Source organism: Halorientalis salina (assembly GCF_005049285.1).
In the GTDB taxonomy this organism is placed as follows: domain Archaea; phylum Halobacteriota; class Halobacteria; order Halobacteriales; family Haloarculaceae; genus Halorientalis; species Halorientalis salina.
Genome location: NZ_SOSC01000003.1, coordinates 281382 through 333593, shown reverse-complemented (window position 1 = coordinate 333593; position 52212 = coordinate 281382). Strand labels below are relative to the sequence as shown.

66 protein-coding genes, 1 tRNA gene and 1 other RNA gene (2 of these 68 running past the window's edge) are annotated in these 52212 nt (G+C 66.0%); 39 read left to right on the top strand and 29 right to left on the bottom strand.

What is annotated here, in order from left to right:
• The 4 genes from E2481_RS08815 to E2481_RS08800 form a co-directional block, all read left to right on the top strand.
• Positions 1-991, top strand: the 3' portion of a protein-coding gene (locus E2481_RS08815) for an Hvo_1808 family surface protein (RefSeq protein ID WP_136716764.1). It extends 410 nt beyond the left edge of the window; 991 of the gene's 1401 nt are visible here — the last part of the coding sequence; its start codon lies off the left edge, out of view; it ends in the stop codon at positions 989-991.
• Positions 992-994: 3 nt separating this feature from the next.
• Positions 995-2311, top strand: coding sequence for an Hvo_1808 family surface protein (locus tag E2481_RS08810; RefSeq protein WP_136716763.1), 1317 nt, complete (start codon positions 995-997; stop codon positions 2309-2311).
• Positions 2312-2446: 135 nt separating this feature from the next.
• Positions 2447-3598 carry a nicotinate phosphoribosyltransferase gene (locus tag E2481_RS08805; protein ID WP_136716762.1) on the top strand — a complete coding sequence of 384 codons (1152 nt, stop codon included), beginning with the start codon at positions 2447-2449 and terminating at the stop codon, positions 3596-3598.
• Between the two features lie 189 nt (positions 3599-3787).
• Positions 3788-4276, top strand: coding sequence for a hypothetical protein (locus tag E2481_RS08800; protein ID WP_136716761.1), 489 nt, complete (start codon positions 3788-3790; stop codon positions 4274-4276).
• A 214-nt stretch (positions 4277-4490) separates the two neighbouring features.
• Here the strand turns inward: E2481_RS08800 and E2481_RS08795 are convergent, their stop codons facing one another.
• Positions 4491-5096: a TIGR00296 family protein gene (locus tag E2481_RS08795; RefSeq protein WP_136716760.1), complete on the bottom strand. Its 606-nt coding sequence runs from the start codon at positions 5094-5096 to the stop codon at positions 4491-4493.
• A 197-nt stretch (positions 5097-5293) separates the two neighbouring features.
• On the opposite strand from E2481_RS08795, the gene rnpB reads away from it, so the two are divergent.
• An RNA gene (gene rnpB / locus E2481_RS08790) (RNase P RNA component) lies at positions 5294-5698 on the top strand.
• 74 nt (positions 5699-5772) lie between these two features.
• Positions 5773-6759: a matrixin family metalloprotease gene (locus tag E2481_RS08785; protein WP_136716759.1), complete on the top strand. Its 987-nt coding sequence runs from the start codon at positions 5773-5775 to the stop codon at positions 6757-6759.
• Here E2481_RS08785 and E2481_RS08780 read toward each other — a convergent pair whose 3' ends face one another.
• The 5 genes from E2481_RS08780 to E2481_RS08760 form a co-directional block, all read right to left on the bottom strand.
• Positions 6760-7191: a dCTP deaminase gene (locus tag E2481_RS08780; RefSeq protein WP_136716758.1), complete on the bottom strand. Its 432-nt coding sequence runs from the start codon at positions 7189-7191 to the stop codon at positions 6760-6762.
• 85 nt (positions 7192-7276) lie between these two features.
• A complete protein-coding gene (locus tag E2481_RS08775; protein ID WP_136716757.1) occupies positions 7277-8437 on the bottom strand; it encodes an aminopeptidase in 1161 nt (386 codons plus the stop codon).
• A gap of 49 nt (positions 8438-8486) precedes the next feature.
• A complete protein-coding gene (locus E2481_RS08770) occupies positions 8487-11129 on the bottom strand; it encodes a valine--tRNA ligase (RefSeq protein ID WP_136716756.1) in 2643 nt (880 codons plus the stop codon).
• A gap of 134 nt (positions 11130-11263) precedes the next feature.
• Positions 11264-11764, bottom strand: coding sequence for a hypothetical protein (locus tag E2481_RS08765; protein ID WP_136716865.1), 501 nt, complete (start codon positions 11762-11764; stop codon positions 11264-11266).
• Positions 11764-12237: a hypothetical protein gene (locus tag E2481_RS08760; protein ID WP_136716755.1), complete on the bottom strand. Its 474-nt coding sequence runs from the start codon at positions 12235-12237 to the stop codon at positions 11764-11766. The genes E2481_RS08765 and E2481_RS08760 overlap by 1 nt, the downstream gene beginning before the upstream one ends.
• A 103-nt stretch (positions 12238-12340) precedes the next feature.
• Between E2481_RS08760 and gnd the strand changes: the two genes are divergently transcribed.
• From gnd to E2481_RS08730, 6 genes are all read left to right on the top strand, one after another.
• Positions 12341-13249, top strand: a complete 909-nt coding sequence (gene gnd, locus E2481_RS08755; RefSeq protein ID WP_136716754.1) for a phosphogluconate dehydrogenase (NAD(+)-dependent, decarboxylating) — start codon at positions 12341-12343, stop codon at positions 13247-13249.
• 111 nt (positions 13250-13360) lie between these two features.
• Positions 13361-13945, top strand: a complete 585-nt coding sequence (locus E2481_RS08750) for a 2Fe-2S iron-sulfur cluster-binding protein (protein ID WP_136716753.1) — start codon at positions 13361-13363, stop codon at positions 13943-13945.
• A 127-nt stretch (positions 13946-14072) separates the two neighbouring features.
• Positions 14073-14145: transfer RNA gene (locus tag E2481_RS08745), tRNA-Arg, on the top strand.
• Positions 14146-14460: 315 nt separating this feature from the next.
• Positions 14461-15588: an SPFH domain-containing protein gene (locus E2481_RS08740; protein ID WP_136716752.1), complete on the top strand. Its 1128-nt coding sequence runs from the start codon at positions 14461-14463 to the stop codon at positions 15586-15588.
• Positions 15589-15972: 384 nt separating this feature from the next.
• Positions 15973-16302 (top strand): hypothetical protein, encoded by a 330-nt coding sequence (locus tag E2481_RS08735; protein WP_136716751.1) that lies wholly within the window; start codon positions 15973-15975, stop codon positions 16300-16302.
• Positions 16295-16594: a hypothetical protein gene (locus E2481_RS08730; RefSeq protein WP_136716750.1), complete on the top strand. Its 300-nt coding sequence runs from the start codon at positions 16295-16297 to the stop codon at positions 16592-16594. The genes E2481_RS08735 and E2481_RS08730 overlap by 8 nt, the downstream gene beginning before the upstream one ends.
• 27 nt (positions 16595-16621) lie before the next feature.
• On the opposite strand, the gene E2481_RS08725 is transcribed toward E2481_RS08730, so the two are convergent.
• A complete protein-coding gene (locus E2481_RS08725; protein ID WP_136716749.1) occupies positions 16622-16789 on the bottom strand; it encodes a zinc ribbon domain-containing protein in 168 nt (55 codons plus the stop codon).
• A 128-nt stretch (positions 16790-16917) separates the two neighbouring features.
• Between E2481_RS08725 and E2481_RS08720 the strand changes: the two genes are divergently transcribed.
• Positions 16918-17241: a hypothetical protein gene (locus tag E2481_RS08720; RefSeq protein ID WP_136716748.1), complete on the top strand. Its 324-nt coding sequence runs from the start codon at positions 16918-16920 to the stop codon at positions 17239-17241.
• 7 nt (positions 17242-17248) lie between these two features.
• On the opposite strand, the gene E2481_RS08715 is transcribed toward E2481_RS08720, so the two are convergent.
• Together E2481_RS08715 and E2481_RS08710 are read right to left on the bottom strand one after the other, a co-directional pair.
• On the bottom strand, positions 17249-17527 hold the full coding sequence (locus E2481_RS08715) for a hypothetical protein (protein ID WP_136716747.1): 279 nt from the start codon (positions 17525-17527) through the stop codon (positions 17249-17251).
• A 50-nt stretch (positions 17528-17577) separates the two neighbouring features.
• Positions 17578-17898, bottom strand: coding sequence for a rhodanese-like domain-containing protein (locus E2481_RS08710; protein ID WP_136716746.1), 321 nt, complete (start codon positions 17896-17898; stop codon positions 17578-17580).
• A 138-nt stretch (positions 17899-18036) separates the two neighbouring features.
• Here E2481_RS08710 and E2481_RS08705 point away from each other — a divergent pair, with 138 nt between their 5' ends.
• A complete protein-coding gene (locus E2481_RS08705) occupies positions 18037-18219 on the top strand; it encodes an HVO_0416 family zinc finger protein (RefSeq protein WP_136716745.1) in 183 nt (60 codons plus the stop codon).
• 184 nt (positions 18220-18403) lie between these two features.
• Here E2481_RS08705 and E2481_RS08700 read toward each other — a convergent pair whose 3' ends face one another.
• The gene (locus tag E2481_RS08700; RefSeq protein ID WP_250137766.1) at positions 18404-18883 is read right to left on the bottom strand and encodes a helix-turn-helix transcriptional regulator; all 480 of its coding nucleotides are present in this window, start codon (positions 18881-18883) and stop codon (positions 18404-18406) included.
• A gap of 232 nt (positions 18884-19115) precedes the next feature.
• Between E2481_RS08700 and E2481_RS08695 the strand changes: the two genes are divergently transcribed.
• The 3 genes from E2481_RS08695 (at position 19116) to E2481_RS08685 (ending at position 21769) form a co-directional block, all read left to right on the top strand.
• The gene (locus E2481_RS08695) at positions 19116-19469 is read left to right on the top strand and encodes an ArsR/SmtB family transcription factor (RefSeq protein ID WP_136716743.1); all 354 of its coding nucleotides are present in this window, start codon (positions 19116-19118) and stop codon (positions 19467-19469) included.
• A gap of 44 nt (positions 19470-19513) precedes the next feature.
• Positions 19514-19816 (top strand): DUF7521 family protein, encoded by a 303-nt coding sequence (locus E2481_RS08690; RefSeq protein ID WP_136716742.1) that lies wholly within the window; start codon positions 19514-19516, stop codon positions 19814-19816.
• Between the two features lie 111 nt (positions 19817-19927).
• Positions 19928-21769, top strand: a complete 1842-nt coding sequence (locus tag E2481_RS08685) for a UvrD-helicase domain-containing protein (protein ID WP_136716741.1) — start codon at positions 19928-19930, stop codon at positions 21767-21769.
• Here E2481_RS08685 and E2481_RS08680 read toward each other — a convergent pair whose 3' ends face one another.
• Entirely contained in the window at positions 21770-22030 is a 261-nt protein-coding gene (locus E2481_RS08680; protein WP_136716740.1) for a DUF7533 family protein, read from the bottom strand.
• 96 nt (positions 22031-22126) lie between these two features.
• Here E2481_RS08680 and E2481_RS08675 point away from each other — a divergent pair, with 96 nt between their 5' ends.
• Both E2481_RS08675 and E2481_RS08670 read left to right on the top strand, forming a co-directional pair.
• Positions 22127-22537: a hypothetical protein gene (locus E2481_RS08675; protein WP_136716739.1), complete on the top strand. Its 411-nt coding sequence runs from the start codon at positions 22127-22129 to the stop codon at positions 22535-22537.
• A gap of 51 nt (positions 22538-22588) precedes the next feature.
• Positions 22589-23215, top strand: a complete 627-nt coding sequence (locus E2481_RS08670; protein ID WP_136716738.1) for a riboflavin synthase — start codon at positions 22589-22591, stop codon at positions 23213-23215.
• Here the strand turns inward: E2481_RS08670 and E2481_RS08665 are convergent, their stop codons facing one another.
• Positions 23216-24244: a PrsW family intramembrane metalloprotease gene (locus E2481_RS08665; RefSeq protein WP_136716737.1), complete on the bottom strand. Its 1029-nt coding sequence runs from the start codon at positions 24242-24244 to the stop codon at positions 23216-23218.
• A 148-nt stretch (positions 24245-24392) separates the two neighbouring features.
• Between E2481_RS08665 and E2481_RS18970 the strand changes: the two genes are divergently transcribed.
• From E2481_RS18970 to E2481_RS08645, 5 genes are all read left to right on the top strand, one after another.
• A complete protein-coding gene (locus E2481_RS18970; protein WP_256867890.1) occupies positions 24393-24515 on the top strand; it encodes a hypothetical protein in 123 nt (40 codons plus the stop codon).
• Between the two features lie 91 nt (positions 24516-24606).
• Positions 24607-25197, top strand: a complete 591-nt coding sequence (gene pdxT / locus E2481_RS08660) for a pyridoxal 5'-phosphate synthase glutaminase subunit PdxT (RefSeq protein ID WP_136716736.1) — start codon at positions 24607-24609, stop codon at positions 25195-25197.
• A 57-nt stretch (positions 25198-25254) separates the two neighbouring features.
• Positions 25255-25701 (top strand): bifunctional nuclease family protein, encoded by a 447-nt coding sequence (locus E2481_RS08655; RefSeq protein ID WP_136716735.1) that lies wholly within the window; start codon positions 25255-25257, stop codon positions 25699-25701.
• A 248-nt stretch (positions 25702-25949) separates the two neighbouring features.
• On the top strand, positions 25950-26243 hold the full coding sequence (gene hisE, locus E2481_RS08650) for a phosphoribosyl-ATP diphosphatase (RefSeq protein WP_136716734.1): 294 nt from the start codon (positions 25950-25952) through the stop codon (positions 26241-26243).
• Positions 26244-26418: 175 nt separating this feature from the next.
• Positions 26419-27003 carry a hypothetical protein gene (locus E2481_RS08645; RefSeq protein ID WP_136716733.1) on the top strand — a complete coding sequence of 195 codons (585 nt, stop codon included), beginning with the start codon at positions 26419-26421 and terminating at the stop codon, positions 27001-27003.
• A 100-nt stretch (positions 27004-27103) separates the two neighbouring features.
• On the opposite strand, the gene E2481_RS18670 is transcribed toward E2481_RS08645, so the two are convergent.
• Both E2481_RS18670 and E2481_RS08640 read right to left on the bottom strand, forming a co-directional pair.
• Positions 27104-27277: a DUF7556 family protein gene (locus E2481_RS18670; protein WP_169302406.1), complete on the bottom strand. Its 174-nt coding sequence runs from the start codon at positions 27275-27277 to the stop codon at positions 27104-27106.
• Between the two features lie 91 nt (positions 27278-27368).
• Positions 27369-27731 (bottom strand): DUF5518 domain-containing protein, encoded by a 363-nt coding sequence (locus E2481_RS08640; RefSeq protein WP_136716732.1) that lies wholly within the window; start codon positions 27729-27731, stop codon positions 27369-27371.
• Between the two features lie 150 nt (positions 27732-27881).
• On the opposite strand from E2481_RS08640, the gene E2481_RS08635 reads away from it, so the two are divergent.
• Complete coding sequence (locus E2481_RS08635; protein ID WP_136716731.1) at positions 27882-28847, top strand: NOG1 family protein; 966 nt, start codon at positions 27882-27884, stop codon at positions 28845-28847.
• Between the two features lie 2 nt (positions 28848-28849).
• On the opposite strand, the gene E2481_RS08630 is transcribed toward E2481_RS08635, so the two are convergent.
• Together E2481_RS08630 and E2481_RS08625 are read right to left on the bottom strand one after the other, a co-directional pair.
• Positions 28850-30148 (bottom strand): TIGR00341 family protein, encoded by a 1299-nt coding sequence (locus E2481_RS08630; RefSeq protein WP_136716730.1) that lies wholly within the window; start codon positions 30146-30148, stop codon positions 28850-28852.
• 72 nt (positions 30149-30220) lie between these two features.
• A complete protein-coding gene (locus E2481_RS08625; RefSeq protein ID WP_136716729.1) occupies positions 30221-31426 on the bottom strand; it encodes a cytochrome P450 in 1206 nt (401 codons plus the stop codon).
• Between the two features lie 153 nt (positions 31427-31579).
• Between E2481_RS08625 and engB the strand changes: the two genes are divergently transcribed.
• The 7 genes from engB to E2481_RS08590 all read left to right on the top strand — a co-directional run bounded on the left by engB (position 31580) and on the right by E2481_RS08590 (position 35439).
• Entirely contained in the window at positions 31580-32197 is a 618-nt protein-coding gene (gene engB, locus E2481_RS08620; protein ID WP_136716728.1) for a GTP-binding protein EngB, read from the top strand.
• 268 nt (positions 32198-32465) lie between these two features.
• Positions 32466-32951 carry a ribosomal protein S18-alanine N-acetyltransferase gene (gene rimI / locus E2481_RS08615; protein ID WP_136716727.1) on the top strand — a complete coding sequence of 162 codons (486 nt, stop codon included), beginning with the start codon at positions 32466-32468 and terminating at the stop codon, positions 32949-32951.
• 28 nt (positions 32952-32979) lie between these two features.
• Positions 32980-33468 (top strand): DUF5810 domain-containing protein, encoded by a 489-nt coding sequence (locus tag E2481_RS08610; RefSeq protein ID WP_136716726.1) that lies wholly within the window; start codon positions 32980-32982, stop codon positions 33466-33468.
• Between the two features lie 24 nt (positions 33469-33492).
• Positions 33493-33921, top strand: coding sequence for a DUF5809 family protein (locus tag E2481_RS08605; RefSeq protein ID WP_136716725.1), 429 nt, complete (start codon positions 33493-33495; stop codon positions 33919-33921).
• Positions 33922-34055: 134 nt separating this feature from the next.
• The gene (locus E2481_RS08600) at positions 34056-34454 is read left to right on the top strand and encodes a hypothetical protein (RefSeq protein WP_136716724.1); all 399 of its coding nucleotides are present in this window, start codon (positions 34056-34058) and stop codon (positions 34452-34454) included.
• Positions 34451-35083 (top strand): NUDIX hydrolase, encoded by a 633-nt coding sequence (locus E2481_RS08595; RefSeq protein WP_136716723.1) that lies wholly within the window; start codon positions 34451-34453, stop codon positions 35081-35083. The genes E2481_RS08600 and E2481_RS08595 overlap by 4 nt, the downstream gene beginning before the upstream one ends.
• On the top strand, positions 35083-35439 hold the full coding sequence (locus E2481_RS08590; RefSeq protein WP_136716722.1) for a rhodanese-like domain-containing protein: 357 nt from the start codon (positions 35083-35085) through the stop codon (positions 35437-35439). The genes E2481_RS08595 and E2481_RS08590 overlap by 1 nt, the downstream gene beginning before the upstream one ends.
• 130 nt (positions 35440-35569) lie before the next feature.
• Here E2481_RS08590 and yciH read toward each other — a convergent pair whose 3' ends face one another.
• The 5 genes from yciH to E2481_RS08565 all read right to left on the bottom strand — a co-directional run bounded on the left by yciH (position 35570) and on the right by E2481_RS08565 (position 40668).
• Positions 35570-35863, bottom strand: coding sequence for a stress response translation initiation inhibitor YciH (yciH, locus tag E2481_RS08585; RefSeq protein WP_136716721.1), 294 nt, complete (start codon positions 35861-35863; stop codon positions 35570-35572).
• Between the two features lie 85 nt (positions 35864-35948).
• Positions 35949-38165, bottom strand: a complete 2217-nt coding sequence (locus E2481_RS08580) for a transglutaminase TgpA family protein (protein WP_136716720.1) — start codon at positions 38163-38165, stop codon at positions 35949-35951.
• Complete coding sequence (locus tag E2481_RS08575; protein WP_136716719.1) at positions 38162-39214, bottom strand: DUF58 domain-containing protein; 1053 nt, start codon at positions 39212-39214, stop codon at positions 38162-38164. The genes E2481_RS08580 and E2481_RS08575 overlap by 4 nt, the downstream gene beginning before the upstream one ends.
• The gene (locus tag E2481_RS08570; RefSeq protein WP_136716718.1) at positions 39211-40173 is read right to left on the bottom strand and encodes an AAA family ATPase; all 963 of its coding nucleotides are present in this window, start codon (positions 40171-40173) and stop codon (positions 39211-39213) included. Before E2481_RS08570 ends, E2481_RS08575 begins: the two co-directional genes overlap by 4 nt.
• A 192-nt stretch (positions 40174-40365) precedes the next feature.
• Positions 40366-40668: a DUF7573 domain-containing protein gene (locus E2481_RS08565; protein ID WP_136716717.1), complete on the bottom strand. Its 303-nt coding sequence runs from the start codon at positions 40666-40668 to the stop codon at positions 40366-40368.
• 83 nt (positions 40669-40751) lie between these two features.
• Between E2481_RS08565 and E2481_RS08560 the strand changes: the two genes are divergently transcribed.
• The gene (locus E2481_RS08560) at positions 40752-40958 is read left to right on the top strand and encodes a hypothetical protein (protein ID WP_250137765.1); all 207 of its coding nucleotides are present in this window, start codon (positions 40752-40754) and stop codon (positions 40956-40958) included.
• Here the strand turns inward: E2481_RS08560 and E2481_RS08555 are convergent.
• Both E2481_RS08555 and E2481_RS08550 read right to left on the bottom strand, forming a co-directional pair.
• Positions 40951-41919, bottom strand: a complete 969-nt coding sequence (locus E2481_RS08555; protein ID WP_136716716.1) for a 5,10-methylenetetrahydromethanopterin reductase — start codon at positions 41917-41919, stop codon at positions 40951-40953. The genes E2481_RS08560 and E2481_RS08555 overlap by 8 nt on opposite strands.
• Positions 41916-42674 (bottom strand): coenzyme F420-0:L-glutamate ligase, encoded by a 759-nt coding sequence (locus tag E2481_RS08550; RefSeq protein ID WP_136716715.1) that lies wholly within the window; start codon positions 42672-42674, stop codon positions 41916-41918. Before E2481_RS08550 ends, E2481_RS08555 begins: the two co-directional genes overlap by 4 nt.
• 309 nt (positions 42675-42983) lie before the next feature.
• Between E2481_RS08550 and E2481_RS08545 the strand changes: the two genes are divergently transcribed.
• Positions 42984-43358, top strand: a complete 375-nt coding sequence (locus E2481_RS08545; protein ID WP_136716714.1) for a hypothetical protein — start codon at positions 42984-42986, stop codon at positions 43356-43358.
• Between the two features lie 149 nt (positions 43359-43507).
• On the opposite strand, the gene E2481_RS08540 is transcribed toward E2481_RS08545, so the two are convergent.
• Positions 43508-43999, bottom strand: coding sequence for a metallophosphoesterase family protein (locus tag E2481_RS08540; RefSeq protein WP_136716713.1), 492 nt, complete (start codon positions 43997-43999; stop codon positions 43508-43510).
• A gap of 87 nt (positions 44000-44086) precedes the next feature.
• On the opposite strand from E2481_RS08540, the gene E2481_RS08535 reads away from it, so the two are divergent.
• Positions 44087-45361, top strand: coding sequence for an NUDIX domain-containing protein (locus E2481_RS08535; protein WP_136716712.1), 1275 nt, complete (start codon positions 44087-44089; stop codon positions 45359-45361).
• Between the two features lie 12 nt (positions 45362-45373).
• Here E2481_RS08535 and E2481_RS08530 read toward each other — a convergent pair whose 3' ends face one another.
• Together E2481_RS08530 and E2481_RS19295 are read right to left on the bottom strand one after the other, a co-directional pair.
• Entirely contained in the window at positions 45374-46120 is a 747-nt protein-coding gene (locus E2481_RS08530; protein WP_136716711.1) for an MBL fold metallo-hydrolase, read from the bottom strand.
• Between the two features lie 198 nt (positions 46121-46318).
• Positions 46319-46498, bottom strand: coding sequence for a DUF7317 family protein (locus E2481_RS19295; protein ID WP_136716710.1), 180 nt, complete (start codon positions 46496-46498; stop codon positions 46319-46321).
• Between the two features lie 240 nt (positions 46499-46738).
• Here E2481_RS19295 and E2481_RS08520 point away from each other — a divergent pair, with 240 nt between their 5' ends.
• The gene (locus E2481_RS08520; protein WP_136716709.1) at positions 46739-47005 is read left to right on the top strand and encodes a hypothetical protein; all 267 of its coding nucleotides are present in this window, start codon (positions 46739-46741) and stop codon (positions 47003-47005) included.
• 386 nt (positions 47006-47391) lie between these two features.
• Here the strand turns inward: E2481_RS08520 and E2481_RS08515 are convergent, their stop codons facing one another.
• Entirely contained in the window at positions 47392-48636 is a 1245-nt protein-coding gene (locus E2481_RS08515) for an inorganic phosphate transporter (RefSeq protein ID WP_136716708.1), read from the bottom strand.
• A gap of 441 nt (positions 48637-49077) precedes the next feature.
• Between E2481_RS08515 and E2481_RS08510 the strand changes: the two genes are divergently transcribed.
• The 3 genes from E2481_RS08510 to E2481_RS18665 all read left to right on the top strand — a co-directional run bounded on the left by E2481_RS08510 (position 49078) and on the right by E2481_RS18665 (position 50153).
• A complete protein-coding gene (locus E2481_RS08510; protein WP_136716707.1) occupies positions 49078-49356 on the top strand; it encodes a type II toxin-antitoxin system HicB family antitoxin in 279 nt (92 codons plus the stop codon).
• Positions 49238-49603, top strand: a complete 366-nt coding sequence (locus E2481_RS08505) for a type II toxin-antitoxin system HicA family toxin (RefSeq protein ID WP_306293923.1) — start codon at positions 49238-49240, stop codon at positions 49601-49603. Before E2481_RS08510 ends, E2481_RS08505 begins: the two co-directional genes overlap by 119 nt.
• A 379-nt stretch (positions 49604-49982) precedes the next feature.
• Entirely contained in the window at positions 49983-50153 is a 171-nt protein-coding gene (locus E2481_RS18665) for a hypothetical protein (protein WP_169302405.1), read from the top strand.
• 114 nt (positions 50154-50267) lie between these two features.
• Here E2481_RS18665 and E2481_RS08500 read toward each other — a convergent pair whose 3' ends face one another.
• Positions 50268-51542 (bottom strand): hypothetical protein, encoded by a 1275-nt coding sequence (locus tag E2481_RS08500; RefSeq protein ID WP_256867889.1) that lies wholly within the window; start codon positions 51540-51542, stop codon positions 50268-50270.
• A 240-nt stretch (positions 51543-51782) separates the two neighbouring features.
• Positions 51783-52212, bottom strand: the end of a protein-coding gene (locus tag E2481_RS08495) for an aconitate hydratase (protein WP_136716704.1). The gene runs 1541 nt beyond the window's last position; only the last 430 of its 1971 coding nucleotides appear in the window; its start codon lies off the right edge, out of view; it ends in the stop codon at positions 51783-51785.

Genomic DNA, 52212 nt, shown 5'->3' with positions numbered 1-52212 from the left:
GCTGGGCTACTACTCGCCGGCGAACGACTCCATCAAACTCGTCGCCGAGGACGGGAACCCGACGATCGACGGCGAGGGGACGCTGGCCCACGAACTCGTCCACGCCATGCAGGACCAGCGCCACAACCTCTCGTCGATGCGGGCGGGCACACGGGACGCCTACAACGCCCGGAACGGACTGGTCGAGGGCGAGGCGAATCTCATCCAGCAGCGCTACGAACGCCGCTGTGGCGGGACCTGGGAGTGCGTCGAGGGCGAGTCAAGCGGCGGGTCCGGGGGGACTCGTCACTGGGGCATCACGCTCATGGAGTACTTCCCGTACAGCGATGGCCCCGGCTTCGTCGCGACCCTGCTCGATCGGGGCGGCTGGGACGCCGTCGACGCGGCGTTCGACGACGCGCCCACCAGCAGCGAACAGGTCATTTACCCCGACCGCTACACCGACTCCCGGGACGACCCGACCCGTGTGTCCCTGTCGGATTCGACGGCCAACGGCTGGGAGCGCGTCCGACCGGACCCACAGCGTTCCGGGACCAGCAGACCCGAACACGCGACGCTCGGCCAGTCGGTGCTGAGTTCGATGTTCGCCTACACGGCCTTCGACGACGAGGCCGGGGCGCTGATCGACCGCGACGAGTTCGCCACCGGCGACTCGACCGATCCCTTCGACTACGACCTCCCGGTCACCGAGGGGTGGGAGGGCGACCGGCTGCACGTCTATCGCAACCCGGACACCGCGGCCGACGAGACGGCCTACGTCTGGCGTATCGAGTGGGAGTCGGCCGCGGAGGCCGAGGAGTTCGCCCGCGGCTATCGCCGACTGCTCGGGTACTACGGCGGTCAGGGGACGAGTCAGGCCGACACCTGGCGTATCCCCGAAGGTGAGAACGGGTTCGCCGACGCGTTCCGGGTCACCCGTGACGGCTCGACCGTTACGATCGTGAACGCACCGACCGTCGAGGACCTGACCGACGTTCACGACGGCTCCTGATCCGTGACCCGTCGCCTTCTCTTGTTGCTCGGCCTCGCTGCCCTCCTCGTGCTGGCTGGCTGTTCGGCTCCGACCGCCGGCGACGGTCGCCCGGACCCGCTCACTGACCGCGAGGGCTGGGAGGACGGCTACTGGTACGACGATCCGGTCGCGGTGACGACCGACGACGGTCTCAACGAGAGCGAACGGGAGGCCGTCCTCGCGCGGACGATGGCCCGCGTCGAGCGCATCCGCGGCCTGGAGTTCCAGCAGTCGGTGTCGGTCGAGGTGATCTCCCGAACCGAGTACCGCGAGGAGTACGCCGGCCGGGGGAGCGGCGGCGTCGACCACTGGGACGAGCAGGTCTGGGAGGCCCTGCTGCTCGTCGGCGAGGACACGACCGTCGACGAGGCCTACGGGCCGACCTTCGGCGCGAGCGTCAGGGGGTTCTACGCGCCCGGCGAGAACGCCATCGTCCTCGTCAGCGACGCTGAGACGCCGACCGTCGACCGGTGGACGCTGGCCCACGAACTCGTTCACGCCCTGCAGGACCAGCACTTCGGACTCGACGGATATCCCGAGACGCGTGACCGACGCGTCGGCCAGAACGGGGTCGTCGAGGGTGACGCGAACTACGTCGCCGACCGCTACGAGCGTCGGTGTGTGGACGCCTGGAACTGTCTCGACAGGCCGGTGCGCGGTGGCGGCGACACGACTGGATTCAACCAGGGCCTGTTCCTGACGATCTATGCGCCCTACGTCGAGGGGTCGGCATTCGTCGAGGCCGTCCGCGCCCGTTCGGGGTGGGCCGGTGTGAACGCCCTCTACGACGACTATCCGGTCAGCAGCGAACAGGTCATCCACCCCGAGGCGTATCCCGACGAACGGCCCCGGACCGTCGAGATTCCCGACCGGTCGAACGGCCGCTGGGAACGGTTCGACCGCGACCCCGCCGGCGAGACTGTCGGCGAAGCGGGCGTCTACGCGATGTTCTGGGCCAACGGGCAGGTCAACCGCAGCACGCACGCGACCTACGACTACGACCACCCGCTCTCGGCGGGGTGGGCCGGGGACCGCGTCGTCCCCTACCGGAACGGCGAGCGCTACGGCTACGTCTGGGCGAGTGCCTGGGACAGCCGCGCCGACGCCCGCGAGTTCGCGACGGGCTACCGGGACATCCTGGCCGAGCGCGCAGTCCGCCAGCCGTCCGCGGACACCTACGTCCTCCCCGAGTCCGACCCGTTCGGCGACGCCTTCCGGATCACTCGCGAGGGGACTCGCGTTCGAATCGTGAACGCGCCGACCGTCAGCGAACTCGCGGGCGTCCACCACGCGGGCTGATACGGGTTGCTGTCGCTGTTTCCTGCGACGACCACCTGATGTCGGGTGGTCGATGCGGAAACGTTCTACAGCAGTCCGTATGACGGACCCGTCGTATCGGGTACCTTTTTCGTCGCGCCACTGGACCCCTCTAGCATGACCGAGTTCGACATCGTCCCGCCCGAGGCGATCCGCGAGGGGCGGGCGACCGACGCGTACTTCGACCGGACCGTCGAGGCGCTCGACCACGCGGGCGTGAATCCGACGGTCGTCGCCGAGGTCACCGCCGACCAGTTCCCGACCGGCGAGTTCGAGGTGCTCGCGGGCGTCAAAGACGCCGCGCACCTGCTCGCGGGCCACGACATCGACGTGGACGCGCTCCGGGAGGGCCAGCTGTTCGACGGCGGCCCGGTCCTCCGCATCGAGGGGACCTACCGGGACTTCTGTGTCTTCGAGACCTCGCTGCTGGGCTTTCTCTCCCACGCGTCGGGCATCGCGACCAACGCCCTGCGCGCTCGCCGGGCCGCGCCCGACTCGCTCGTGATGAGTTTCGGCGCGCGACACGTCCACCCCTCGATCGCGGCCGTCGTCGAGCGGGGCGCGCTGGTCGCCGGCCTCGACGGCTTCTCCCACGTCGCCGCCGGCGACGTCCTCGGTCGGGAAGCCAGCGGAACGATGCCCCACGCCCTGATGATCTGTTTCGGGAAGGGCAACCAGGAGGCCGCCTGGCAGGCCTTCGACGAGGCGGCCGGGTCGGACGTGCCCCGGGTCGCGCTCTGTGACACCTACAGCGACGAGAAAGACGAGAGCATCCGGGCGGCCGAAGCCGTCGAGGCGCTCGACAGCGTCCGCCTGGACACCACCGGTTCCCGTCGTGGGGACTTCCGACACATCATCAAGGAAGTCCGCTGGGAACTCGACGCTCGTGGGTTCGAGGACGTGGGTATCTTCGTCAGCGGCGGGCTCGTCCCCGAGGAACTCCGGGAACTCTCGGACGTGGTCGAGGGGTTCGGCGTCGGCGGGTACGTCAGCAACGCCGATCCCATCGACTTCGCGCTCGACATCGTCGAGGTCGACGGCGAACCCGCGGCCAAGCGGGGCAAACTCTCCGGGACGAAGCAGGTCTACCGGACGCCCGACGGCGGCCACCACGTGGGGCTGGCCGACCGGTCCGGCCCGGCCGACGGCGAGGCGCTGCTGGAGCCGCTGATCCGCGACGGCGAGATCGTCCGCGAGTTCGATCTGGACGCCGCCAGCGAACGAGCCACCGCCGACGGCGAGCGGGTCGGCTTCGCCACCGATGAGTGACACGCCAGCGCGCGATACCTGCCGAACCCCCTCCGTCTCCGCTCGCCCGCACGACACCCCGGTTCAACCGATTTAATTCGGTTTAATCGAGGACAAATCCGCTTAATTGGCGCTCAAACCGCCGAAATTCGCCTTTGAGGTATTCCCCCTTCAAGATGGTGTAGCGACTGGTCCCGAGTGGAGACAACAATGAAATCTATCAAACTACTCGCGGCCGCTCTGGCCGCACTGCTCGTGTTCGCAGGTACCGCCGCCGCGTTCCCGGGCAACGCCCCCGTGGACACCGGCGCGAACGACTCCGCTGTGGATGCCGACGACCGTGACGTGAACGACGAGGCGGACGCCGGAAACGGTGCCGAGGCTTCGGCCGACGCGGGTGAGCGTGGCGGTGCCGGGAACGGGGCTGCCGCCGGCGACCGCGGCCCGCCGACCGAACTGCCGAGTCAGGTGCCCGATCACGTGACGGAGATTCACGACCTGGTTCGACAGTTCCTCGACGATGACCTCGACGGCTCGCTCGGTGACGCCATCAGCGACGTGACGCCGGACGAGAGCGACGACAGCGACGCCGACTCCGCTGACGAGCAGGCTGCCGGTGACGAGGACGCCGACTCGGATGACGACGAACAGTCGGCCGAGGCCGCGGACGACGGTAGCGCCAACGCGACCGACGCGTAACGCACGACGACCCCCGCTTGGGGATTCGACCGCCCAGCGACCCGCTGACGCCCTCGCCGCCATCCACTCGCTATCGACTCGTTTTTCGCCGGAGATCGTTCGGATAGCGACAGCGCTGTCCGGACCTGGTCAGTTCAACCGGTGGCAGCGGCGCGTTCGGCTGTCCCGTTCGGTGTCGCAGAAATCGAGTTCCACCTCCCGGTCGCGTGTCGGGTTAGACGCGCAGTTCCTGGACGGCGCCGTTGGGGTCGCGCTCGCGGAAGACGCGGCCCTCGAACAGCGTGACCATCGTGTCCTCGTCCTCCCACGCACCCGGGGCCAACCCGGCCTTCCGGCAGGCGCGGTCGAGGTACTCGGCCTCGCTCCAGTCGTTCTCGACGGGGACCGTGGGATAGAGCCAGCCGCGCTTGTCGCCGCGTTCGACGGCGACGCCGTGGCGGCCCAGTTCCAGATCGCTCATCGGGTCGTCGGTCAGGACGACGTTGCCGACGATACAGACCGACACGCGCAGCGTGTCGAGCTCGGCGGCGTCGACGGCCGATCCACAGGAGTTCTCGTTTGCGGCACCGATGGCGGCGTCGACGAGCGCTTCGCCGAGGTGGTCGTTCCAGTCGTAGCTGCCCGCACAGCCCCGCAGCTGGCCGCGACCGCGCGTCTTCTCCAGCCGGACGAACGCACCCGTTCGCGTGTAGAAGGCGTCCCGCATGCTCCCGAGCTGTTCGCGCGCACCGTTCTCGACGAAGGTCTCGACAGCGTTGCGTGCGAGCTCGACGGCTCGTGTTCCGTCCGTCGACGTGAGTTCTCCGGCTGCCTCTGGCATTGTATCTCTTTAGGCGACCAGCGGTTTCAACGTGTTCATTCAGTTTCCCGTCGAAAACGCGACTATTTGCGAGCCGATCGGCTGACCGAACGGCTTAATCCCGGGCAGTGAGTAGGTCCGGCTGGCAGAGGGAGCCCGGCTCCCGTGTACGTGCTCAGGGCGCGCAGAGCTGACGGTTGCACCGCCAGCCCGATTCGTGCTCAGGGAGCACGCGCATGAGGAAAGTCCCCCCACCCGCCGGGCAGGTGACCGGGTGCAAACCCGGAGCGGGAGACCGCTGGCTCTGGAACAGAAACGATACCACTCCGCGCGAGCGATGAGGTGTGCGAACCCGAATCGAGCCTTCCGGCGAAGAAACGGGAAGTTAACCCACCGAGCGCGTCCCGACTCATCGGGACCAGCGGCGTGACGGTGACCCGCCACGCCCGTGCCCTTCGGGCACGCTGACCGCGGAGAACGGATGGAACGGCGAATCCTCACCGGTGCAAGTCCGCGCCGTAGGTAGCCCGGACGCCACTGCCGAGCGACCCTCGGCGGCGGTGCTGGCGCGGATGCTCAGCGGAATGCCGGGCCGAACAGAAGGGGGCTTACTCCCCTCAGCCACGACGCGTCGAGCGACCGCGACCGTTCGAGACGGCCACAACCCACTTGCTCGTCGACGCCGATTCCTCGATAGATGCATCGCTCGGTCGCCCTCGCTGCCCTCGTCGTCCTGGCCGGCTGTTCGCTGCCAGTGCCCCCACTGGGGAGTCCCGACGAGTCGGCGGCCGTCGACCCCTGGTCCGAAACCACGTTCGTCGTCGGCCTCGACGCGGGGACCGACGACTCTCGGAGTAAATACGTCGCGGCGCTTCGGAACGCCACCGACTACTGGGAGGCAAACGCCGACCAGTACCTCGGCCATCCCGTCACCTTCCGGGTCGACCCCGACGCCGAGGACCCGGACCTGGTCGTTCGCCCCGTCGAGCGCATCGACGAGTGCGGCACCGACGACCACGCCGCCGGCTGTGCTCCCTTGTTATCGGACCTCCGGACACAGGACGACCCCGTCGAGGTTCGCATCAAGCGCGGCTTCGACCGCAACTCGACGCGCCTGGTCCTGCGACACGAGTTCGGCCACGTGCTCGGCCTCGGCCACACCGACGACCCGCAGTCCGTGATGCGAGCCGAGACCGTCCTGGCGTCGACGCCACAGCCCAACGCCAGCGAGCGCCCGGTCCCCTGGGACGACCCGACGCTCTCGGTCTACGTCGACGACGACACGCTGTCGGCCGACGAGCGACGGGCCGTCGACGACCAGATCGGCCACGCGATCGACTACTACAACGACGGTGGGGAGAGAACCGTGCCGGACAACGTCACGTTCGCGCGAACGACCGACCGCGACACCGCCGACATCGTCGTGTCGTTTCCCGACTCCTCGCCCTGTGGCGAGTCGCCGTCGTCGTGTGCCGAGATCGTCGGCGTCGACTCCGACCGCGACGGGGCCCACGAGCGCTACACGCGCGCCGATATCTACGTCGTCGGCCTCTCGACCGAGGCCACGGGCTGGCACGTCGGCCGCTGGTTCGGTGGTGCCCTCGGAAGCGACGACCGCGCGGACCTGCCGCCGGCGTTCCGCGACGCGACCTTCGAGGAGCGACGGTCGGACTGGTGGGAGTAATCACGCCGTCCCGACGACCGTCGAGACCCGCGCGTTCTCCTTGAGCCGTAGCCCCGCACCGCCGACGCTCAGGGGGACCTGCCGACAGTCCCTGACGCGCAGTGTGGGATGGAACGCGCCCCGCGCCAGCAGTTCGTCGCGGGTCTGGACGACGAGTCGCACGTCCTCGGGCGGCGCGAGCGTCTCGTTGTACTCGATGAGGTACTGGCCGGCGTCGAGCGTCCACCACTCGTAGTCGTCGTCGGCGTTGCGCTTCGAGGAGGGGTGTGGCTCGGTCTCGGCCGGGTCGAGTTCGCCCCCGCCGAAGTCCACCCGTCCCGGCGCTGTCACCTCGTGAACCTCGGCGACGGTCAGGTCGAGTCCTGCCCCCTCGGTCTGTGTCGGTTCGTGGACGATGTCCTCGACGAACGCCGTGAGATCGATCTGTGTCATGTGTGGGCGTGTGGCTCCCTCGATCCAAAGGCTTGCTGCCGTTCACCGCTCGTTTTTCCGAGACGCTCACTTCGCTCGCGTCTCGCTACTCGCGGGTCGTTCCTCCCCGCTCGCTTTTCGAGGGCTCACGCTGTTCGCCCTCGCTCCCCCCGAACCCGTCCTCCCACCTGAACAATCCGTCCCGCTGCACGACCTCGCCGTCGACCTCCATCCGCGACCCCTCGCCCATGTCCCTGATGAGGTCGGCGTGGACGGCCGACTCGTTCTGCTCGTCCTCGTACCCCTCCGGGAAGTTCGAGCCGTAGGCGCGACCCAGTGCCATGTGGACGGTGCCACCCATCTTCTCGTCGAAGAGGATCGTGTCCGTGGGGTGGTCGATGCCGCGGTTCATCCCGATGCCGAGTTCACCGAGCCGCTTCGCGCCGGCGTCCGTGTCGAGCAGGTCCCCGACGACGTCCTCGCCCTGCTGAGCTGCGTAGTCGACGACCTCGCCGTCCTCGAAGACGAGATGGACGTCCCGCACGCGCCGGTCGTTGATCGTCATCGGCACGTCGAAGGTGACCTCGCCCTCGGTGTCGGCGGGTGCGGTGAACACCTCGCCGCTGGGGAGGTTGTGGGAGTCGTAGGCCACCGAGGCGGCGCTGTTGACCGCGACCCGGTTCGCGATGGACATCGAAATATCGGTTCCCTCGCCGACGATCCGGACCTCCGTTCCGTCGTCGAGGATCTCCTTGAGCCGGCCCATCTCCTCGGCGAGCGACTCCCAGTCCCGGAGGACGGCGTCGTAGACGAAGTCCCGGTACGCCTCGTAGGCCATGCCGGCCTGCTGGGCGAGCGACCGGGTGGGGTGGACCGTCGACACCCAGTCCGTATCGAGACGGGCTTCTCGAATCGCCTCTTTTGCCTTCCCCGCGGCCTGTCGCCGCTCGCCGGGCACGTCGGCCAGTGCGGTCGTGTTCCGCCCGCCGCCCAGCGAGAGGACGCTGTCGGCGTTCTCGTAGAGTGCCAGTTCGTACTCGGGGTCGGCCTCGAACTCGCCGTCGTGTGCCTGAAGGTACGCGCGGCCGACCTCCGCTGAATCGTAGACGGTCACGATGTTCGCGCCGCGATCCCCCAGTTTCTCGGCGACTGCGACCGCCAAGTCGTGAGCGCCCTCCGAGACCCGGAGGACCACGTCGTCGCCGTCCTCGATGCGGGCGCTCCAGTCGACCAGCGTCTCCGCGTGTGCGTGTACGCGTTCGTCCATGTCTGTGCCTGCGTCCCGGACGACAAAACAGCGGTGGGTCGCGGGTCGCCTACTCCTTGTAGACCAGAATCGTCGCGTGCTCGCTCTCGATGACTTCGACTTCCTCGCCCGATTCGGCGCGGTGTTCCTCCCGGACCTCGACGGCCTCACCGGGGACGACCGCGACCTCCTCGCCGAGTTCGACTTCGATCTCGCCGTCAAGCTGTTTCTGTTGTTTGATCTCCGCGGGATCCGCCCCTTCGAGTGCGCCGACGACCTGGCCGGCCTGGTCGCGGAACTCCGGTCCGATGACGCTGTGGTCGGGGTCGACCTCGACGGGGACGAGTTCGATCGCTGGCTCGCCCTTCCGGACGTGGACCGGGCCGTTGATGGCCTCCGAGAGGTCGTACGTGTCGACGGCCCGCTCGGGCGTCTCGTCGGGGTACACCTCGATATCGCCGAGTTCGGCGTTCAGTGCCATGCCTTCGTCGGACTTCCAGCCTCGAACCGTCGAGGCCACGTCGGCGATGAGTTCGCCGGCGAGTTCGGCCTCCTCGTCGCGCATGTCGATGTCGGGCCAGTCGGCGGCGTGGACGCTGCCCTCCGTCGACGGGATGGCGTCGTACGCCTCCTCCGTGAGGAACGGGGCAAAGGGCGAGAGCATCCGGAGCGAAGCGGTGAGCGACGTCTCCAGGGCCTTCCGGGCGGCGTTGCGCTCGCCGGGCCGACCCTCGTAGAGCCGGCCCTTGATGAGTTCGAGGTAGTCGTCGGCCAGGTCGTGCCAGACGAACTCGCGGAGTTCCCGCAGCGCCGCGTCGAAGCGATACTCGTCCATGTGCTCGGCCACGTCGTCGGCGACCTGGGAGGCCCGGGAGAGGATCCACTCGTCGGCGTCACGGTAGGCCGGGTCCTCCGCGGTGGCCCCCTCCTCGTCGAGGTGGCCCGTGGCGAAGCGGGTGATGTTCCAGATCTTCGTCCCGAACTTCGAGGCCGACTTGACCTCCTTCCACTGGAACTGGATGTCGCTGCCGGGCTGTCCGCCCAGGGCCATCGCCTGCCGGAAGGCGTCGGCCGAGTACTCCTCGACGGCCTCCTCGGGCTGGACGAAGTTCCCCTTCGATTTGGACATCTTGTTGCCGTCCTCGCCGAACACCATCCCGTTGATGAGCGCCTCCTCCCACGGGATCTCGTCCTCGATGGCCGAAGTCCGGAGGAGGGTGTAAAATGCCCACGTGCGAATGATGTCGTGGCCCTGCTCGCGGAGCGTGGTCGGCTCGAACTCCTCCTCGGGCCAGCCGCGGACGTACAGCGGCGTGATCGAGGAGTCCATCCACGTGTCCATCACGTCGGTCTCGCCGATCCAGTCGGTCCCACCGCATTCCGGACACGCCTCGACGTCGGGGTCTTCCTCGGTCGGCTTGACGGGCAACTCGTCGGGGCCGGCGATGTGGATGTGATCGCAGTCCTCGTCAGCACAGAACCACGACGGGATGGGCGTCGCGAAGACGCGCTGGCGGGAGATGACCCAGTCCCACTCCATGCCCTCGGTCCAGTCCTCCAGACGGTCGTACATGTGGTCGGGAATCCACTGGACCTGCTGGGCCTTCTCCAGGATCTCGTCCTGGTCGACCTCGACGAACCACTGCTCTTTCGAGAGGATCTCGATGGGCGTGTCACACCGCCAGCACTGCCCGACGGCCTGTTCTGTGGGCTCGGAGTCGTTGAGAACGCCTTCGTCTTCGAGGTCATCGACGATCTCCGCCTTGGCCTCCTCGATGTCGAGTCCGGCGTACTCGCCGGCCTCGTCGTTGAGGCGGCCGTCCTCGGTGAACACCATCCGGAGGTCCAGGTCGTGTTCGGCCCACCAGGTCACGTCCTGTTTGTCCCCGAAGGTACAGATCATCACCGCGCCGGTCCCGAAGTCGGGATCCGATTCCTCGTCGGCGATGAGTTCGACCTCGTGGCCGAAGAGGGGCACCTCGAAGCTGTCGCCGATCCGATCCTCGAAGCGCTCGTCGTCGGGATGGACGGCCATCGAGACACACGCGGCCAGCAACTCGGGACGGGTCGTGGCGATCTCGATGTCCTCGGTGTCCTCGTCGGCTCCCTCGAAGGTGATGTAGTAGAGCGTGCCGTCGATCCCCTCCTCGGCCTCGACCTCGGCGTCGGCGATGGCGGTCTCACAGCGCGGGCACCAGTTGACGGGGTGCTCGTCGCGATACACGAGGTCGTCGTCGGCCATCTCGACGAACGAGCGCTGGGTGGTCCCCCAGTACTCGGGGTCCATGGTCTTGAACTCGTGATTCCAGTCCTGGGAGAATCCGAGCGTCCCCATCGTCTCTTTCATCGCGTCGATCTGCTCCTCGGTGTGCTCGATGCACATCTCGCGGAACTCGTCGCGGGGCACGTCCGTGCGGTGGATGTCGTTGTTCTCCTCGACTTTCACCTCGGTCGGGAGGCCGTGGCAGTCCCACCCCTGCGGGAAGAGCACGTCGTCGCCCTGGAGGCGGTGATAGCGGGCGGCGAAGTCCATGTAACACCAGCCCAGGGCGTTGCCGATGTGGAGGTTGCCGGTCGGGTACGGCGGCGGCGTGTCGACGACGTAGTCGGTGTCGGAATCCCCATCGTACTCGTAGACGTCCATCTCCTGCCAGTTGTCGCGCCACTTCGGCTCGACGCTATCCGGGTCGTAGCTGTCGGGTAACTCACTCATGATTTAGATTGCCCTGATAGATCGGTCGGTCCTGTCGAAAAATACGTGCGACTGGTCGTCGCGCTAACGTACTACCGACGACATCAGGCCCATACCCGTGGCTTTGCTCGGTCGAATGTATAACTTTTCGCTTCTCACCGTCTTTCCGAGGGCGCGTCCGACGCGTCCCTGTCTGCCAGGAACACGCCGGCGGCCACCACGACCGCGACCGCGGTCACGCGCGGGTCCGAGGTCACGTAGAGGCTCGGCGTCGGCGGTCGCCACCAGATCGGATACAGCCAGAAACTCGCCTGCCCGTCGGCGTACATTCGCAGTCCGTCGAGGACGAGCGACAGCGTTCCTCCGGCGACCAGCAGACCGAACACGCGCGGTCGGTCCTCGGTGAAACACAGCGTGATACCGGCCGCGATGACGACGACGCCACCGATGGTACTGATCGGTCCGTAAGAAAACGGAAATCCGAGCAGGGCTTCGACTGTCCGTTCGTCGACGAGTATCCCGACTTTGACGAGGTCGGGAATCGCCGCGCCGGCCATCCCGATCGGAACCCAGCGTGGAGTCAGGCCGTCGATCTGCCAGCTCCCGACCGTCAGCAGGACGTACGCGACCAGGACGTGTGTCAGTAGCTCCGCCATCATTTCACCTCGAAACCGATGTCGTCGCGGTCGACTCGCCAGTGTCTGAAAAACAGGACGACGACCAGGAGCGCACCGATCAGCGACACGGCGTACTTGAACGTCCTCGAACTCCCTGCGGAGTTGACCACGACCACGTTGTCCGCCGTGAGGTGGGTATCGGGCCGGACTGTGCCGTACACCTGCAGTGCGCCGCCGGGCTGAACGTCGCGACTGACGCCGCTGACTGTCAGCGGGAGTTCCCCTTGCTCGGTTTCGACCAGTATCTCGACGGTCTCGTTCCCGCGGTCGACCGCCTGGACGGTCCCACTCACGAACACCTGCTCGCCCACGTGTGTCTCGTAGTCAGATTCGAGGGCGTCCCCGGTTGGATACGGCCAGTGGTTCTCGTAGTTCGCGTCGTAGTGGCTCCCCATGCCGACGAGCAGGAGGCCGAGCAGGACGACGCCGAGGACTCTCACACCGGGACGCATTGGGCTGCGTTGCCGGTGGTACCGACTCTCGGTATAGATACGTTTGGGTTCAGTTTCGGGGAGAACCACAACCCCTACCTTTCCACTCGGCGAGCAGTCAGCCATGCATCTCGGAGTTATCGGACTCGGACGGATGGGCCGGATCGTCGTCGACCGCGTGCTCGACGCGGGTCACGACGTGACTGCCTTCGACATCGACGAGGACGCCGTCGCCGACGCGGCCGACGCGGGCGCGAACCCAGCAGACTCGATCCCGGACCTCGCCGAAAAACTGGGAGAGGACAAACGAATCTGGCTGATGGTCCCCGCGGGCGACCCCGTCGACGCCGCGCTGGAGGAACTCGCGCCCCACGTCGACGGTTCGGACGTCGTCGTCGACGGCGGGAACTCGAAGTTTCAGGACTCGCTTCGGCGCGCCGAGGAGACCGAGGCGGCCTACCTCGACTGCGGGACCTCCGGCGGCCCTGCGGGCGCGGAACTGGGCTTTTCCCTGATGGTCGGCGGCCCCGAGTGGGCCTACGAGGAACTGACGCCGGTGTTCGACGCCGTCGCGACCGGTCCCGACGGCCACGACCGGATGGGGCCCGCCGGCTCGGGCCACTACGTCAAGATGGTCCACAACGGCGTCGAGTACGCGCTGATGCAGGCCTACGGTGAGGGGTTCGAACTGCTCGCGAACGGCCGATTCGACCTCGACCTCGAAGCCGTCGCGCGCACGTGGAACAACGGGGCGGTCATTCGCTCGTGGCTGCTGGACCTCTGTGAGGAGGCGTTCCGCGAGGAGGGCAACGACCTCGGGGACGTGGCCGACCACGTCGCCGGCGGCTCCACCGGGACGTGGACCGTCCAGGAGGCGCTCGAACAGGACGTGCCGGTGCCGCTCATTTACCAGGCGCTCACCGAGCGGTTCAACTCGCGGGCGACTGGCGACGGGGAGGGCCGACTCTCCCGGCGACTGGCCAACCGCCTGCGCTACGGCTTCGGTCGGCACGAGATCGCGCGGCGCGACTAGTCGCTCTCACGGTGGTCGGCTCCGGGTACGGGCTCTGCGCCGAGGGTCTCCGACCCGAGAGCGGAGTAGGAGAAGGCAATTCACTTAAACCCGTATTCCGTACCGCCGCATATGGTCGACGTATTGGGTGTCGCGCTCGGGGCCGTGCTGACGCTCGTGGCGGTCGCCATGCACTACTCGAAAGGGACCGGCTGGGAGGCAAACGACGACATCTCCCAGGAGGTCATCGAGAAGCGAGCGGCGACCGTCCCGGAGACGGAGTTCCCCGAGCCGATGAACCGGTCCATCGGTGGTGGCGGCGCTCCGGCTGGGGCTGTCGCCGGCGGAACCGAGGGCGAACTGGCAGAAGGCGGTGAAGAGGAAGAGGACGCGGGCTTCGACCCCGACGCGATCGACGACGACGAGGTCGAAGTCTACGAGATCGAGTTCGCCAAGGAAGGCGAGACCATCGAGATCGCGAACAACGAGAACATCCTCGACATGGGCGAGGAGGAGGGCTGGGATATGCCCTACGCCTGCCGCGAGGGCTCGTGTCTCTCCTGTGCCGGCCACATCGAGGAGGGCCCCGCTCAGGACTACATCCAACACAGCAACAACGACACGCTCAACGAAGACGAGATGGAGCAGGGGTACTGTCTGACCTGTACGGCCTACCCCACGTCCGATTTCACCCTCGAAACGGGCGAACAGCCCTGACGGCTGGCGGTTCACAACGGTTATACCTGCGACTCCAGTAGTTCGGTTCGAGGGCGGCTAGTTCAGCGGACAGAACGCCTGGATTCGTCGCCCCCTCTGCAACGAAACCCGACAATCCCCACGAAGTGGGCGCTTAGCTCAGTGGACAGAGTACTTGGTTCCGGACCAAGATGTCAGGGGTTCAAATCCCCTAGCGCCCGTTGCTGTCGCGAACAATTCGTGAGCAACGCATCGGGTTCGAGGCCGAGTTCACGGACAAGCCCCATCACCAGAAGTCGCAGACTTCTGGTTAGCAGCCAGAACTCTCCGAGTTCTGGCGACACCCTCAACGAGCGAGGCCGTCAGGCCGAGCTAAGTAGGATGGGGTAGTTGACATCCCTCGCCGCCCTCGTCGATACCGTTCCTGGTGTATCCCTGTTTCCAAGAGATTCGCGGAGTGTGTCTCTCGTATAATCAAAAACCGGACGTGGATGAAAATGTCGCCCCTATTCACGCACGGAGACCATATCTCATATATGTTTCATACGACCCCACTACAGGGTGTCACGTCCGTTCCCGGGATAGTTGGGCTGCTGGCGCTGGGGTTGGCAATCGTGACGGTGTGGCAGATGGTGCGGATCGTCGACGCCTACGACAAAGAGGCACTCACCGTGTTCGGTGAGTACCGCGGCTTGCTCGAACCGGGCATCAACTTCGTTCCGCCGTTCGTCTCGCGCACGCACAGGTTCGACATGCGCACACAGACGATGGACGTGCCACGGCAGGAAGCGATTACGCGGGACAACTCGCCTGTGACGGCGGACGCCGTCGTCTATCTCCGCGTGATGGATGCGAAGAAGGCGTTCCTGGAGGTCGACGACTACAGGACGGCAGTCTCGAACCTCGCCCAGACCACGCTCCGGGCGGTGATCGGCGACATGGAACTGGACGACACGCTCAACAAGCGCCAGGAGATCAACGCGCGCATTCGCACGGAACTGGACGAACCCACCGACGAATGGGGGATTCGCGTCGAGTCGGTCGAGGTCCGAGAGGTCAACCCCAGCCAGGAGGTCCAACAGGCGATGGAACAACAAACCGGCGCAGAGCGCAGACGCCGGGCGACGATCCTCGAAGCACAGGGCGAGCGGCGGAGTGCAGTCGAGAAGGCCGAAGGTGACAAGCAGTCGAACATCATCCGCGCGCAGGGGGAAAAACAGAGCCAGATCCTCGAAGCGCAGGGTGACGCCATCTCGACGGTCCTCCGGGCGAAGTCCGCCGAGTCGATGGGCGAGCGTGCCGTCATCGAGAAGGGCATGGAGACGCTTTCCGAGATCGGCCAGGGCGAGTCGACGACGTTCGTCCTCCCCCAGGAGCTCACCTCGCTGGTGGGGCGCTACGGCAAGCATCTCACGGGGAGCGACGTAGCCGCCAACGGACAGCAGTTGGACAGCCAGCGTTTCGACGCCGATACCCGTGAACTCCTCGGACTCGACGACATCAAGGAGATTCTCGGTGAGATCGACGAAGCCGCACAGATGGACGTTGCAGCGCTGGAACAGCAGGCCAAGGCGGTCAAAGATGGGAACGCGAACATGGAAACTGCCGACACGGTAGAGGGAGCCGTCGACGAAGACGACCGCGAACCGGAACCGAAGGAGTAGCTGTCGGCTGCAAGAACCGAGCGCAAGAGAACGCTTCCCCGGTATTCGGTGTCGTGGCCGACAGGAGCCGATTCCGACCAGCCATGTGTTGCACTCGTTCGCTCGGCGAACGAACGCCCTCGCCGCCCACTACTTTTGCAACGAGCGATCCGTCTTCTCGCCGATTCTATCCGCGAAATGCACTGCTGGAAGTGCCAGAATCCGGGGACGGAACGACGATTCTTCCGCTCCTGACCTGTAATATTCCAATACTTATAAATACGAGATACGGTCACATTGAACCAAGGATGGGGGTCCAACTCACAGTGCGAATCGAACCGCAGCGACAGCCGAGTGGGGGTACCGCGAAGACGCGCCGGAACCGACGTGCTGGAGGCCGAGACGATGGTTGACAGCTTCATCGCGCGAGTGGTGCTTGATTTCTCGATTCTCTCGTTGATCGTCGCGTCCATCGTCGAGGTGTACGCGGACGTCCGCGAGAAGGCGATGCCGGAGTTCCTGCCGTCGCCGCTGTCGAACCTGCCGCCGTGTCATCCGGCGACGGCGCTGGCGACGGCCGGTGTCGTCGGCCTCGTTCTCGGGATCGCGATGACCCTGAATCCGCTTCCCGGCGGACGCCTGTTCGTGGGCGTGATCGCGGTCATCGCGTTCCTGTTCTCCGGGGGATTCATCGTCGGCGACGAGGACCGAGATGGGAGTGGATACCATGGTTAAAGTACTGATGACGGTCGGCATCGTCCTGCTGATACTCGGATCGCTCGTCGAGACGGCTGCGGACGTCAGCGGGCGGGACCTGCCGCGATTCCTGCCGGAACCGCTCGCCGATTTCCCGTCGACGCACCCGGCGACGCTCCTGGGCGTCGCTGGCGTCGCCGCGCTCGTCGTCGGCCTGGTTCTGGAACTGGCCTGGGTCTCCGGGCTGTTGCCCGGCGGTCGCGTCGTCGTCGGTCTGATCGCCGTCCTCGCGTTCCTGCTGTCGGGCGGCTACGTGTTCACCGAGGGTTGACGCCCGCGTTCGCGCGTTGAGTGCGTTTCAGGGTCGATCCACCCGTTCGAGTGCGGTCGAATCGCAGTACGGGCAGGTCTGCTCGTCGAGGTCGGCGCGGTACGCGAACTGTCGCTGACAGTCCAGACACTGGTACCGAACCGCCTGCTCGTGATCTGGCGTGACTGCTTCCTTGAGCGAGTCGAGGAGTCCCATCGAATACCACCCTTCGGGCTTCGCCGTGCATGAGCATAAGCCCCAGCCGAGGTGTCAGACCGCGTTCCCGTGGGAGGACATCGCCGACCGGACGGGTTTTTCAGGGCACGCGCCGTAGCGACCCGTCGATGACCGATATCGAGGACGCCGACGACTTCCGGGCGGCACTGTTGGAGCTGCTGGCCGACGCGGAGCGGGCCGGCGTGTCCGCCGACGCGGTGACTGGTCTGTTGACTGCCCACCTGGCCGCGATGCGGGGCGACGTTCGCCTCCCGCTGTCGATGCCGCCGGACCGTGCACGCGAGTTCGCGGACCGAGCCGGTGACCACCAGGGCGAGACGATGCAGGTCGAACTACAGGTCTCCGAAGCCGTTCTCGACGATCTGGAGCTCCAGTTGCAGGTGTTCGAGGCCGGCGACGGCGCTGACGCGCCCGACGGCTCCGGCGACTGATTGGGAGTCAGGACCGCTCGTCGGTAACGGCTGCCGGGCGAAGCGCTCCCTCGTCGCGCTCGACCCGGACCAGCAGGTCACCGGTCTCGAAGTCCGACAGCGTGGGTGCACAGCCCGTCGCGCCAACGTCCGTCCACCCGCAGGTGTCACAGACCGCCGTCTCCATCTCGAACGCGTAGCCCTCCGCCGTCTCGGAGGCGACGACGTACCCGCGGGTGATGGACGCACCACAGTGTGTACACGTTCCGTCGAGCGGTGCCTCGGGCAGGTCGGCGAGTGAAACCATGCCTGGGATACGCGTGTGCCGTACAAGTATCTACAGCCGCGCCCGTGCGCTCACGCCGTTTCGAGGTCGCCGTCCCACCCCTCGTAGCCGTCTTCGAGGTTGGCGACCAGCGTTCCCTCGTCGATGCCCTCGTACGATTCGAGGATGCGTGCGGCCTGGAGCGAACTCTCGCCGCGCTCACACACCAACACGATCTCCTCACCCCACTCGATGTCCGCGATCCGCTCGGCCAGTTCTGGGTACGGGATGTTCTCGGCACCGGGAACGTGTCCCGCCTCGAACTTCGTCGCGGTTCGGGTGTCGATGAGCTGGACGTCCGACCCGTCTCGAAGCCGCTCCTGAAGCTGGGCTGCCGTCAGCGATTCGACCATCACCTGCCCCAACGCACCGACCGCCCCTAAACCTGTTACTGCCGAGAGCGGGAACTCCCCGACTGACGTTCCCGAGACACCGGCCAATATGTGTCGAACCAATAGAGCTATATGGTGGTGTGTTATACCATAGCATGTATGGCGTCAGCACCGAGTAACGACGAACTGTTCGACGAGTTCCTGTCGGACCGCGGGCACGAAGTAGAAGCCGTCGGCTGGGACGAGAGCTACAACAAGAAACAGTGTCCGGAGTGTAGCGGTCTCCACGATACAGACGCGACCGAGTGCTCGGTGTGTGGCTGGGTACCGAATCAGAACTAGCGGTCCGTCTTTTTTTTTATCGCGTCGACTGAGCCGCCAGTCACGTCCAGCGGTCGCGAGTGCGGTGTCCGGACCGGGGGCTGACCTGTGGCGCCGGAGTTCTTTGAGCGGAAGGACGGTGCCCGAGAAACGATAACGGAGATGCCAGTCGGGAGGTCTGGAGCGGGATGTTCTCGATCGAATTTTATAATTCGTCGAGCGAATCGTGAAGGAACAGACCGAGCGCGAGGTGGTGGTACATCGCGCGCTCGATCCGCTCTTTCGCGGCGTCGCCGTCGTCGACGGAGTACTCCTTGGTTCGGACGAGTTCGTGCATCGAGAGTATCCCGTCGCTCTCGATGTCGTGGAGGCGCGGGTAGACGGTGCCCGGACTCAACTCTGCGTCGAACAGCCGCGACAGGTCGTCGATGAGGGCCTTCCCGTGGGTCCCGTCCCGCAGCGCGATCAGCGCGATGAGGATCTCGTCGAGGTTCTGCTTGACGATCTCGTCGTCGAACGCGAACGACTCCTCGACGGCGAGCGTCTCCATGACCGAAGACAGGACCTGCTCGGGGTCGATCTCGCTGCCGGCGCTCGGCCCGTCCGGCGACGGCGCGTCGATTCCAGCGTCTTTGCCAGCCGATAGCTCCTCTATCAGCGTGTTCACCAGCGGACTCGTGCTCACATTATCTCCGGACATGGTACATCACTTGGACTCCATCTACACACTCCTCTCTGGTAGGCATACATAATGGCTCCCCCGCGATTTCCGCGAATGAAAATGGGTATTTATAGGCGTTTTCACGCGCTGAAAGAACCGCGCAGTTCCACCCACTGGGGTGACAGCTCTCGGTCACTTTCTCAGGAGTGATACCGTGCGCAATATCTTTTTACGGGGGTGTACTGAACTCATCGTAGTGGCCGAGGAACGCAGTATCGAGCAGGTCCTCGATACGATCGGAGACGAGCACGCCCGCGAGATACTGGCTGCCATCAGTATCGAGCCCCGGTCGGCCAAGGAACTGGCCGAGGAGTGCGATCTGTCCCTGCCGACCGTCTATCGCCGAATCGAGGTGCTCGAGGAACACGACCTGATCGAAGACCGGACGCTGGTCGCCGACGACGGCAACCACTACAAGATCTACGAGTCGAACTTCGACAGCACTGTCATCTCCTTAGAAGAGGAAGGCGAGTACAAGGTACGGATCTACCGCGAGGAGAACCTCCCGGACCGCTTTAGCCAGTTGTGGGACGAACTCAACCCCGAGTGAGCGTCCGACGTAACTTTATATTGGGCGAGTGATGAATGGCGTCCATGGTTGACACGGTCGCGCTCGCGCGCGGGTTCCTCATCGTTTTACGGCTCATTACCTTCGGTCTGACGCTCGGGATCACGCTCATCAGTTTTCAGGCCTATCGCAAGAAGCGGTCCGACAAACTCCAGACCGCATTCATCGGGTTCGCCTTCATCAGTATGGGCGTCGCCGTCAGCAACGTCATCACCCAGCTCGGAGCCGGTGCAACGGACTCCTCGCTGACCGCTATCTTCCTCCAGATGACCGAGACGATCCCCTTTATCGTGGGGTTCGCCATGTTGTATCTCTCGCTCTATCGCTGAGCGTTCGCCCGTCGCCGTTCCTACCGCCGATCCTCGACGCGAAAAATACCTGCACGCGGTGCCGACTCCAAGCCACGTTGCTTATGGGTGAGTAGGTCCACTAGTGGTCCAATGACCGACACGACGCCAGAAGTGGTCCGCCTGTTCGGTGGGCCGGGTAGTGGGAAGACGACTGCGCTCCTCGACCGCGTCGAGCAGTTACAGGAAGAGGGTGCCGACGTACGGGACATCCTCGTCGTTTCGTACACGCGAGCGGCCGCCGCCGAGATCCGCGAACGCCTCGCCGAACGCCTCGACACGACGCCGCGAGCCCTCCGGGGCAACGTCTGTACGATGCACGCGAAAGCCTACGAACTCCTGAACCTCTCGCGCGGGGACGTGGTGGGCGAGTCCGACAAGGAGGAGTTCTGTGACGAGTACGGCATCGAGTACGAGGACGAGAACAAGGGCGCTCGCCGCCGGAGCGCCCGCTCGACGACCATCGGCAACAAGGTCATCGCGACCAGCCAGTGGCTCCAGCGCACTCGCCGCGACGTGGCCGACTGGTACGACGTGCCCTTCCAGTGGAACGACGAGGAGGTCCGCCTCCCGCCGGAAATCGACGAGAACGCCCAGACCGGCAACAAGTACACGCCGACCTGGCCCTCCGACGACGACCGGATCGACGTGCCCGAGGCGATCCGCGCCTGGCGCGGCTACCAGGGCGAGAACGGCCTCGTCGGCTTCGCCGACATGCTCGAACGGGTCACCCAGCGCTCCCTCCTCCCGAACGTCGACTACCTCGTCATCGACGAGTTCCAGGACATCACGACCCTGCAGTACGACGTCTACCAGGAGTGGAAACCCCACATGGAGAAGATCCTCATCGCGGGCGACGACGACCAGGTCGTCTACGCCTGGCAGGGTGCCGACCCCGACCTCCTGTTGGACGAGGACGTGACCGACGACAACATCCTCCCGAACTCCTACCGGCTGCCATCCCGCATCCTGAACGTCGTCAACAAGGAGATCAGTCACATCGACAAACGCCAGGAGAAAGACCTCGAACCCCGAAAGGAAGGCGGGCGCGTCAACGCCGTCCGCGGGCCGTCGATGCTCGACCTGGTGCGCAACGTCAAGGCGACCGTCGACGAGGACCCCGACGGGACGGTCATGCTCCTATTCCGGGCGCGCTACCAGATGTTCCAGTTCATGGACGAGTTCATCGGCGAGGGCATCCCCTTCCAGTGTCTGACCGACCAGCGGATGTGGACCGACCGCCTCTCCCAGTACGTCGACGCCGTCGAGTCGATCGACGAGGACGAACCCGTCACCGCACTCCAGGCCCGCCGCCTGGCCGACATGCTGGCCGATTCGGCCTTCGGCACCGGTGAACGCGACGACTTCTTCGACGCCATCGACGAGCGCCAGGAGGAAGTCGGGATCGACGACCTCGCCGAGATCGTCGTCGACCCCGAGTTCGTCCGCGAGTACGCGCCGTTCATGCCGGACCCGCGGTCGGCCGCGGACATGCTCCGGAAGGTGACGAACTTCCAGGAGCGCTCCGTCGACGCGTACTTCTCGGGCGAGTACCGGGGGATGGACAGCTCCCGCGTGCGCCTGGGCACCATCCACTCCGCGAAGGGTCGCGAGGCCGACCACGTCTTCGTCGCGACCGACCTCACCGAGAAGGTCGTCGAGCAGATGGCCGCGACCGTCGAACAGGAGGGTCGGGACGTCCCCGGCGTCGAGGAGTTCACCAAACACACCGACCCCGTGCCGACGCTGACCGACAACGAACGGCGCGTCTTCTACGTCGGGATGAGCCGCGCCCGGGAACGACTCGTCCTGCTCGAAGGGCTGGTCGACGGCGCGCCGACGCTGCCCGTCGACGTCCTGCTGGAGAACGAACCCAGTGAGAAGACCCTCGAGCAACTGCTCGAGGAAGCCAAAGAGCCGCTCCCGGCCCAGTAATCACTCGCTGCGCTCGGAGTCGGACTCGCGTTCGGGTTCTTTCGCGACCGTCCCGACGACCGACGCCGCGAGATCGCCGGCGACGTCGCCCGGCGTCGTGATGTACTCCTCGACGAGCACCATCAGGACCGCGAAGGCGACGAACCCGCCGCCGAGGAGTCGCTGGCCGCGAAAGAAGAAGTCGAGTCCCATCATCCCGATGGTCGCGGCGATGGCGACGGTCCCCAGTTGCGTGATCATGCCGACGATGCCCGTGTCCATGTCGTCGTGGCCTTCAGGGCCAGCGGACAAAAGCGATGCGACCCCTGATCCAGTCACTGCGCTGTCTTTTTGTTCGCCGGATGCGTCGAGTCGCGTATGGTCTCCCGCGAAACCCGCGTGTACCTCACCGGACTCGCCCTCTCGGTGTGCCTCCTGATCGTCGCCGGCTTCGTCCTCGAGGTCGGACTCCGGACGACCCAGGGAGCGGTCGTCAGCGTCCTGTTTTTCCCGATCCTCCCGTTCCTGCTGCCACAGCTGTATCTGGCGGCGACGGGTGACGAAACCGAGAACGTCCCGCCGGGGACGCGCATCCGCGTGAGCCTGCTCTTTTCCGGGCTGTGGATACTCTGGCTGTACGGGGTCGTCGACGGGATCGACGGCGTCGACGGCCTCGGACGACTCGTCCTGGGTGGGCTCGCCGCCGTTCTCCTCGGGGGTCTGTTCGTCCACGAGATGATCGTCGGCTACCGGTCCTCGTCGCTGTTCGAGGACGCCAACGCCGACTGACCCGCCAGGGAATGAACAACGCCTTTCGCCCCGCCGCCCCTACCGGCGTGTATGTTCACCGGCATCGTCGAGCAGACTGGGACAGTTCTCGACACCGAGGACGACGAGGGCGGCCGCCGCGTGCGCGTCCAGGCCGACCTGGACGACCTGCATCACGGACAATCCATCGCGATCAACGGCGCCTGTCTGACCGTCGAGGAGTTCGGGAGTGATTGGTTCGACCTCTTCCTCTCACAGGAGACCGTCGAGCGCACGTATCTCGGGACCGTCGCCGAGGACGACATCGTGAACGTCGAGCGGGCGCTGCCGGCCGACGGCCGCTTCGACGGCCACTTCGTTCAGGGGCACGTCGACGGCACCGCCGAGGTGACCGCGATTGATGAGATTGGAGATGACTGGGAGTTCCGCTTTTCGGTTCCCGAAGGCCTCGAACGGTACCTCGTCGAGAAGGGGTCGGTCACGGTCGACGGGATCAGTCTCACTGTCGCCGATCTAGACGACGATTTCGGCGTCGCGATCATCCCGGCGACCTACGAGTTGACGACGCTCTCGGCGAAGTCGGTCGGGGACCCGGTCCACATCGAGGTGGACGTGGTCGCCAAGTACGTCGAGTCGATGCTGGGCAGTGAGGCCGGTGACGCACAAACTCCGTACGCCGAAAAGTACGCCGAGGAGTAGCTACTCGAACTCGGTGCGTTCGGAACTGATCGTGCCCTCCCGGTCGGAACTGCTGGCGTCGCGGTAGGCGTTGTTGTACTTCGAGAGCTTTCGGACGAGCAGATAGCCGAAGAGGCCGTCGTAGACGACGACGAACCCGAAGAAGACGGCGAACTGCGAGACGCCCGTGAGCACCTCCGCGACCGCCGGGACCAGCACCGTCGCCGAGGTGTTGTAGGCCCCGTGGATGAGCGCGGCGATGGTGACACCCTTCACGACGAGGGGGCCGGCATGTTCCTGATTGAACTTCGCCAGTCCGAGGTAGTAGCCCGCAAAGCCCGAGTAGATGACGTGGCCCGGGCCGGCGAGTGCTCGAACCGTCGTGATGCCTGCGCCGGCCTCGATGAGGTTCATCGACTGGGCCAGCGACTCGACCGACTGGGTGATGTAGAGGGCGTTCTCGATCGTGGCGAAACCCAGGCCGGCGACCGCGCCGTAGACCGCGCCGTCGATGACCGCGTTGAACGATTCGGCCCGGTAGGCGTGCAAGCGGACTGCGAGCAGTTTGACGACCTCCTCGACCGGGCCGACGACCAGGAAATAGAGGGCAAGCACGCCCAGGACGGGGACTGCACCGAAGCCCGACCCAAGCCCCGACGCGATGCCGCCGAGCCGGCTGTTGAGGATGCCGGCGAAGCTGGCAAACAGGATGCCGAGCAGGAACGTCGCGACCAACGCTTCGAGCGGTTCGGCGGCCGTAACGTCCGCGTACCAGAGGTACGCCGCCAGAACGAACGCGGGGACGACCGACAGCAACACGAATGCCCCGACGCGGGGGTCGGCCAGCAGGCCGAACCCGCCCAGGGCGAACTGGCCGATGAGGATGAGTACTGCAAGCGTGATGACACCCCATCTGACCGCGGAGACAACCATCTCGTAGAGCCAGACGGCGAATCGATCGAAACCCGACCTGACCTCCCAGTCCGAGATCTCGTAGAGGTCCGTCGACCCGTCGGTCCTGGCCTCGACCGGGTCGCGTCTCTCTGCCATGTTCGCACGGTAGCCCGGCGCACACCTAACGCTTTGGCTCCCGGCCACGCCGATGCACGCCGGCTCTCATCAAGAGACGAATAATGATTATATTCTTTTAATCCGATTTAGGACTAGCCTTTTCGGTGGTGAGTTGGTCCGTACGGTAATGACACGCTACAGCGCCAGTCGCGGCATTATGTACACTGCGCCGCCGACTGACGACCAGGAGACCGACGACGAGGCGACCGCGGAAGCCGACGCCGCCGAACCGACGCCCGCCGACGACTGAGCTCGTTCTGTCGTGCGTTTTCACGACCGGGAGCGACCGCTGTCCGGCCGCAAACGGTGGGGTTTTTTCGCTGCCCGACCTACGGCGAGTGATGACTGTCACGGCAGGCGTCGTCGCCGTCCAGGGCGACGTCAGCGAACACGCCGATGCGATTCGGGCGGCCGCCCTCGCTCACGACGAGACCGCCGAAGTCCGCGAGATCCGCCAGTCCGGGATCGTTCCCGACTGCGACCTGCTCCTGTTGCCCGGCGGCGAGTCGACGACCATCTCCCGACTGCTCCATCGCGAGGGGATCGCCCAGGAGATCGAAGCGCACGTCGACGACGGGAAGCCGGTGCTTGCGACCTGTGCCGGGCTCATCGTACTCTCGGCGGACGCCAACGACGAGCGCGTCGACTCGCTGGGCCTGCTGGACGTCAGCGTCGAGCGCAACGCCTTCGGCCGGCAGAAGGACAGCTTCGAGGCACCGCTCGACGTCACGGGCCTCGACGACCCCTTCCACGCGGTGTTCATCCGCGCGCCCCTCATCGAGGACGTGGGCGACGCCGAGGTGCTGGCCGAGTGGGACGGCCGCCCGGTCGCGGTCCGGCAGGGGCCGGTCGTCGGCACCTCCTTCCACCCGGAACTCACCACCGACCACCGGCTCCACGGACTGGCCTTCTTCGAGACGGTACACGGGTAGCACGGGGCTGGCGGCCCGGAGGTGTGCCTTTTTCCCGGCGCGTCACCTGGGACCCGTATGGACGCCGCAATCGAGGGGGTCCGAGTCGCGAGCACGCCGACCGGCCCCGTCCCGGTCGTGCTGCTGGCACCCGACGACGAACCCGACTTCCTCCCCATCTTCATCGGCTTCGACGAGGCCGCCAGCATCGCCCGCGGGCTGGACGCCGAGGACATCGGCCGCCCGCTGACCCACGACCTCACGCTGGACATCGTCGAGGAACTCGGCGGCCGCGTCGAGCGCGTCGTCGTCCGCGATATCGAGGACGGCACCTACCTCGCGGACGTCCACCTCGCGACGCCCCGGGACGGCGTCGTCGTCGACGCCCGCCCCAGCGACTCGCTGGCGCTTGCGGCCCGGACCAACGCCCCCATCGAAGTCGCCGACCACGTCTTCGAGGACGGCCGGCGCGATCCCGACGAGTTCGACGATCTCGAGGACATCCGCGAAGTGATGGAGGTCTAACCACCTTTTTTACCGAGGTCCTCGGGTCGCACCGCGACCCTCAAACCCCGGTAAAAAATCTGGACCAAAAAAGGCGCGCCCTCCGGGCGCGTGAACCGCGCTCGGCTTCGTCGCCGGACTACGTCCGGCTGCAAGAGGGACCTCCGGTCCCTCCCTGCTCGCGCGGATGCTGGTGTAGTCGCCCTATGAACCCCGGCTCACGACGCTCCTGCGAAGAAGTCATGGCCCAGTAGTGTGCAGGGATGGACATGGACGACACCGACGCCGTCCTCGACGACCTGTTCGCCGTCATCGAGGACCGCAAGGAGAACCTGCCCGAGGATTCCTACACTGCTTCGCTGTTCACCCACGAGAAAGGCGAGAACGCGGTGCTGGAGAAACTCGGCGAGGAGTCGACCGAACTCCTGCTCGCTGCCAAGGACGACGACCGCGACGAGATCGCCCACGAGGCCGCCGACATCGTCTACCACATGCTCGTCTTGCTGTCGATGAAGGACATGGACGTCGAAGCCCTCCGCACGGAACTGCGCGACCGCCGCTAACTGCTGCTGTTTTTGCACTCGTCGGTTCGCTCGGGGGCGTTCAACGCGCCCGCCTCCGACTCGACGATCGACAGCCAGACGTCGCCTACCGGGTGTACGTCGAGCCGCCGTCCTGTGTCGTCGGTATCGACCCATCGACCGAACGTTTTTTATAACGGAAGCTGTTCCTCTGGCCGTGTCCCCGACAATCGACTCCGACGACCTTCCGCTCGTAGAGGGTGCCATCGCCGGCGCTGCCGCGTGGATAGCCGGCTACGTACTCACGGCCCTCGTCGTCCTCGTGCGTCTCGAGGACTCCAGACTGGGCGAGATATCCAACAATACCGGTGACGCTGGTAGCGTCATCGACTTCGCCGGATGGGTGTTTTTCAACAGCCACTTCGTCGAAATCGTCGTTTCGGGCGATTTTCTCGGATTCGGTGGGTCGAGTACGGTATCGTACATCGGCGGTGACGGGTTCTCGCCGCTTCTGTACCTCGTCCCGGTGGCGCTACTGGTCGGTTCCGGGTTAGCTATCGGCCGGTCGCAAGGTGTCTCCGAGACGGCAAACGGCGCGGTCGTCGGCGCGCTCGTCGTCCCGCCGTATCTGGTGCTCTCGGCCATCGGCGCGGTGCTGTTCCGCGTCTCGACGGAAGGGTTCGGTGCCAGCTTCAGCGGGGAACCCGAACTCCTGCCGGCGATTCTGCTGGCGGGTGTCGTCTTCCCCGCCGTCTTCGGTGCTATCGGCGGCATCGTCGCCGCGAACACCGGGACTGAATAATCAGTGCCCACGGCGTTGCGGACGACCGCGACGAGATATCCATGCTCGTCGTGCTGTCGATGGAAGACGTAGATCTCGAAGAACTGCGCGAGCGGCGCTTCTAGCGGTGGGCGTTCAACGAGACGGTTTCCCGCTCTGCCACCGACAGCCAGGAGCCGTCTCGGCTGATGTCCGCGATGACGTAGTCACGACCTGCCTCGCTTTCGTCGACTACTGAGACGATGTCCCGGCGCTCCCTCACCCGTCCATCGACCGATCGAGCTTCCTGGCTCATGGTCACTTGTTGCCCTGCATGTGTTATGAATGTTGTGGACTGGTCTATATAGGTTACACAATACACAATACTGGTCGATATTTATGAAAAATCATCGGGCCAGCAACCCGCCGACCGCGCCGCCGATGGCGCTGTCGATCGCCAGGACGAGCGCGATGACGGCACCGACGACGAACACGCTCGCGCCGAGGAAGCCCCCGACCGGGCCGGCGGCGATGCTCCCGACGAATCCCGCGCCGAGGCCGAACAGGGCGGCGAGGACGATGCCGCCGATAGCACCCGCCAGCAGTCCGTGCCAGGTGCCGCTCCCGATGCCGCCGCCGGCGACGTAGCCCGCGGCGAAGCCGCCGATCAGTCCCGCACCGATGTGGCCGATCACGGGAAGGGCGAACGCGAAGAGGCCGGCGACGATGCTGACGAGGAAGCCGATACCGACGGCGCGCCAGTTTGTCATGCCTCCCGGTTGGGCGTCCGGAGAGAAAAGCAACGGTGTCGGCGTCGCTGCTGGATGGTCGTGTGATATGGGCGACTCACGTGCGGGGTCCCGTCACAGACCCGGTTCGAACGGACGCCCTTTTATGGCCGTATCTGTTACGCATAGCAAATGATTCTCGAGGACCTCCCGACGACGCCCACGTCGGAGGAGTTGATCGACAAGGCCTTCTCCCGGGCAGCACGCGCGGGCCGGGCGAAATCCGGCTACGAGGCCCAGCAGTCGATGCTCCAGACGGCGTCGAACATCGTCTCGGACAACCTCGAGAACGTCGTCACCGCCTGGCCGGACATCGACGATCTCGACCCCTTTTATTACGAACTCATCGACGCCATCGTCGGGGTCGACGACCTCCGCCAGCACCTCTCGGAGCTGATGTGGGCCAGTCGCAAGGCCGACTCGATCCGCGACGAGTACCAGACCCGCTTCCGGAACGTCGACGCCGAGGGGGCCAAGAAACTGCGCAAACAGGCGTTCGCCAGGGTCGCCGACATCGTCGAGGAGGTCGAGGACGACCTGCTGGCGGTCAACGAGGCCCGCAACGCGCTGCGGGACCTGCCGGATATCCGCCCCGACGAGCCGACCATCGTCGTCGCGGGCTACCCCAACGTCGGGAAGTCCTCCTTCGTCAATCGCGTGACGAACGCGCGCAACGAGACGGCCTCCTACCCGTTCACCACCACGGAGATCCGCGTGGGCCACATCGAGCGCGACCACATCCGCTATCAGCTGGTGGACACGCCCGGGCTGCTCGACCGCCCGCCGGAGGATCGAAACGAGATCGAGTCCCAGGCCGTCAGCGCGGTCGAACACCTCGCCGACGCGGTGCTGGTCTTCCTCGACGCCAGCGGGGAGTGTGGCTACCCCATCGAGGTCCAGTTGCAGCTCCGGGACGCGCTGGTCGAGCAGTTCGAGGACGCGCCGGTCCTGACCGTCTGTAACAAGAGCGACCGCTCGCGGGACGTCGAGGCCGACTACTACATGAGCGTCACCGAAGGCGAGAACGTCGATACCGTGCTGGATGCGGCCGTCGACGCGGTCGGGTACGAGCCGGAACTGCCCTTCGACGAGAACTAAACTCAGGTCGCGCGCTCGGTCGTGACGTATCGAACCTGCACGTCGATGTCGTACCCGGTCGTGCGCTCGATGCGGTCGTCGATTCTGTTCGCGAGGCCGCTCGCTCGCTCGTCGATATCAGGTGGGACGCCGACAGTGACGATGACGGCCTCGGGCTGTTGCAACACCACGCCCTCCGAGAACTCGACGTCCGTCGACAGCAGCGTCACCGATTCGTACTCCTCGCTTCCGACGACGGTCTCGATGTCGGTTCGGATGTCCTCCTCGGTCACGGCGTTCTGGTAGGTGGTGTAGGTGACGCCGCCGAGGAACACCGAGAGGACGCCGATGGCCACCAGCAGGACGGCGACGCGTTTGAGCATCGCGCTGCGGGCCTCGTCGAAGCGGAACCACCGCTCCGGCCGGTAGCCGTTGTACCAGAGGACGGCGATCGCGGCGACGTTGATGGAGAGGCCGTTGACCAGCGCGAGGATGCCCGAGCCGAGGCTCACCATCGGCAGCCCCCAGGCGATGCCGATGCCGACGGTTGCGGCCGGCGGAATGAGCGCGACGGCGATCATCACCCCGACGATGGCCGAGGAGACGCCCGCCGACAGCGACAGCGCGCCGGCGATGCCGGCCCCGAAGGCGATGGCCAGCGAGAGGAAATCGGGGGCCAGCCGTTCCTGGATCTCCGGGACGGCCGTGACGTCGATCCCCGGCGGGACCAGGTGGGTGTAGCGGATGACAATCGCGAACACGGCTGCGCTCACGACGGCCATGCTCATCCCGAGCACCTGGAGTTTCACTCCCCGGACGAAGAGGTCCTGTTCGTCGATGACGGTCCCCACGCTGGCGGCCATCGCCGGGCCGATGAGCGGTGCGATGACCATCGAGCCGACGACGACGGCCGGCGAGTCCAGCAGCAGGCCAGCCGTCGCGATGATGGCGCTGATGACCGTCATCGCGACGTAGATCCGAATCGAGGGGGCCAGGTCACGGGCCCGCGCCTTCAGCTCCTGGCGAGCGATACGGTCCTCGTCTTCCTCCTCGGCGTAGCGCTCTTCGAGTTCCTCGAACTGACGGGAGACGACCGTGCTGGCCTCCATCACGACCGTGTAGGCCTCGTCGTCGATGCCCACCTCCCGGAGCTGTTCGAGGACGGGCTCGACCGCCTGCGTCGGTAACGGTGCGTAGACGACCGCGGTGTACTCTCGGCCACTGGTCTCGTCGGTGACGACGTAGTCGACGCCCTCGTCGTCGAGCGCACCGAGAATCGCGTCGCGTTTGCCTGTGGGAATAGTGACCTGAACGAGCCGCACAGTCGCCTCTCGTGGGGCGGGGGCAAATAACGTCGGGAAACGCGGAGCCGGCCGGCCCGACGCCCGGAGCCGTCAGTCCGCCGCGTCGAACCGGATCGGTAACCGCTCGACGCCGCAGTAGAACGCGCTCGGCATCGGTTCGAGCGGCTCGTCGACCACCTCGATCCCGTCGAGTCGGGCGAGCAACCGACCCAGTGCGACACGGGCCTGGAGCCGCGTCAGTGATCCGTCCGGGCCACAGTGGCTGTCGTGCCCGAACGCGACGTGTCCGGTCGGTCGACGGTCCGGGCGGAACGCGTCTGGGTCGTCGAACTGCGCCTCGTCGCGGTTGGCCGACCCGAGCCAGGCGACGACCGGGTCGCCGGCCTCGATGGCGTGGCCCCGGAGTTCGGTATCGGTCGTCGCGACGCGGGGCAGCGCCTGGACCGGCGACCGGTAGCGCAGGACCTCCTCGATCGTTGCCGCGAGCGCGTCGCGGTCGCCGGCGACTTCCTCGTAGCGGGTGGGCTGTTCGTCCAACGAGCGGACGGCGTTCCCGACGAGGGCGGTGGTCGTGGCGGTCGCTGTTCCGAGCAAGTCGAGACAGTCGTTCAGTACGTCGCCTTCGCTCGGGCGGTGCCCGTCGGGACCCGTCGTCGCGACGTGCGTGAGGAGGTCGTCTCGGGGGATGGCCCGCCGCTGTTCGAGGCGGTCCGCGACGTACGCCCGGACCTCGCGGATCGTCCCGTGCGGGCGCTCCGCGGTCGCTCCCGTGCCCGCGTCCGTGACCAGGGCCGCAGACCACTGCTCGAACCGGTCGCGGTCGTCGGTCGGGACGCCCAGCAACTCCGCGACGACGACGGCCGAAAGCGGCGCGGCCAGGTCCCCCACCACGTCGAGTCGCCCGCCGTCGGTGGCGTCGTCGAGTAACTCGTCGGCGATCCCGCGAACGTGTGGCGCGAGCGCATCGACGGTGTCGGACTGGAACCGATCACCGTCGAGACTCTGTATCAACGCCGAACGCGGCGGGTCGCTCCCCCGGAGCGACTGCGGTCGCGCCCCGTCGGTGAACCCGATGCCGTCGGTTCGGGACGGGTCCGCGGCGAACGTCTCCGAATCGGCGAGGACCCGCCTGACGTCGTCGTAGCGGAAGACGTCCCAGACCCGTCGGTCGTCGTCGTATCGGACCGGTGTTTCGGCGCGCATCTCCCGGTACCAGTCGAACGGTTCGAGCCGCGCCGCTCGCGTCGAGAGGGCCTCGGGCATCGCCACGGCCTGACGGTGACTCGCGTTCGCCATCCCACGAGGGTGAGACGCGTGGACGGGTAACTATACGCTGGTTACCGCGGCCGTCCGGCCGACCTCGCCGGTAAGGCCGGCTTATCGAAGTGATCGACCCCGCTCGGACGCGGCGCTCGCCACGCTTATCCGGGCCAGTCGCCTACCGCGGGTATGTTCGAGTCGCGGCCGGATCGGAGCGCGGAAGTGGTACTCGTCGGACGGTCCAACGTCGGCAAGTCCACGCTGATGCGCGAACTGACCGGCCACACCTTCGATACGGGGCAACGACCTGGCGTCACCCGCCAGCCCAACCACTACGACTGGACCAGCGAGGACTTCGTCATCACGGACCTGCCGGGCTTTGGCTTCATGTCGGGCGTCCCCGACGACGTCCGCGAGGAGATCAAAACCGAGATCGTCCGCTACCTGGAGACCCACGCCGAGGAGATCCTGACCGCGATCCTCGTCGTCGACGGGAAGGCCGTCATCGACATCATCGATCGCCACTCCGGTCCCGACGAGATCCCCCACGACGTGGAGATGTTCCACTTCCTGCAGGAACTGGAGATTCCCGTCGTCGTCGCGGTCAACAAGATGGACAAGGTCGACGACGAGGACGAGCGACTCGACGCGCTCTGTGACCGCCTTGGCCTCTATCCGCCCTGGAAGCAGTGGCAGGACACCATCGCACCCATCACCGCGAAGCGCGGCAGCATCGACGCGCTCACCGACGCCGTCGGTGACAACCTCCACGACCAGCAGCGCGACGACCTCCTGAAGTTCTTCTGATTGCTCTTCTCTCCGGCAACACGTATCAATATTTGAAATAATCGGTAACGAACTCAGCTCCTTCCCGGCAGGCCTCGCCGTCAGATGGCTCTGTTAGCACTCGAACTGTAGAAAACGGGGGTAGAGGGGGGTGTTGGGGGTGGCACCCGAACGGGTGCGCCTGAGTTTTCACGCGTGATACCAATCAATCTTCCGGTGGGTTCGATGGGGTATGAGCGGTACGTACACGGCCGATGGGGCTTAGTGGGCGGGTGTCGTAGGTGGCACCGTGACAACGCCTGCATCCGAATCGAGTCCGGGGACGCCGACGGTTCGGCAGGCGGTCAAGGCCGACCTGCTGGCGATCTTTCGGATCGAGAAAGCTTCCTTCCCCCAGCCGTGGCCCTTCGCCGCCTTCGAGCGGTACGTCGGCGAGCCGGGCTTTCTGGTCGCGGAGTTCGGCCGCGGCATCGCGGGCTACGTCGTCGCCGATTCGGTCCCGAACCACGGGAAACCGCTCGGCCACATCAAGGACATCGCCGTCCACCCGGACCAGCGGGGCCAGGGCGTCGGCACGCTCCTCCTGGAGCGGGCGCTCGGCGTCCTCGCCGCCCAGGGGGTCGCCTCGGTGAAACTGGAGGTCCGGGAGTCCAACGACACCGCGCGGTCGCTCTACGAGACCTTCGGGTTCGACCACGCCCGGACGATCCCGCGGTACTACGACAACGGCGAGGACGCGCTGGTGATGCTCGCGGACATCGACGGTAACAACTGATTTCCGTCGCCGCTGCCTTCTCCCAGCCATGGGATACGCCTGTCCAGTGTGCGGGGACCCCCAGTCCGACGCCGAACACCTCGCGAACCACCTCGCCTTTACTGCGATGCTCGGGAACGCCGACCACGAGGCGTGGCTCGACGAACACGCCCCGGACTGGCAGGAATCCGACGCCGACGCGCTCGCCGACACCGTCTCCGACCTGGCCGAGGACGCCGAGTTCCCGCAGGTGTTCGAGGACACCGTCGACCGACGGGAGACGGGCGGCGGGGCCCGATCCAGCGACGCGACGGGGGACCACGACCACGATCACGACCACGGCCGAGACCCCGCATCCGAGCGCTCGGGCGCGCTGTTCGACGACGAACCGCAGTTCGCGGCCGATGCCCGGGACCGCGCCGAGCGCGACCGCGAACTCGACGACCAGGCCGAGCGGATCCTCCAGGAGGCCCAGCAGATGACCGAGCGGATGCTCGACGACGACGCCGACGACGGGGACGAAGCCGAAACCGAGTAATTCCGGGAGCCCACAGTCCCCTCTATGCACACCGAGGGATTCTTTTCGCCGACGACCGCCGAGGAGACGCGCGAGCGCTACGAGGCAGTCGGGCCGACCGCCCAGACGACCGTCCGCGAGGTCACGAAGGCGATGGACTTCGACAAATCGGAGTACGACGACCGCGTCACCGGTGCTGTCGTCGAGACCGCCCGTGAGGCCATCTTCGCCTCGCTGCTCGAAGTCAACGTCGGAACGCGCGAGGAGTTCGAGGACTGGTGTTCGGACCACCCCGACTACGCGGTCGAGGAGATCGGCAGCGAGAACGTCGACCGGGTCGTCTGGCACGGCGTCCCCTTCGCCGAGAGGGTCGTCGCCGCAACGTTCCAGGACCGCGAGGCCGCCGCCGTCGGCACGCTCCGCCGGCAGGCCTTCGGCAGCGTCTACCGGGACGTCGTGATCGAGACGGCCTGAGACGGATCGCTGTCACTGTTTATCGGTACGACCGCCCGCTTTCGGGCAGTCGATCCGGAAATGACGTACAGCGGTCCGGATACGTCGAGCGCCGATTCCGCTACGATTTTCCCCGTCTCGTCCCAACGACAGGTATGCGCCGCGTCACGCGGAACCTGATTCTCGGTCTGCTGGTCGTCATCGCCCTCCTGCTCGCGCTCGGTGCCGTCCCGACCTACCTCAAGAGCGGCGACCCCTACTACCTCACCGCAACGCCGATCGAGGAGAACCGGACCGCCATCGACGCCGCCGACCTCCCGGGCGACCGGTATCCGTACACGATGACTGCCCTGGCGAACGCCTCAGCCACCGAGTCGGGTCAGTCCGACCCGTACTGGAAGGGGCCCATCGGCGTCAAGGGCGCGTTCACGCACTCGCCGTTCGACGAACGCGACGCGCTCTCACAGCGCAACGCGAGCGCCGTCGACGGCGACACCATCTACGTCCGACAGAACAATACGGTGTACAGACTTGAGATAACACGATCACCATGACCGACTCCGAGGACTCCGACCCGGTTCCCGGCCGGTTCGATTCCGACCGCGACCCGTCCCGCGCCCCGCCGGACCACGACTGGCCGGTCGTCGACTCGGCGGCCGAGTACGACACCGGCTGGTACACCGGCGGCTACGACCGCGTCCGACAGCCCGACGGCTCCGAGAAGTCCTACTACTGGGCCGATCTGCCCCCGGCCGTCGTCATCGTCGCGGTCGTCGAGGGACCGGCCGTCCAGGGGACCGAGGGCATTCCTCACCTCGTGATGGTCGACCAGTACCGGCCGACCATCAGGGAACAGTGCCTCGAACTCCCGGCCGGCATCGTCGAGGACGGCGAGTCCTACACGACCGCCGGCGCGCGCGAACTCCGCGAGGAGACCGGCTTCGACGCCGCCGGCACGTCCCTCATCGAGGAGTTCTGGTGTTCGACGGGCGTTCTGCGCCACCGCCGCGGGATCGTCTTCGCCGAGGGCCTGGAACCGGTCGAGGACGACCTGGACGACAACGAGTTCCTCGACGTGACGACCGTCCCCGTCGAGGACGCCCTCGACGTCGCCCGCCGCGAGCCGGCCAACGACGCCACGATCGAAGGACTCTTGCTCGCCAAGGAGGACGGTTTGCTCTGATGGTCGAGGAAATCGGACCCGAGACGCTGCAGGACCGACTCGACGAGGACTCGCTCCGCGTGGTCGACATCCGATCGCCCCACGGCTTCCGCCACGGCCACATCCCCGGCAGCGAGAACCTCCCGCTCGGGGAACTCACCGGTGAGGTCGACCGACTGACCGACGCCGACCGCATCGTCACGGTCTGCCCCCACGGTAAATCCAGCATCCAGGCTGCACGCCTCATCAATTCCTACGAAGGAATCGACGACGGGACGGCCGTGAGTCTCGCGGGCGGGTTAGACGAGTGGGACGGACCGGTGGCTCGCGACGGGGAGAGTTCGGGATCCGACGAAGGGCCGTCGGCTCCGTTTTGATACTCCCGGCTATACGTACGTGAACAGATTCGGCACGACGGGGTGCCGAAATCGTTCACGAAGGTATAGCCAACAGTATGAGTTTAGATAGCGATACCCGGGCCGGCGAACCGGCCGAGTGAAAGAGAGGTTAGGCGACGTTGAATCCCTTTTCGCGGAGGAAATCCTCGACGCGCCCGGTGTGGTTGCCCTGGAGCTCGATCTGGTCGTCTTCGACCGTCCCCCCGCAGGCGAACTTCGATTTCAAGTCCGAGGACAGGCTGTCCATGTCCACGTCCTTGGGATCGAATCCTTCGATGACCGTTACCTCTTTCCCGTATCGGCGCTCGTCGATGCGGATGCTGATCTCCTGGGACTCTTTGGCGACGTCCTCGCAGACGCAGAGCTCCTCGGGCAGCCCGCACGTCGAGCAGACTTCCGACATTACAAACCGACCCTACGAAATCAACCTATTAAACACTGTCGGGAACCCGCACACGAGAGCGTCGGTCCGGCCGCTCGCTACCCCCTCAACTCCCGAAGCGGCCGGTCCGATCGCTGACGATCCGGTCTGCGAGCCCGACCGCGTCCTCGGCCACCTGCTCTGAGACCTCGCCGGCGTACCGAACCCGCTCGTATCGGTCGTAGAGCGCTCGGGCGCGCTCGTCGGCGTCGATCGAATCCAGGTATTGGCGCGGCGTCTCGCCGGGGCGTCGCGGCCGGTGTTCCCGTGCCAGGACGTACTCCAGGCGCTCGAACGCCCGCTCGACGTCGCTCGCCGGGTCCCGCCGGGGCTGCCAGCGGAGCCACACGGCGCGATACGCCCGTTCGGCCGCACCTGTCCGTCGGATCCCCGCCGCGAGACCGACGAGCACGACGGCACCGAGCGCCAGTTGTTCGCCCGACGGCAACTCCGGCAGTGGAAGCCCGCCACTCCCCCCACCCGACGCGTTCGCCGTCCGGGACGGGGCAGTCGTTTCCTCGGTGACGGTGTCCGTGGCGGTGATCCCACCGGGGCCGTCCCTGGGGTCGGTCGCGCTCCGGGTCGTCGGCGTGTCGTCGGTCAGCGGGTCCGGCGTGTCGGTCGGCGTCTCGGTTTCCTCCTCGTCGTCGTCGCCGGTGTCGACGTCGGTGTCGGAGACGCCAGCGTCTTCGAGACGGGACTGTTCGGCCTCGCTACGGGGCCCGGCCGGCGTCGGGTCGAACTTCACCCACCCGGTCTCTGGGAAGTACACCTCGACCCAGGCGTGTGAATCCAGCCCGCGGACCACGTACTCGCCGTCGCCGGTCTCCTCACCGGGCGTGTAGCCGGTGACGAACCGCGCCGGGATGTCCTGGGTGCGCAGCATCGTCACCATCGTCGTCGCGTAGTAGGTGCAGTACCCCTGCTCCATCTCGAAGAGGAAGGAGTCGGCGATGTTCCCGTCGGGCCGCTCGACGTCCAGCGAGTAGGCCTTCCCCTCTTCGAGGTGCTGTTCGATCCGCGTCGCCGTCTCGTAGGGGTTGTCAGCGCCGTCGGTGACGCGGTCGGTCCTGTCCTCGACGCGGTCGGGCGTGCTCGCCGGCAACTGCGTGTACCGGTCCTCGATGTCGTCCGGATAGTCCTCGCCTGCCTCTTGCAGTTCCGCCACCGTCGCGTCCGGCTGCCGGCTCGTCACGCGGTAGCTGTCGCCGGCGGTGAACGGTCTCGCCGGCTGGAGGCCGGCCAGTCTCGACACCATCGCGTTGTCGGTGTCGGAGACGCTGACCGGTCGCCAGGCCGCCGGCATCGCGTTGAGCCGTGACTCGACGACGACCCGCTGGTCGATCGTCTCGGTTCGGCCCGGCGGACCCGGCAACTGCCCCGGGTACTCCTGGGCGGACCCGCTTCGGACCCAGCCGTCGCCCGTGTACCGGTTGTAGGCCCCGACCCGCCAGTAGGCCCGCTCGTCGCTCTCGACGGTAAAGCGGACCTCTGGCGACAGTTCGATGCTCCCCTGGACGGTGAGCCGCTGGTCGTTGTTGATCAGGCTCGCCTCCATGGTCCGGTCGCCGCCCGCCCCGAGCAACTGGAACGGCTGGCTCGTCCCGCCCGGGACGACGCTGACCGTCAGCGTGAGCACGACCATCACCGCCAGCACGACCGCGAGCACGTCCGTCGCGGAGTGGTCGCCGCCGAACCGGTCGAGCCGACCGAAGCCGATGGTCCCCGCCGCCCCCAGGACGCCAAGCAGCGCGACGGTCGTCCCCACGTCCCCGGTCAGGACGAAGAAGGTGAGCGTCGCGCCCCCGGCCACGACGGTGGCGACGTACCGGCTTCGCATGGCCAGATACCACGTCAGAAACACCGGCGCGGGCGTCACCGACACCACCCACAGTTCGATCATCTCCAGTCGGAGGACCGACAGCCCGGTCAGCAGCGACATGACGTCGTTGATGATCGAGTCCTGCATCGCGAACACGTCCACGCCCAGCGCGGACGCGTACGACCAGATGCCCCCCACCAGCAGGACGACCCCGATGGTGAACGCGGTTCGCGCCCGGAGCACCCGCGAGAGGGCCGTCGCCAGGAACAGCGATCCCCCGACGACCACGACGAACGTGGTGGGGTCGCCGACCACGTCGATGATCTGATAGAGCGCGGCCACGAACGAGAACACGAGCGTCCCCGCCGAGACCAGTGCCAGCCGGCGCGGCGAGAACCGACTTCCTGCGTCCGTTTCGGTCTCGCTCGCGTGGCTGGCGCCCGACCCAGTCCCGGTACTCATCGGTCCGCACCTCCCGCGGTCGCTCCCGTCGCCGGTGCGTGGGTCCCGGTTCGAGGCCGACCGCCGTCGGTCGCCGTCGCCTGCCCGCCCGTCGACCAGAGGTCCAGCGCGTGCTCCTGGCCGTCGACGGTCAGGACGACGCCGCCGTCGCCGGCGGTGACGGTCACGTCCGCCCGCTTCCGTGCGTCCTCGTCGACGTACCCATCGCCCGTGCGCGCGAGGAGTTCGAGGACGTGCTGTCGGTGGGACTCCCCGCGGCCTGGTTGGACCCGCCCGGCCGGACAGGTGACCGACACCGACAGCCCGGCCTGTAGCGCCAGGAGCGCGACGCTCGCCGCGCCCGAGGCCATCGCGTCGGCGTGGCCCGGTTCCGCGCCCGCGACGAGGTGGAACTCGTCGGTCGCCTCCTCGGCGACGAACTGCTTGACGACGAGCTCGTCGTCACCGCGCTTGGCGCTGGACTTCCAGTGGACGTCCCGCAGCGGGTCGCCCGGGGCGTACTCGCGGATGCTGTCGAACGCCTGGCGGTCGTTCGTCGTCCCGTGCGTGAACAGTCCGGCGAGCGCCTCGTGGTTCGTGAGGTCGTACACCCGCGGGTAGACGAGCACGCTCGTCGTGGCGTCGACCTGCCGCGTCCGGACGAACAGTCCCAGCACGTCGGTCATCGCGACCGTCGGCGGCCCGAGCGTCCACTCCCCGCGTGCCCCGAGTTCCACGTCGTAACTGACGGTCGCCGGCAGCGTCGCCCGCATCTCGCCGTCGAACGCCCGGACCCCCTCCGGGAGCGCATCGACGACGCGGGCGACGTCGCTGCCGCTCACGTCGAGGGTCACCGTCCGGCGCTCGCCGGGGAAGCCGGCTGGCGGCGGCGACCGTTCGATCTCGGGTACATTCGACAGGACGATCTGGATCCCGGCAGCCAGCAGTGCGACGACCGCGGGCGCGGCGATGGCGTTCAGCGCTCGCGGCCCGGCCGCGTAGGCCATGCCGATCGCGCCGCCACCGACGACGGCGACGGTGACGCCGCGGACGGTCGGTCTGAGCGTCATTCTACCGGGACGGTCTCCAGCGCGCCCGAGACGACGTCGACCCCGGTGGTCTCGGCCGTCGCGGTCTGGATCCGGTGGGGCATGACGACCCACGCTTCGGTCTGGATGTCGTCCGGCACGACGTAGGATCGGCCGGAAAGCGCCGCACGCGCCTGGGCGGCCCGCAGGAGCGCGATGGACCCGCGCGGACTCACCCCGAGCTGGGCGTGTTCGCGGGTGTAGCCCGCCAGTCTGGTGACGTACTCCCGGACGGCTTCCTCGACGGTGACGGTCGCGACCGCCTGCCGGGCGTCCCGGAGGTCGTCGAGCGTGGCGACCGCCGAGAGGTCCTCGATGGGGTGGTTCCCGACGACGCGGTCGAGCATCGCGGCCTCGTCGTCCTGCCCGGGGTAGCCCAGGTGAAGTTTCTTCATGAACCGGTCGAGTTCGGCCATCGGGAGTTCGTAGGTCCGGTCGCGCTCGACAGTGTTCTGGGTCGCGATGACCGTGAAGGGCGCGGGCATCTCGTAGGTCTCCCCGTCGACGGTCACCTGCGTTTCCTCCATGGCTTCCAGGAGCGCGCTCTGTGTCTTGGGCGGCGCGCGATTGATCTCGTCGCCCAGCACCACGTTCGCGAACACGGGACCGGGGCGGAAATCGAACTCCTGTGTCTTCTGGTTGAACACGTTGACGCCGGTGATGTCGGAGGGCAGCAGGTCCGGCGTGAACTGGACGCGTTTGAACGACCCGTCGAAGGAGGCCGCGACCGACCGGGCGAGCATCGTCTTCCCCACGCCGGGAACGTCCTCTAAGAGGACGTGTCCGCGCCCGAGCAGGGCGGTAAGGATGTGTTCGATCTGGTCGTGGTGGCCGACGATGACCTCCTCGACGTTCGCTGCGACGCGGCGGGCCAGGGCACCGGCTTCCTCGACGGGATCGTCCGCTCGCCGACCGGCGCTCGATGTGTCTGCGTCAGTCATGACTATCTCGGGGTGTGATGGAGGGCGGTTGTTCCGGTCTGTCGATGCGAGCGACAAGTGCTTTGTCCTCGCATGACACCCGGACGGTCAGTCCGGGAACCCGGTTGTGTACGGCTTGCAACTGCACTCACACCCGTTACATAGGACTGCAGCACCTAATTGTCCCGGTCGCTGCAGTCTCTATACCGATACTTACCACTCCTTACACGCCCGACAGACCAACCCGGCGTCGTCGCGCCACCGCCGCTCGACCGGTTCGCCGCAGGCCGCACACGCGACCGCCTCCCCGCTCCAGGCGTACGTCGAGGTCGCCGGCTTGACGACCCCAGGGTCGACCGCCCCGGCGTCCTCGTCGTCTCGGTCCCCTTCGGAGTCAGCTTCGGACGTCGTCGTGTCGGGTTCGGCTTCGGCTGGCGTCTCGGTGTCGTCGCTCCTCTCGGCCTCCTCGGACGCGTCGCCGTCGTCGAGAAAGTCGTCCAGCGAGGCGTCGTCCATGGTCCGGCCTCTGTCGGCCGAGACCTTAGCGCTGGCGGGTCCCGAACCACGAGACACAAGTACCACCGCTCGCTACCGCCAGTATGGTTGACCTCACCAGTACTATCGTGCCATTGGCCACCGAATCCTCCACCGTCGCGCTGTCTGAGATCATCGGAGCCATCCTCTCGGACCCACTGAGTGTCGTCTCCATCCTGTTCGGGGGGCTGTTCATCGGCGGCGCTATGCTGGCGTTCGGCATCCTCGCGCTCGGTGCGGTCGCGGACTTCGTGACGCCGGACCTCAGCTGAGGACCTCGCCCGCCAGGTCGATCGCCGTTTCCAGGTCCGGCCCCAGCGGCGACCCGACCACGAAGCTGTCGGTGTACTCCCGGACTGCCGCGATCTTTTCCTCGACCTCCTCTGGCGTCCCCGCGATGCAGAACGCCTCGATCATCTCCTCGGTGACCAGCCCGAACGCCTCGCTGAACTCGCCGGCCTCGATCGCCGCACCGACCGCCTCGGCGCGTTCCCGGTCCAGGTCGTGTCTGTCCAGCACCGGCGGCGCGGCCCCGCCGGCGATGAAAGCCACGGGCGGTCGAGCGGCCTCGCGTGCGGCCTCGCCGTCTTCGGCGATGCTGACGCTCGCGTAGGCGGCAAAATCGAACTCGCCTCGCCCGTCGGGCCGCTCGTCGAGCCCTTTTTCGACCTGTTCGGCCGCCCACGCGAAGTCGCGCGGGTGCGAGCCGTTGTAGAGGACGCCGTCGGCGTGTTTGGCGGCCATCCGGATCATGTGTGGGCCCTGTGCGCCGACGTAGACGGGAATCGTGCCGGGGACTTCGTACTCCAGGGTCGCGTCGTTCGCCTGGAAGGTGCCGTCGAGGTCCACGGACTCGCCGGCCCAGAGGTCCTGGGCGGTCTTGAACGTCTCCAGCACTCGGCGGAGCGGTTTGTCGCGCTCGACGCCGAGGGCGGAGAGCGTCGAGCGGTCGCCGGGTCCGACGCCCATGACCGCGCGACCGTCGCTGACCTCCTGGAGCGTCGCGACCCGCGACGCCAGCGTCAGGGGATGGCTGTCGTAGGGGTTGGCCGCCGCCGGGCCGAGTCTCACGTCGTCGGTGGCGTCGGCGATCCGCGACAGCGTCACGAACGGGTCGCGATTGAAGTAGTGGCAGGCCGCGAAGACGGCGTCGAAACCGGTCTCTTCGGCCTGGACTGCCAGGTCGGTGATCTCTTCGACTGGATGTTCCGGGGTGAGTTCGATTGCCTTCATGAGTCGTCTCCGTGCTGCCACGCTTCGAGCGCCTGCCGCACGAGGTCGTCCTCGCGGTCCCGATACAGTTCGTCGCTGCCGGCGTGGTCGCCGAACGCCCAGTCCCGGACGACGGTTACGGGCGTCCCGCCCGCCCCTTCGCCGGCGACGAGGTTGCTCGCGGCGGCCAGTTCGTCGACCACCGCCTGGACGGTCACGCCGAGTTCGCGTCCGTCGCGGTCTGACTCGCCACGCCAGTCGCGACTCGCCGGCATCCCGGCCCAGCCGAGCGCGACGCCGCGCTGGCCGTGGCGGAACGGCCGCCCGGACGTGTCGGTCACGACGACCGGCACGCCCAACGCCTCGTGGAGCGCCTCGGCGCTCGCCGTCGGGTCCTCGGGCAACAAGAGCAGGTCCGCGCCGGGCACGTTCGATCGGTCGATGCCTGCGTTCACCGTAATGTGCCCGAACTGCGTCCGCGTCAACAGGAACGGGGATTCGATGAGCAGGTCCGTACTCTCCTCCAGTACCGCCTGGGCGAACCGGGGGTCCTTCGACTCGCCGGTCGCCCGCTCGAATCGGTCGGCGATGCGCTCGGCGCGGTCGCTCGCGGGGAACTCGTCGAAATTCGCCCCGCGGCCCTCGGCCTTCGAGACGACGGTACTGGCTACGAGGACCACGTCGTCCGGCCGGAGGGTGACCCGCTCGGCGATGAGACTCGCCAGGTCGTCGCCCGCCTGCACTTCCGGGAGTCCCGGAACCGCGAAGACCTCCATACCCCCACTGTGGAGTGACCGCCAAAAAGGACCGCGTTAGGAGCAAGTCCGGCCAAAGGCGGCAAAAAATACTGGTTATTTGCGCGCGGTCGGTTCTGCGGGGTCCCGAGAGCCCCGAACTGGTGCCTATCGGAATAAACGACCGGACATCGACGGCCCGAAGTATCGGAAATCTGAGAATCGTGAATGCGCGGGTGTTTTTATATGTGGTATATAAAATACCGGCTATTGTCCGGATGGATATATCACTTATTGGCAATAGATTAAAGTGGGGGAACAGGGGAACTATCGAGTACACGGTGACCCACGATGGCAACTGCAACTCGTAATCGACTCGACGTTCCCGGCGTCGACCTGTCGGTCCTGGCGGGCATCCTCGCGCTGATCACGGTCGAGGTGTGGTTCCTGACGACCCAGACCCGGTCGGTGATGCTCCCGCTGATCTGGATGGCGCCGATGAACCTGTTCCTGCTGGCGTACGCGGTCGACGAGACGCTGGCGTTCAGCGAGGTCGTGATGATGTTGTTCTTCGGCCGGTTCCTGTTGCTCCCCTTCCTGTTTCTCAGCAGGATGAACGGCTTCCCGCTGTTCTACGGGCTGTTCATGGCACCGATCGACGCAGTCTTCGCCAGCTACGTCCTGCGGTCCGCTGGACACGCGGTCTTCGGCGGGTCGACGGCGTAGCCCGGGTCACCGTTCACTCTCGTACCCCCAACACCACGGGTCCGGTTCCCCACTCCCCCAACGCCGGACCACATCCGAGCCACGGCGTGGTTCCTCCTCGCTGTGGTTTCCGGTTTCTCACTCTCGACGCTCACGTCAGTGACGGCGGGTTACCGCTCGTGTACTTCGACGGTCAGTTCCCCGTCCGTAACTCGGGCCGTCAGCATCGACGTGCTCGTCGCCGGTGCAGCGCCGGTCGCGCTCCCGGGATTGAGCAGTCGTACGCCCTCGACGGTGGTATCCTGTAGTTCGTGCGTATGCCCCGAGACGCCGACCGTCGGCCCCTCGCTCGCGTGATCCCGGACTGTCCTCGCGACGCGCTGTTCGTACCCCGTCTTGCTTCCGGTGCCGTGGGTGACGACGAACTCGACCCCACCCAGGTCGACGGTCGCCACCGACGGCAATCCCAGGCCTCGGTCCATGTTCCCCGAGACGGCCGTCAACCCGGCCGCGAGGTCTTCGATGGTCGCCAGCGGGTCCCTGCTGTCGAAGTCGCCGGCGTGGATCACGTGGTCGGCCGACCGGACGCGTTCCCGAACCCAGGTCGGGATGCGGTTCGCACGCGAGGGGATGTGCGTGTCGCTGATGATGGCGACGTTCATGTCCCTCGGTTTCCCGGCCAGCTACAAAAGTCGTCCCTGTAACCCATCGACCCCGAACTTTTGTCCGTCCCGTCCGACCTCCTCGGCATGGCGGACACGCACGTCGTCACATGTTTCCTTCGAAATCGGGGGGCTGTCCTGCTGTTCCGCCGGAGCGAGGCCGTCGGCTCCTACGCCGGCCAGTGGGGCGCAGTCGCGGGCCACGTCGCCGAACGGGACGGTGCCAGCGACCGTGACCCCGAGCAGGCGGCACGCCAGGAGATCGCCGAAGAGGCCGATCTGGCCGACGCCGTCTCCCTCGTCCGTCGGGGGCAATCGTTTCCGGTCGAGGACGCCGACCGCGGGACGCGCTGGGTCGTCCACCCGTTCCTGTTCGACTGCGAGCATCGGTCGGTGACAACCAACGAGGAGACCGCCGAGTACGAGTGGGTTCCACCCACGGAGATCCTCCGTCGTGAGACGGTCCCAGACCTCTGGACCTCCTACGACCGGGTGCGACCGACCGTCGAGACGGTGGCTGCGGACCGCGATCACGGTGCGGCGTATCTCTCCGTCCGGGCGCTCGAAACCCTCCGGGACGAGGCCGCTCTCGCCGTCGAACACGGGACCGGCGACTGGGACACGCTCGCGGCACTGGCCCGGGAGTTGCTCGCTGCGCGGCCCTCGATGACCGTGGTCGAAAACCGCGTCAACCGCGTGATGGCGGCGGCCGCCGACGACCGAACGCCTGGTGCCGTCGAGGAGGCAGCTCACGACGCCATCGCGGACGCACTGGCTGCCGACGACACCGCGGCCGAGGCTGCCGGGGAGCGACTCGCGGACGCTCGGGTCGCCACGCTCTCGCGGTCGGGCACCGTTTCGACTGCGCTCGCTCGCGGGGACCCCGAGTCAGTCCTCGTGGCCGAGTCCAGGCCGGGCGGCGAGGGCGTCGGCGTCGCTGAGCGACTCGCCGCCGACGGCGTGGACGTGACCCTCGTATCCGACGCTGGGCTGGCGTGGGCCCTCGCCGACGGCGATTACGACGCCGTGCTTTTCGGTGCCGACACGGTTCTCCCCGACGGAAGCGTCGTCAACAAGGTCGGGTCGCGTGCGGCTGCACTCGCGGGCGCACACGAAGACATCCCTGTCTACGCCGTGGCGGCCAGCGACAAGATCAGCCCCGGGACGGAGCCGATGCTCGAATCCGCCGATTCCGAGACCGTCTACGACGGGGACGCCGACCTCGACGTGTCGGTGCCGCTGTTCGACGTGACGCCGGCCGAACTGCTCGACGGCGTCGTTACCGAGCGGGGACTGCTGGACGGTGAGGACGTTCGCGCTATCGCTGACGAACACAGCGCGAGACGGGACTGGGGGCAGTAGGCGCGTGCCGGGTCAGGACTCGTCGAGCACGACCGGAACCCCGGACTCGGCCACGTCGGCGGCGAAGGCCCGAGAGTCGGCTTCGAGGTTCGAGAACGTGTTGTAGTGGATGGGCAAGACGAGGTCGGGGTCCATCACGGCCGCGAGCGCGGCGGCTTCCTGCCGGTTCATCGTGAACCGCTGGCCGATGGGCGGACAGAACAGGGAGACGTCGACGTGTTTGTGTCCCGGGAGTACGTCGGTGTCGCCGGTCCAGAGGACTCTGGTGCCTTCGACGGAAACGATGTAGCCACAGCCGAATCCCTTCGGGTGGTACGGCGTGCCGTCGGGACGGGTGTGGGGACCGTCGCGCTCGTTATATGCCGGAATCGTCCAGATCGGAACGCCGTCGACGGTCAGGCTCTCCTCCATCCCGACCTCCCGGACCTCGTAGGGCAACTCGACGATCGGCGGGAGGTCACGGTCGACGTCCTGGCCGTCGATGCCTTCGTAGGTGACGATCGTGGCGTCCTCGCTGGCGACGCGTTCGATGCCGTCGGGGTCGTAGTGATGGACGTGGGTCACGCAGACGACGTCGCCGTCCTCGGGGCGGTAGTCGCGGGTCGGCGGGTGACCGATCCCCTCGGTGTCCGGTTCCCACTGGCCAGCCAGGACGCCGTAGCGGCCGGGGTCCATGTAGACGACAGTGTCCTCCCCGGCGAGTCGGAGGGTGGCGTAGCCCAGCCACTCGACGGTGAGTCCGTCGTGTCGAACTGTCATTGTCTCTTGTAGGGACCGCACGGCAAATAAGTCGGCTGCTTGTCGCCCCGGACGCATCTCGGTCGTTGGTGATATAGACTGCCCGTACTCCCCTGTTCCGCGCCGACGACCCGATCGCGACGGACGGGACGGCGTCGTGTCGGACGGGGCGCCGCCGTCTGGTTCGCGCCGGCCCGTCGGACTGGACACCGACGGCAGTCAGGTCCGCGACCGCTCGACCGTGTCCGCCTGGAGTTCCTCACGGACCGGAATCCCGCGGGAACGAAGCTCTGACACCAGCTTAGTACTCGAAACACCACTCCGCCTGGCCGCTTCCTCCAGGGTGAGCGTTCCGCTGCGATACAGTGTCAGTGTCGCCGTCAATGACCTGAGTGACATGAGTTGCTCACTTCCACCTTCCTGGTGGACGAACTTAAACCTACTGTGGGACTTAGTACCAGTATTTAGCTAAGAAAGTCTAGAAACTGTGTGTCTGTCCTAATATACGGTATAAAATGAAAATGGACCTCGAAAACCTCGCCGGTTTCCTTTGGTTCGGTCGACATACAAAACGCGCATGCAGCACCGAGATCACGACCGACCACAGCATTATGCCGCTTGCTTCTCTACGAGGCAGGGATGGCAGACACGGAAAATGCGAGCGAGGATCGAGTAGACGACGAGAACCGACGCGAGGACGGTGTCTCGGACTCGGTTCCCGAGTGCCACCGTCGCGGCTGCACCGAGAGGGCGACGTTTGTCGTCCTCGAACGATATCAGGAAGAAACCGGACACGGTGCCGTCGAGGCAGAGGCCGTTCTCTGTCAAGAGCATGCCGACGAAGAGAGTCCGGCGAATCTCGATGGCAGTTACGCGGATTACGTGTTTCGTGTCGAACCGCTCTAAGAGCCGCTGGACAGGGATACAGTGTGAGCAAACGAATATGGGTCACGGTGACGTCGTCGATCACTGAGCAGTTGCGGAGTGGGCCACGGCTCTATTGTGAACCCGCCCCGGTAGTGGTTGGGCGGAACATCTCGAGACCCGAAGACCAGAGCGGAGGTCACGGGTCCGTTGCAGGTATTGGGGTCGCAGTCACCGAGGACAATAGTGCAATCGGTGTGAGTGTCACCTGAGATTATCGAGCGACCGAGTAGACCGTGGCTGGGTAAGACGGGACTCGGCGCTGCGGTGTGTTGGTGCCATATGCCGCCAAACGCAGGTCGTTGTGTGTCCGGCCGCCTGGCTGCCCATGCTGGGAGCGGACGGCTGCCACCGTCAGTGAGTTCCACTCATAACAGGAACGCGAACACCGGGTATGAAGCGACGATCGCCAGCGACGGCGTCAACACCCACATCGTCACGATACGCTTGGCCGCCGCCGGGTCGAAGAGACTTCGCTCGTCGAGATCCGCCGGCCCTTCGGCGCCGACATCTGGGACGTCCGGGATCTCATCTGGCTTCTCGGCCGCTTTCTCTTCTCGGGCAATGTCCCCGATGGTCGGCCCGGCAGGAGCATCCTCGGCGCGTGAGGTGACCAATGCGCCAGTCGAGACTGCTACCTCTGGACGGTCGGGCGATGGCGTCGCTAACTCTACCAGAGTCGCGGTCCGGCTCGCTCGACCCCATCCGAGCCCGATGATCGTCGAGGTCGTACTGACGGCGAGACTCGCTGGAATCCCGAGAAACGAGAGAATGGTGATAACCGTTCCACCGACCAGGGAAACGATCAGTGAAGCGAGAATCGGTAGCTCCGTGATATCGTCTCCAACCGTTTCCAGCGTGCGACGGGCGATAGTGAAACTACCCAACCCGAAGGCTCCCACCGCGAGCAGGACGCCCTGATTGACGGTGAGCGATCCGCCCGAACCGACGAGGGGGGCGACGGCGTTCGCAGCGTTCGACGCCCCAGCCGAGAACGCCATGTAACAGCCGATGATGACGACCGAGAGTGACCCGATGATATCCTGCAGTGATGCGTTCGGATTGATAAACGGTCGTGGAATCGCTCCTGATCGGTCGAATTGGATGAAGTGGAGGTTGAACGTCGTAAACGCGATGTAGCGGTCGAGATAGGGGTAAATATAGCGGCCGACCACGACCCCGATACCCAAACATATCAGTGGGGCGACGATCCAGGCCGAGACGATAACGAACATCAGCGCCTGATTGAGGGTGCCGGACGCGAGGCCCAGTCCGACGATGGCACCCACAGCGGTCATCGACGTCGAGGCCGGGACGCCATAGAGATTCGATATCAACAGCGATGCGCCGGTAAAGAACAGAACGGCGACACTGGCGATGGGCGTGAACTGGGCTGCCGGCACGATACTGCTACTCATCGTCGCGATGACGTTCCGTCCGACGGTCCACGCCCCGAAAAAGCCGAAGCCAACGAACAACGCCCCCGCAGTTGCCTTCCGAACGAGGCGTGAGCCGACTGCAGGGCCGAATGCCACGCCCGTGGATGAGCCGCCAATGTTGAACCCGACGAATACAGCGACGAGGATACCGACGACGGTCAGGAGTGCCACCATCGTAATTGCGTCAACATTGCCAGACTCCGGTTTATATGTTCTGCCACCAGTTCCGGCTGACAATCACGTTCTACGCTGAACAGGGGGTTGCTGACTGCCAAGTGTCAACAATGGCAACGGTGCCTGTACTCACCGCGACCGCACTGGCTGTACTCTTTCTTGCGATTGTATCTGATTCCGTCCGCAAAGTGGTAGTGATGACGACTCACGTCGTTCACGATAGTCTCATCTGTGTGATCTGGAACTGGTGCGGGAACGGATTGCTTTTCAGCCACGAACTGCAACCTGTTTCTGGTGGCCGTGACGAACAGTTACCCCCTCTGAGACCCAGTTTCTATTAATAGATCGGTCGTTTTGGCGGGATCTCGACAATGATTAGCTTTCAGTTGGCTTCATCTGGATGGCCGAGGACTTATGTACGACTCTACCCTGATTTCAGGTATGAGCACAGACGCCGACGGTGGCGGTGATGGTGACCGCACACCGCCGGCAGGTGTCGAGTTCGTCCACGAGGACGACGGCCGCGTGACTGCACGGCACGTCGAATCCGGTGTCGCATCGTTCGGCGATACCGAAGTTGAAGCACTCCGCCAGCTCGCCGATGCCCTCGATAGCCACTTTGGTGAGGGTGAGGAGATCGATGATCCCGAGGCATATCTCGCCGAGCAGGGCATCGATGTCGAGATCGGCAGTGACGGCCCGCCGCCGTGGCTGGAATAACGTGGTCCGGACGACGTTTTCTTCGACGGACGTACTCAAAGCACTCACTAAACACGGGTTCGTCCCCGTCGGTGGCAAGGGAAGCCATACGACACTCCGGTACGAGAACCCAGACACTGGCGAGGTTCGGACTGTGACGGTTCCGAAAGCAGACCCGATTCCGACAGGAACACTGCAGGATATTGCCGACCAGGCCGGTGCTGAAGACTTTCATTCGTTCTGCGAGTGGGTTGATCAGAGCCGATGACACTCCTCACAAAATAAGTACTACTGGTTGGTGGCCGAACGGATTGCTTTTCAGCCACGGACTAGAAACTACCACTGGTGGCAGTGACGAACAGTTACCCCCTCTGAGCCCCTTGTGACGAGGACCTTTCCCGAGCCACCACTCTCGAAACAGCGTGACCCCACTCCACTGACTGTTCTGCCAGTGGCCACACTGACCAGTCCGCCCCGCGGACGATGGTGCTAATATGCATATAAGGCCATCACGCCGACCGACTCACGTCCGGCGGTTCGGGGGTATATAAACGGTCATCGATTTATATGAACGGGTGGTAGTTACGGGTGCGGTCGAACGGCGTCACGAGGTGGTGGCGTGGTATCTCGACCCGAGGTGTCTCCAGATGGTGCTTCAACACGAACCGACCGATGTGACGGTGGTAGACCGGCTGACTGTCGACTACGAGACCGTGTCGATCGACGTCTCGACCTGTCCCGAGTGTGAGAGCAGTGTCGTCGACGGCCAGGGACTGCTGGGGTGTGTGGACTGCGACTGGCACGGGCTCGTGGCCTGATACGGTTTGCTGTAGCTGTTTACCGCTACGACCGCCCGCAGTCGGGCGGTCGATGCGGAAACGTTCTACAGCATTCCGTATGACACACCGCGACGACCGGCCCGACGACTGATTTTATTTGATCTGACTGGCGAACGACGCCGACGTCTCGTAGTCCAGGACGCAGTTCCCGCAGACGAGCATCGCCCCGACTCGCTCGTCCTCGTCGAGCGGTAACTCGAACCCGTCGAGTCCCATTTTCTCGTCGGCACCGCGGTCTCCCATCGGCTCGAAGCTGTGGTGACTCAACACGATACCCCGAACGTTCCTGTTTTCGCGCTGGAACGAGACGGTCCGGGTCATGTCGCTTCGATCGACGGTGTCTCCAGCGTCGAAGATCGTATCGGCCCCGTCGTGCTCGTCCCCGACCGTCAGCTCCGCGAGGCCGAGAAACGACGGCGCACGCGGGGCGGTCGTGTCCTCCCAGCCGATCGGGTTGAAATCCGGCTCTTCGCCACCGTCGTACGTCTGGAGGCTGTCGCCGGTCTGGTAGAGCCGCACCTCGGCGTTGAAGACCGGTCCGCCGGTCGCTCCGGCGATATCCACGTCCACCGACTGGAGCCCGTACTGTCGGTCGCCCTCCTCGAGTTCCGTCGTCTCGACGGTCACGTCCTCGATCGAGGGCTCCAGCGGCGGGACGCTCACGGGGAACCGCTCCGTTCCGGTTACGCCAGTCAGTTCGACCTCCCAACTGTACTCCCACGGGGCCGGCGGATACTCGACCGTGTCGATCAGTAACTGCCCGTCCGAAACCGCGCCGTCGAGTTCCAGGTCGTTCCTGAAGTCGTGGGTGCCGATGGCCTGAACCTCTTCCACGTCGTCGAGAGCCATGTCCGATCGGTTCTCGACCGCGTGGTACCAGCCGTCGTCGGTCGACACCGGCCGCTCGACCGCGGGCGCGTCGTCTTCGAACCGACTGAGGTCGTCTCCGGGGAACCAGGTCCACTGGTCGGGGACTGTGACTGGGTCGTTCGGGTCCGGATAGGGGTAGTCGACCTCGTGGGTCCGAGTCTCGTTGGGCGCCAGGTCGAAGAAGGTGCCCGTGACCACGGCCGACTCCTTGTACTCCATGCGCGCCGCCAGCAGCCGCTCGTCGGTGTTGTTGGTGATCTCGAAGGTCACCGACGGCTCGATGTCCCTGTCCTCCGGCGGGTCCGTCGTGTCGACGACCGTCGCTTCCACCGGTGCCGGCGTTCCCCGGTCGGTGGGCGTCTCCTCCTCCGGTTGCTCTTCCGCCGGTCGGTCGCTGTCCGGCGTCGACTCCTCGTCCGGGTCCGCCGTGGTACCCGTGCTATCGCTCGAACAGCCGGCCAGTCCCGCTGCACCGGCCGCGATGCCGCTGAGAACCACTCGTCGCGGAATCGTCCTGCGCACGGCTCGGATACGTTGCTCCGCCATCATGAACTGTTCGGTACATGTCGCTGTCAGCGATAGCGCGGCAAAAGAAATCGAGAATTAGCGTCCGCCGAGCACGCGGAGCGTGCGAGGTGGTTCTCTGCTCGCGAGCCAACGGGGAGCGAGCAGGTGTTTTTCGCCCACGTTTTTACGAGGTGAGGTTCGCGAAGCGAACCCACCGAAGTAAAAACGTGGTCAGTCGTCAGCAGGCGCGCCGCTGCCGTCCTCGGCCTGCTTTTTCGTGTGGGAGAGCTTCCCACCGTCGGCGAGGATCTGGCGTTCGCGCTCGGAGGCGTCGAGTTCGGCGGTCAGTTCCCAGTCGTCGTTCACGCGAACGGTGAACTCCTCCTGGCCGGACCGAACCGCCTCGGCGACGTCGTCGACGATCTCGATGTTGTCGCCTTCCTCGATCTGCTCGTAGTCCTCGGCGTCGATCTCGAGCGGGATGAGACCGAAGTTGAAGAGGTTCGCCTTGTGGATGCGGGCGAAGCTCTGTGCGAGGACGCCCTCGACACCGAGATACATCGGACAGAGGGCCGCGTGCTCGCGGGAGGACCCCTGACCGTAGTTCTCGCCGGCGACGAGGAAGCCGCCGTCACTGTCGAGTGCGCGCTGTGCGAAGTCC

Bases quoted from the DNA above. Each gene is read 5' to 3' on its own strand.
- E2481_RS08555 (WP_136716716.1), bottom strand. From the start codon at position 41,919: ATGAAGGCAATCGAACTCACCCCGGAACATCCAGTCGAAGAGATCACC.
- E2481_RS08610 (WP_136716726.1), top strand. From the start codon at position 32,980: ATGGGATACGCCTGTCCAGTGTGCGGGGACCCCCAGTCCGACGCCGAA.
- E2481_RS08780 (WP_136716758.1), bottom strand. From the start codon at position 7,191: ATGACACAGATCGATCTCACGGCGTTCGTCGAGGACATCGTCCACGAA.
- E2481_RS08805 (WP_136716762.1), top strand. From the start codon at position 2,447: ATGACCGAGTTCGACATCGTCCCGCCCGAGGCGATCCGCGAGGGGCGG.
- yciH (WP_136716721.1), bottom strand. From the start codon at position 35,863: ATGTCGGAAGTCTGCTCGACGTGCGGGCTGCCCGAGGAGCTCTGCGTC.
- E2481_RS08750 (WP_136716753.1), top strand. From the start codon at position 13,361: ATGGTCGACGTATTGGGTGTCGCGCTCGGGGCCGTGCTGACGCTCGTG.
- E2481_RS08545 (WP_136716714.1), top strand. From the start codon at position 42,984: ATGGCAACTGCAACTCGTAATCGACTCGACGTTCCCGGCGTCGACCTG.
- engB (WP_136716728.1), top strand. From the start codon at position 31,580: ATGTTCGAGTCGCGGCCGGATCGGAGCGCGGAAGTGGTACTCGTCGGA.
- E2481_RS08580 (WP_136716720.1), bottom strand. From the start codon at position 38,165: ATGAGTACCGGGACTGGGTCGGGCGCCAGCCACGCGAGCGAGACCGAA.
- E2481_RS08625 (WP_136716729.1), bottom strand. From the start codon at position 31,426: ATGGCGAACGCGAGTCACCGTCAGGCCGTGGCGATGCCCGAGGCCCTC.
- E2481_RS08760 (WP_136716755.1), bottom strand. From the start codon at position 12,237: ATGCGTCCCGGTGTGAGAGTCCTCGGCGTCGTCCTGCTCGGCCTCCTG.
- E2481_RS08505 (WP_306293923.1), top strand. From the start codon at position 49,238: ATGCCCTCGATAGCCACTTTGGTGAGGGTGAGGAGATCGATGATCCCG.
- E2481_RS08665 (WP_136716737.1), bottom strand. From the start codon at position 24,244: ATGGCAGAGAGACGCGACCCGGTCGAGGCCAGGACCGACGGGTCGACG.
- E2481_RS08540 (WP_136716713.1), bottom strand. From the start codon at position 43,999: ATGAACGTCGCCATCATCAGCGACACGCACATCCCCTCGCGTGCGAAC.
- E2481_RS08570 (WP_136716718.1), bottom strand. From the start codon at position 40,173: ATGACTGACGCAGACACATCGAGCGCCGGTCGGCGAGCGGACGATCCC.
- E2481_RS08795 (WP_136716760.1), bottom strand. From the start codon at position 5,096: ATGCCAGAGGCAGCCGGAGAACTCACGTCGACGGACGGAACACGAGCC.
- E2481_RS08595 (WP_136716723.1), top strand. From the start codon at position 34,451: ATGACCGACTCCGAGGACTCCGACCCGGTTCCCGGCCGGTTCGATTCC.
- E2481_RS08800 (WP_136716761.1), top strand. From the start codon at position 3,788: ATGAAATCTATCAAACTACTCGCGGCCGCTCTGGCCGCACTGCTCGTG.
- E2481_RS08705 (WP_136716745.1), top strand. From the start codon at position 18,037: ATGGCGTCAGCACCGAGTAACGACGAACTGTTCGACGAGTTCCTGTCG.
- E2481_RS08510 (WP_136716707.1), top strand. From the start codon at position 49,078: ATGAGCACAGACGCCGACGGTGGCGGTGATGGTGACCGCACACCGCCG.
- E2481_RS08785 (WP_136716759.1), top strand. From the start codon at position 5,773: ATGCATCGCTCGGTCGCCCTCGCTGCCCTCGTCGTCCTGGCCGGCTGT.
- E2481_RS08565 (WP_136716717.1), bottom strand. From the start codon at position 40,668: ATGGACGACGCCTCGCTGGACGACTTTCTCGACGACGGCGACGCGTCC.
- E2481_RS08730 (WP_136716750.1), top strand. From the start codon at position 16,295: ATGGTTAAAGTACTGATGACGGTCGGCATCGTCCTGCTGATACTCGGA.
- E2481_RS08605 (WP_136716725.1), top strand. From the start codon at position 33,493: ATGCACACCGAGGGATTCTTTTCGCCGACGACCGCCGAGGAGACGCGC.
- gnd (WP_136716754.1), top strand. From the start codon at position 12,341: ATGCATCTCGGAGTTATCGGACTCGGACGGATGGGCCGGATCGTCGTC.
- E2481_RS08715 (WP_136716747.1), bottom strand. From the start codon at position 17,527: ATGGTTTCACTCGCCGACCTGCCCGAGGCACCGCTCGACGGAACGTGT.
- E2481_RS08720 (WP_136716748.1), top strand. From the start codon at position 16,918: ATGACCGATATCGAGGACGCCGACGACTTCCGGGCGGCACTGTTGGAG.
- E2481_RS18970 (WP_256867890.1), top strand. From the start codon at position 24,393: ATGACACGCTACAGCGCCAGTCGCGGCATTATGTACACTGCGCCGCCG.
- E2481_RS08590 (WP_136716722.1), top strand. From the start codon at position 35,083: ATGGTCGAGGAAATCGGACCCGAGACGCTGCAGGACCGACTCGACGAG.
- E2481_RS08515 (WP_136716708.1), bottom strand. From the start codon at position 48,636: ATGGTGGCACTCCTGACCGTCGTCGGTATCCTCGTCGCTGTATTCGTC.
- E2481_RS08535 (WP_136716712.1), top strand. From the start codon at position 44,087: ATGGCGGACACGCACGTCGTCACATGTTTCCTTCGAAATCGGGGGGCT.
- E2481_RS08635 (WP_136716731.1), top strand. From the start codon at position 27,882: ATGATTCTCGAGGACCTCCCGACGACGCCCACGTCGGAGGAGTTGATC.
- E2481_RS08685 (WP_136716741.1), top strand. From the start codon at position 19,928: ATGACCGACACGACGCCAGAAGTGGTCCGCCTGTTCGGTGGGCCGGGT.
- E2481_RS08710 (WP_136716746.1), bottom strand. From the start codon at position 17,898: ATGGTCGAATCGCTGACGGCAGCCCAGCTTCAGGAGCGGCTTCGAGAC.
- E2481_RS08680 (WP_136716740.1), bottom strand. From the start codon at position 22,030: ATGGACACGGGCATCGTCGGCATGATCACGCAACTGGGGACCGTCGCC.
- hisE (WP_136716734.1), top strand. From the start codon at position 25,950: ATGGACGACACCGACGCCGTCCTCGACGACCTGTTCGCCGTCATCGAG.
- pdxT (WP_136716736.1), top strand. From the start codon at position 24,607: ATGACTGTCACGGCAGGCGTCGTCGCCGTCCAGGGCGACGTCAGCGAA.
- E2481_RS08520 (WP_136716709.1), top strand. From the start codon at position 46,739: ATGGCAGACACGGAAAATGCGAGCGAGGATCGAGTAGACGACGAGAAC.
- E2481_RS08675 (WP_136716739.1), top strand. From the start codon at position 22,127: ATGGTCTCCCGCGAAACCCGCGTGTACCTCACCGGACTCGCCCTCTCG.
- E2481_RS08530 (WP_136716711.1), bottom strand. From the start codon at position 46,120: ATGACAGTTCGACACGACGGACTCACCGTCGAGTGGCTGGGCTACGCC.
- E2481_RS08655 (WP_136716735.1), top strand. From the start codon at position 25,255: ATGGACGCCGCAATCGAGGGGGTCCGAGTCGCGAGCACGCCGACCGGC.
- E2481_RS08770 (WP_136716756.1), bottom strand. From the start codon at position 11,129: ATGAGTGAGTTACCCGACAGCTACGACCCGGATAGCGTCGAGCCGAAG.
- E2481_RS08725 (WP_136716749.1), bottom strand. From the start codon at position 16,789: ATGGGACTCCTCGACTCGCTCAAGGAAGCAGTCACGCCAGATCACGAG.
- E2481_RS08690 (WP_136716742.1), top strand. From the start codon at position 19,514: ATGGTTGACACGGTCGCGCTCGCGCGCGGGTTCCTCATCGTTTTACGG.
- E2481_RS08550 (WP_136716715.1), bottom strand. From the start codon at position 42,674: ATGGAGGTCTTCGCGGTTCCGGGACTCCCGGAAGTGCAGGCGGGCGAC.
- E2481_RS08560 (WP_250137765.1), top strand. From the start codon at position 40,752: ATGGTTGACCTCACCAGTACTATCGTGCCATTGGCCACCGAATCCTCC.
- E2481_RS19295 (WP_136716710.1), bottom strand. From the start codon at position 46,498: ATGTCACTCAGGTCATTGACGGCGACACTGACACTGTATCGCAGCGGA.
- E2481_RS08775 (WP_136716757.1), bottom strand. From the start codon at position 8,437: ATGGACGAACGCGTACACGCACACGCGGAGACGCTGGTCGACTGGAGC.
- E2481_RS08640 (WP_136716732.1), bottom strand. From the start codon at position 27,731: ATGACAAACTGGCGCGCCGTCGGTATCGGCTTCCTCGTCAGCATCGTC.
- E2481_RS08740 (WP_136716752.1), top strand. From the start codon at position 14,461: ATGTTTCATACGACCCCACTACAGGGTGTCACGTCCGTTCCCGGGATA.
- E2481_RS08765 (WP_136716865.1), bottom strand. From the start codon at position 11,764: ATGGCGGAGCTACTGACACACGTCCTGGTCGCGTACGTCCTGCTGACG.
- E2481_RS08600 (WP_136716724.1), top strand. From the start codon at position 34,056: ATGCGCCGCGTCACGCGGAACCTGATTCTCGGTCTGCTGGTCGTCATC.
- E2481_RS08575 (WP_136716719.1), bottom strand. From the start codon at position 39,214: ATGACGCTCAGACCGACCGTCCGCGGCGTCACCGTCGCCGTCGTCGGT.
- E2481_RS08735 (WP_136716751.1), top strand. From the start codon at position 15,973: ATGGTTGACAGCTTCATCGCGCGAGTGGTGCTTGATTTCTCGATTCTC.
- E2481_RS18670 (WP_169302406.1), bottom strand. From the start codon at position 27,277: ATGAGCCAGGAAGCTCGATCGGTCGATGGACGGGTGAGGGAGCGCCGG.
- E2481_RS08670 (WP_136716738.1), top strand. From the start codon at position 22,589: ATGTTCACCGGCATCGTCGAGCAGACTGGGACAGTTCTCGACACCGAG.
- E2481_RS18665 (WP_169302405.1), top strand. From the start codon at position 49,983: ATGGTGCTTCAACACGAACCGACCGATGTGACGGTGGTAGACCGGCTG.